Annotated in this window: 48 protein-coding genes, 1 tRNA gene and 2 pseudogenes (2 of these 51 only partly in view); 29 read left to right on the top strand and 22 right to left on the bottom strand. The window is 58.8% G+C overall.

Translation table 11 applies throughout. The features are described from left to right. The 5 genes from O3299_RS15180 to folD all read right to left on the bottom strand — a co-directional run. On the bottom strand, positions 1 to 14 hold the start of the coding sequence (locus tag O3299_RS15180) for a branched-chain amino acid ABC transporter substrate-binding protein (protein ID WP_070257968.1). The gene continues 1,129 nt to the left of window position 1, outside the view; 14 of the gene's 1,143 nt are visible here — the first part of the coding sequence; the start codon lies at positions 12 to 14; the stop codon falls past the left edge of the window. A gap of 369 nt (positions 15 to 383) precedes the next feature. Then, complete coding sequence (locus O3299_RS15175) at positions 384 to 758, bottom strand: hypothetical protein (RefSeq protein ID WP_305062611.1); 375 nt, start codon at positions 756 to 758, stop codon at positions 384 to 386. Continuing rightward, a complete protein-coding gene (locus O3299_RS15170; RefSeq protein ID WP_305055970.1) occupies positions 755 to 1,180 on the bottom strand; it encodes a DNA polymerase III subunit chi in 426 nt (141 codons plus the stop codon). The genes O3299_RS15175 and O3299_RS15170 overlap by 4 nt, the downstream gene beginning before the upstream one ends. A gap of 7 nt (positions 1,181 to 1,187) precedes the next feature. Then, entirely contained in the window at positions 1,188 to 3,272 is a 2,085-nt protein-coding gene (locus tag O3299_RS15165; RefSeq protein WP_370385283.1) for a M3 family metallopeptidase, read from the bottom strand. Between the two features lie 79 nt (positions 3,273 to 3,351). Further along, the gene (gene folD, locus O3299_RS15160; protein ID WP_099666771.1) at positions 3,352 to 4,197 is read right to left on the bottom strand and encodes a bifunctional methylenetetrahydrofolate dehydrogenase/methenyltetrahydrofolate cyclohydrolase FolD; all 846 of its coding nucleotides are present in this window, start codon (positions 4,195 to 4,197) and stop codon (positions 3,352 to 3,354) included. Positions 4,198 to 4,799: 602 nt separating this feature from the next. On the opposite strand from folD, the gene aceE reads away from it, so the two are divergent. The 3 genes from aceE to lpdA all read left to right on the top strand — a co-directional run bounded on the left by aceE (position 4,800) and on the right by lpdA (position 11,050). Continuing rightward, on the top strand, positions 4,800 to 7,496 hold the full coding sequence (gene aceE, locus O3299_RS15155) for a pyruvate dehydrogenase (acetyl-transferring), homodimeric type (protein ID WP_251350656.1): 2,697 nt from the start codon (positions 4,800 to 4,802) through the stop codon (positions 7,494 to 7,496). Positions 7,497 to 7,590: 94 nt separating this feature from the next. After that, positions 7,591 to 9,255 carry a dihydrolipoyllysine-residue acetyltransferase gene (gene aceF, locus O3299_RS15150; RefSeq protein ID WP_305062610.1) on the top strand — a complete coding sequence of 555 codons (1,665 nt, stop codon included), beginning with the start codon at positions 7,591 to 7,593 and terminating at the stop codon, positions 9,253 to 9,255. 10 nt (positions 9,256 to 9,265) lie between these two features. After that, on the top strand, positions 9,266 to 11,050 hold the full coding sequence (gene lpdA, locus O3299_RS15145; protein ID WP_305062609.1) for a dihydrolipoyl dehydrogenase: 1,785 nt from the start codon (positions 9,266 to 9,268) through the stop codon (positions 11,048 to 11,050). Positions 11,051 to 11,245: 195 nt separating this feature from the next. On the opposite strand, the gene O3299_RS15140 is transcribed toward lpdA, so the two are convergent. Next, entirely contained in the window at positions 11,246 to 11,422 is a 177-nt protein-coding gene (locus O3299_RS15140) for a hypothetical protein (RefSeq protein ID WP_305062608.1), read from the bottom strand. Between the two features lie 234 nt (positions 11,423 to 11,656). On the opposite strand from O3299_RS15140, the gene O3299_RS15135 reads away from it, so the two are divergent. Continuing rightward, positions 11,657 to 12,832 carry a hypothetical protein gene (locus O3299_RS15135; protein ID WP_305062607.1) on the top strand — a complete coding sequence of 392 codons (1,176 nt, stop codon included), beginning with the start codon at positions 11,657 to 11,659 and terminating at the stop codon, positions 12,830 to 12,832. 23 nt (positions 12,833 to 12,855) lie between these two features. On the opposite strand, the gene O3299_RS15130 is transcribed toward O3299_RS15135, so the two are convergent. Further along, positions 12,856 to 13,575, bottom strand: coding sequence for a TetR/AcrR family transcriptional regulator (locus tag O3299_RS15130; protein ID WP_289903832.1), 720 nt, complete (start codon positions 13,573 to 13,575; stop codon positions 12,856 to 12,858). Positions 13,576 to 13,719: 144 nt separating this feature from the next. On the opposite strand from O3299_RS15130, the gene O3299_RS15125 reads away from it, so the two are divergent. The 3 genes from O3299_RS15125 (at position 13,720) to O3299_RS15115 (ending at position 18,047) form a co-directional block, all read left to right on the top strand. Further along, positions 13,720 to 14,913 (top strand): HlyD family secretion protein, encoded by a 1,194-nt coding sequence (locus O3299_RS15125; RefSeq protein WP_305062606.1) that lies wholly within the window; start codon positions 13,720 to 13,722, stop codon positions 14,911 to 14,913. A 6-nt stretch (positions 14,914 to 14,919) separates the two neighbouring features. Beyond that, positions 14,920 to 16,518: a DHA2 family efflux MFS transporter permease subunit gene (locus O3299_RS15120; RefSeq protein ID WP_077408028.1), complete on the top strand. Its 1,599-nt coding sequence runs from the start codon at positions 14,920 to 14,922 to the stop codon at positions 16,516 to 16,518. Between the two features lie 62 nt (positions 16,519 to 16,580). Further along, positions 16,581 to 18,047, top strand: a complete 1,467-nt coding sequence (locus O3299_RS15115) for an efflux transporter outer membrane subunit (protein WP_305062605.1) — start codon at positions 16,581 to 16,583, stop codon at positions 18,045 to 18,047. A 9-nt stretch (positions 18,048 to 18,056) separates the two neighbouring features. Here the strand turns inward: O3299_RS15115 and O3299_RS15110 are convergent, their stop codons facing one another. Further along, a complete protein-coding gene (locus tag O3299_RS15110; RefSeq protein WP_099666778.1) occupies positions 18,057 to 18,974 on the bottom strand; it encodes a LysR family transcriptional regulator in 918 nt (305 codons plus the stop codon). Between the two features lie 111 nt (positions 18,975 to 19,085). Between O3299_RS15110 and O3299_RS15105 the strand changes: the two genes are divergently transcribed. From O3299_RS15105 to O3299_RS15085, 5 genes are all read left to right on the top strand, one after another. Beyond that, complete coding sequence (locus O3299_RS15105; protein WP_305052974.1) at positions 19,086 to 19,685, top strand: short chain dehydrogenase; 600 nt, start codon at positions 19,086 to 19,088, stop codon at positions 19,683 to 19,685. Between the two features lie 112 nt (positions 19,686 to 19,797). After that, a complete protein-coding gene (locus O3299_RS15100; protein ID WP_305052973.1) occupies positions 19,798 to 21,531 on the top strand; it encodes a hypothetical protein in 1,734 nt (577 codons plus the stop codon). A 153-nt stretch (positions 21,532 to 21,684) separates the two neighbouring features. Then, positions 21,685 to 22,377, top strand: coding sequence for a hypothetical protein (locus tag O3299_RS15095; RefSeq protein WP_305052972.1), 693 nt, complete (start codon positions 21,685 to 21,687; stop codon positions 22,375 to 22,377). A gap of 104 nt (positions 22,378 to 22,481) precedes the next feature. After that, the gene (locus O3299_RS15090) at positions 22,482 to 23,213 is read left to right on the top strand and encodes a BON domain-containing protein (RefSeq protein WP_305052971.1); all 732 of its coding nucleotides are present in this window, start codon (positions 22,482 to 22,484) and stop codon (positions 23,211 to 23,213) included. A 154-nt stretch (positions 23,214 to 23,367) separates the two neighbouring features. Then, positions 23,368 to 24,660 (top strand): MFS transporter, encoded by a 1,293-nt coding sequence (locus O3299_RS15085; protein WP_251350666.1) that lies wholly within the window; start codon positions 23,368 to 23,370, stop codon positions 24,658 to 24,660. A 61-nt stretch (positions 24,661 to 24,721) separates the two neighbouring features. Here the strand turns inward: O3299_RS15085 and O3299_RS15080 are convergent, their stop codons facing one another. Continuing rightward, on the bottom strand, positions 24,722 to 26,890 hold the full coding sequence (locus O3299_RS15080) for a S9 family peptidase (RefSeq protein ID WP_305062604.1): 2,169 nt from the start codon (positions 26,888 to 26,890) through the stop codon (positions 24,722 to 24,724). Between the two features lie 174 nt (positions 26,891 to 27,064). Here O3299_RS15080 and O3299_RS15075 point away from each other — a divergent pair, with 174 nt between their 5' ends. Next, the gene (locus O3299_RS15075; RefSeq protein WP_305062603.1) at positions 27,065 to 28,111 is read left to right on the top strand and encodes a lysozyme inhibitor LprI family protein; all 1,047 of its coding nucleotides are present in this window, start codon (positions 27,065 to 27,067) and stop codon (positions 28,109 to 28,111) included. A gap of 39 nt (positions 28,112 to 28,150) precedes the next feature. After that, complete coding sequence (locus O3299_RS15070) at positions 28,151 to 28,618, top strand: hypothetical protein (protein ID WP_305062602.1); 468 nt, start codon at positions 28,151 to 28,153, stop codon at positions 28,616 to 28,618. A 1-nt stretch (position 28,619) separates the two neighbouring features. Here O3299_RS15070 and O3299_RS15065 read toward each other — a convergent pair whose 3' ends face one another. The 5 genes from O3299_RS15065 to O3299_RS15045 form a co-directional block, all read right to left on the bottom strand. Further along, positions 28,620 to 29,018, bottom strand: a complete 399-nt coding sequence (locus O3299_RS15065) for a hypothetical protein (protein WP_305062601.1) — start codon at positions 29,016 to 29,018, stop codon at positions 28,620 to 28,622. A gap of 102 nt (positions 29,019 to 29,120) precedes the next feature. Next, positions 29,121 to 29,196 (bottom strand) — tRNA-Lys (locus O3299_RS15060). Positions 29,197 to 29,264: 68 nt separating this feature from the next. Then, entirely contained in the window at positions 29,265 to 31,019 is a 1,755-nt protein-coding gene (locus O3299_RS15055) for a GspE/PulE family protein (RefSeq protein WP_305062600.1), read from the bottom strand. Between the two features lie 47 nt (positions 31,020 to 31,066). Next, positions 31,067 to 31,855 (bottom strand): spermidine synthase, encoded by a 789-nt coding sequence (locus O3299_RS15050; protein ID WP_305062599.1) that lies wholly within the window; start codon positions 31,853 to 31,855, stop codon positions 31,067 to 31,069. 222 nt (positions 31,856 to 32,077) lie between these two features. Next, on the bottom strand, positions 32,078 to 32,590 hold the full coding sequence (locus O3299_RS15045) for a glycine zipper 2TM domain-containing protein (protein WP_034785134.1): 513 nt from the start codon (positions 32,588 to 32,590) through the stop codon (positions 32,078 to 32,080). A 401-nt stretch (positions 32,591 to 32,991) separates the two neighbouring features. Between O3299_RS15045 and O3299_RS15040 the strand changes: the two genes are divergently transcribed. From O3299_RS15040 to O3299_RS15020, 5 genes are all read left to right on the top strand, one after another. Continuing rightward, entirely contained in the window at positions 32,992 to 33,390 is a 399-nt protein-coding gene (locus O3299_RS15040) for a barstar family protein (protein ID WP_034747450.1), read from the top strand. Positions 33,391 to 33,546: 156 nt separating this feature from the next. After that, positions 33,547 to 34,155 carry a phosphoribosylglycinamide formyltransferase gene (gene purN, locus O3299_RS15035; RefSeq protein WP_099666788.1) on the top strand — a complete coding sequence of 203 codons (609 nt, stop codon included), beginning with the start codon at positions 33,547 to 33,549 and terminating at the stop codon, positions 34,153 to 34,155. Positions 34,156 to 34,176: 21 nt separating this feature from the next. Beyond that, positions 34,177 to 35,496 (top strand): RsmB/NOP family class I SAM-dependent RNA methyltransferase, encoded by a 1,320-nt coding sequence (locus tag O3299_RS15030; RefSeq protein ID WP_099666789.1) that lies wholly within the window; start codon positions 34,177 to 34,179, stop codon positions 35,494 to 35,496. Positions 35,497 to 35,616: 120 nt separating this feature from the next. Next, complete coding sequence (locus O3299_RS15025) at positions 35,617 to 36,975, top strand: mechanosensitive ion channel family protein (RefSeq protein ID WP_289903849.1); 1,359 nt, start codon at positions 35,617 to 35,619, stop codon at positions 36,973 to 36,975. 172 nt (positions 36,976 to 37,147) lie between these two features. Next, positions 37,148 to 38,317: a fatty acid desaturase gene (locus O3299_RS15020; protein WP_369811458.1), complete on the top strand. Its 1,170-nt coding sequence runs from the start codon at positions 37,148 to 37,150 to the stop codon at positions 38,315 to 38,317. Positions 38,318 to 38,457: 140 nt separating this feature from the next. Here the strand turns inward: O3299_RS15020 and rpmG are convergent, their stop codons facing one another. The 3 genes and pseudogenes from rpmG to O3299_RS15005 form a co-directional block, all read right to left on the bottom strand. Then, on the bottom strand, positions 38,458 to 38,625 hold the full coding sequence (rpmG, locus tag O3299_RS15015) for a 50S ribosomal protein L33 (RefSeq protein ID WP_010400929.1): 168 nt from the start codon (positions 38,623 to 38,625) through the stop codon (positions 38,458 to 38,460). Positions 38,626 to 38,647: 22 nt separating this feature from the next. Beyond that, complete coding sequence (gene rpmB, locus O3299_RS15010; RefSeq protein WP_010400928.1) at positions 38,648 to 38,884, bottom strand: 50S ribosomal protein L28; 237 nt, start codon at positions 38,882 to 38,884, stop codon at positions 38,648 to 38,650. A gap of 247 nt (positions 38,885 to 39,131) precedes the next feature. After that, positions 39,132 to 39,365 (bottom strand): annotated as a pseudogene (locus O3299_RS15005) (JAB domain-containing protein); the annotation flags it as partial. Positions 39,366 to 39,472: 107 nt separating this feature from the next. Here O3299_RS15005 and O3299_RS15000 point away from each other — a divergent pair. Further along, entirely contained in the window at positions 39,473 to 41,227 is a 1,755-nt protein-coding gene (locus tag O3299_RS15000) for a recombinase family protein (RefSeq protein WP_305062598.1), read from the top strand. Between the two features lie 77 nt (positions 41,228 to 41,304). On the opposite strand, the gene O3299_RS14995 is transcribed toward O3299_RS15000, so the two are convergent. Then, positions 41,305 to 41,631 (bottom strand): helix-turn-helix domain-containing protein, encoded by a 327-nt coding sequence (locus tag O3299_RS14995; protein WP_305062972.1) that lies wholly within the window; start codon positions 41,629 to 41,631, stop codon positions 41,305 to 41,307. Positions 41,632 to 41,726: 95 nt separating this feature from the next. On the opposite strand from O3299_RS14995, the gene O3299_RS14990 reads away from it, so the two are divergent. The 3 genes from O3299_RS14990 (at position 41,727) to O3299_RS14980 (ending at position 46,038) form a co-directional block, all read left to right on the top strand. Next, positions 41,727 to 42,275, top strand: coding sequence for a hypothetical protein (locus tag O3299_RS14990; RefSeq protein WP_305062597.1), 549 nt, complete (start codon positions 41,727 to 41,729; stop codon positions 42,273 to 42,275). A 584-nt stretch (positions 42,276 to 42,859) separates the two neighbouring features. Beyond that, positions 42,860 to 43,663 carry a replication protein C, IncQ-type gene (gene repC / locus O3299_RS14985; RefSeq protein WP_305062596.1) on the top strand — a complete coding sequence of 268 codons (804 nt, stop codon included), beginning with the start codon at positions 42,860 to 42,862 and terminating at the stop codon, positions 43,661 to 43,663. 212 nt (positions 43,664 to 43,875) lie between these two features. Continuing rightward, complete coding sequence (locus O3299_RS14980) at positions 43,876 to 46,038, top strand: AAA family ATPase (protein WP_305062595.1); 2,163 nt, start codon at positions 43,876 to 43,878, stop codon at positions 46,036 to 46,038. A 565-nt stretch (positions 46,039 to 46,603) separates the two neighbouring features. On the opposite strand, the gene O3299_RS14975 is transcribed toward O3299_RS14980, so the two are convergent. The 4 genes and pseudogenes from O3299_RS14975 to O3299_RS14960 all read right to left on the bottom strand — a co-directional run. Then, positions 46,604 to 47,530, bottom strand: a complete 927-nt coding sequence (locus O3299_RS14975; protein ID WP_305062594.1) for a retron St85 family RNA-directed DNA polymerase — start codon at positions 47,528 to 47,530, stop codon at positions 46,604 to 46,606. Then, the gene (locus tag O3299_RS14970) at positions 47,527 to 48,471 is read right to left on the bottom strand and encodes a retron St85 family effector protein (protein ID WP_305062593.1); all 945 of its coding nucleotides are present in this window, start codon (positions 48,469 to 48,471) and stop codon (positions 47,527 to 47,529) included. The genes O3299_RS14975 and O3299_RS14970 overlap by 4 nt, the downstream gene beginning before the upstream one ends. A gap of 432 nt (positions 48,472 to 48,903) precedes the next feature. Beyond that, positions 48,904 to 49,884, bottom strand: coding sequence for a hypothetical protein (locus O3299_RS14965; RefSeq protein WP_305062592.1), 981 nt, complete (start codon positions 49,882 to 49,884; stop codon positions 48,904 to 48,906). An 810-nt stretch (positions 49,885 to 50,694) separates the two neighbouring features. Next, a pseudogene (locus tag O3299_RS14960) lies at positions 50,695 to 51,150 on the bottom strand (UPF0758 domain-containing protein); the annotation flags it as partial. A 245-nt stretch (positions 51,151 to 51,395) separates the two neighbouring features. On the opposite strand from O3299_RS14960, the gene O3299_RS14955 reads away from it, so the two are divergent. From O3299_RS14955 to O3299_RS14930, 6 genes are all read left to right on the top strand, one after another. Then, on the top strand, positions 51,396 to 53,267 hold the full coding sequence (locus tag O3299_RS14955; protein WP_305062591.1) for a LamG-like jellyroll fold domain-containing protein: 1,872 nt from the start codon (positions 51,396 to 51,398) through the stop codon (positions 53,265 to 53,267). 134 nt (positions 53,268 to 53,401) lie between these two features. Beyond that, positions 53,402 to 53,857 carry a peptidylprolyl isomerase gene (locus O3299_RS14950; RefSeq protein WP_070224501.1) on the top strand — a complete coding sequence of 152 codons (456 nt, stop codon included), beginning with the start codon at positions 53,402 to 53,404 and terminating at the stop codon, positions 53,855 to 53,857. A gap of 9 nt (positions 53,858 to 53,866) precedes the next feature. Continuing rightward, positions 53,867 to 54,814 carry a 4-hydroxy-3-methylbut-2-enyl diphosphate reductase gene (gene ispH / locus O3299_RS14945; RefSeq protein WP_099666793.1) on the top strand — a complete coding sequence of 316 codons (948 nt, stop codon included), beginning with the start codon at positions 53,867 to 53,869 and terminating at the stop codon, positions 54,812 to 54,814. A 297-nt stretch (positions 54,815 to 55,111) separates the two neighbouring features. Next, on the top strand, positions 55,112 to 56,041 hold the full coding sequence (locus O3299_RS14940) for a branched-chain amino acid ABC transporter permease (RefSeq protein WP_077407985.1): 930 nt from the start codon (positions 55,112 to 55,114) through the stop codon (positions 56,039 to 56,041). A gap of 22 nt (positions 56,042 to 56,063) precedes the next feature. Next, complete coding sequence (locus O3299_RS14935; protein WP_289916900.1) at positions 56,064 to 57,281, top strand: ABC transporter ATP-binding protein; 1,218 nt, start codon at positions 56,064 to 56,066, stop codon at positions 57,279 to 57,281. A 12-nt stretch (positions 57,282 to 57,293) separates the two neighbouring features. After that, positions 57,294 to 57,671 carry the 5' end (the start) of an ABC transporter ATP-binding protein gene (locus O3299_RS14930; RefSeq protein WP_099666795.1) on the top strand. The gene runs 396 nt beyond the window's last position, so only the first 378 of its 774 coding nucleotides appear in the window; its start codon is at positions 57,294 to 57,296; the stop codon falls past the right edge of the window.

Raw genomic sequence — 57,671 nt, 5'->3', positions numbered from 1 at the left:
GTCTTGAGCAGCATAAACATTCTCCAATGGATAAAGATACGGCGGCGTCTCGTGAAAACCGCTTCGAGGGGCGGTGCATTTGAAGAAGGTACAACAAAAAACAGGCGGCGCAAAGCCGCTTTTGGGGCTTTTTGCATTTTGTCGCAACAATCACCAAAGTGAGGCGCGATGCACCGATTTCGCAGGCGCGAGCGCACCAAAGAATGGCGTTGGGAGGGATACAGGTGTAGAGAAATCAGGCCAAATATGCCTAGTAAACTGACAGCACCTGATAAAACCGTAGCGAGCGGAAGGGAGAGGTGGCTGAGAAGTGCAACCGTACTAGGGTACGGTGAGCATCGCAGGCCGCCTATACCGACGCGCAGTAGGTTTTTGCAGGTGTCTTAGTGCGCGGGAGGGTGCAGGTGACCTAATTCATGGCTGACGGCATGGGCGACGATCTGTTCCAGCGACTGCTGCAAGTCCTCGCGCAGGGCGCCGCGCATGCCGATCAGGGCGTTTTGCAGGGCCGTCTGCAGGACGTGGGCGATGCGCTCTTCCAGCAGGTGATCGATCTTGCCTTGTACCTGGTGCAGGATACGTTGCGTCAGGCGCTGTTCGATGGCGTCCCAGTCGGGTTGCACTATGCTCGGGGGCAACATCGGCGCTTCCTCGACGGCAGGCGCAGCCGCAGCTGGCACGGCAGGGTCCGGCACTTCCGGCCCCAGCAGCACTTCCGTCAGCAGGGGGATGCCCTGGTCGAATGGTTGATCACTCATGACTTGCCTGCCACGAAGTGGGTCGGTTGCACGTTTTGCTGGCGGTAGTGCAGGAAGCGTTGGCGGCCCGCCTGCGCATCTTGCTCATCCATGGAGACGATCTCGAAGACGCGCTGGAATTGCGCGTAATTAGCGGGCGGCAACTGCGACAGGTTGACGAGGATGTCGTGGTGCGGCAAGTCCGTCGTTGCGTCATCGGTCAGGATGATGGGCGTCTGCGCCGCCAGCGGATCGCCGGCCAGCACGTGGGGCAGGAAATCCGTGGCGGAAATGGTCCACATGGCGCTGTTCAAAGCGTCGAGCTGGGCGCCATCTTGCGCCAGGACGACGACCTTGTTGCCGGCCATATAGGCCTTGCGCGCCAGGCGGCAGGCGTAGGCCAGCTTGTCCGGCACGTTGCTGTGAAAATCGACGCGGCTCATGGCGGACTCAGGCGGCCATGCCGCTGTGGCGCAGCAGGGCGTCGATCGATGGTTCGCGGCCGCGGAAGGCCGTGAACGATTCCAGCGCGGGGCGCGAGCCGCCGACGGACAGAATTTCCTGCAGGTAACGCTTGCCTGCCGCCGTGGTGGCGGCCGGGCCCAGCGCGCGGGCTTCTTCAAACGCCGCATAGGCGTCGGCGGACAGCACCTCGGCCCATTTGTAGCTGTAGTAGCCGGCCGCGTAGCCGCCGGCGAAGATGTGCCCAAAGGAATTCTGGAAACGGTTGAACGGCGGCGGAATCAGCAGCGAAAACTTGGCGCGCACGCCGTCGATCAGCTGCTGCACGCTCTGGCCCGTGCTGGCATCGTAGTCATAGTGCAAATGCATGTCGAGCAAGGAGAACTCCACCTGGCGCAGGGTTTGCAGGCCGGACTGGAAATTCTTGGCCGCCAGCATCTTGTCGTACAGCGCGCGCGGCAGCGGCGCGCCCGTGACGGCATGCGCCGTCATGTGCTCGAGCACTTCCCATTCCCAGCAGAAATTTTCCATGAATTGCGATGGCAGTTCCACGGCATCCCATTCGACGCCGGCGATACCCGACACGCCCAGCTCGTCGACCACCGTCAACATGTGGTGCAGGCCGTGGCCGAATTCGTGGAACAGGGTGATGACTTCATCGTGCGTGAACAGGGCTGGCTGTACCTTGCCGTCGACCACGGCTGGTTCCGTGAAGTTGCAGGTGAGATAAGCGATTGGCGTTTGCACGTGTTGCGCGTCGGCGCGGCGGCCGCGCGCGTCGTCCATCCAGGCGCCGCCGCTCTTGCCCGCGCGCGCATACAGGTCCAGGTAGAACTGGCCGACCAGCTTGCCGTCGCGCTCGATGCGGTAAAAACGCACATCCTTGTGCCAGACGGGCGCCGTATCGAGCTTGATCTCGACGGCGAACAGGTTCTGGATCTGGCGGAACAGGCCGTCGATCACCTTGTGTTCAGGGAAATACTGTTTGACTTCCTGGGCCGAGAACGCGTAGCGGCGTTCCTGCAGCTTTTCGGAAGCGTACGGTACGTCCCATGCTTGCAGTTCGGCAATACCCAGTTCTTCCTTTGCGAATTGTTTCAGTTCTAACAAGTCTTTCTCGGCGAACGGGCGCGCGCGTTGGGCCAGGTCTTCCAGGAAAGCGATGACTTGCGCGGGCGAAGTGGCCATTTTGGAGACCAGCGACACTTCGGCGAAATTGGCGTAGCCGAGCAGTTGTGCCTCTTCGTTGCGCAGTCGCAACAGAGTAACGATGTTCTGCGTGTTGTCCCACTCGTCCTTCTTGCTGAAGACGTCGCCCTGGTCCGATGCCTTGGTGGCATTGGCGCGGTAGATGGTTTCGCGCAGCGCGCGGTTGTCTGCAAATTGCAGGATCGGGTAATAAGAAGGGAAGTGCAGCGAGAATTCATAGCCTTGCTTGCCCGCCTTGTCGGCGGCGGCGCGCGCGGCAGCCTTCACGTCGTCGGGCAAGCCGGCCAGTTCAGCTTCGTTCTCGACCAGCAACTTGTAGTCATTGGTGGCGTCGAGCACGTTTTCGGAAAAGCGCGTCGAGACGGCCGCATGTTCTTCCTGGATGGCGCCGAAGCGCTCTTTCTTGTCCTCGGGCAACTCGGCGCCGCCCAGGCGGAAGTCGCGCACGGCATTGTCGACGATGCGCCGGCGCGCGGGCGACAGGCTGGCGAAATCGGCGCGGGCCTGCAATTGCTTGTATTTGCCGAAGAGGATTTCGTTCTGGCCCAGTTCGGTCCAGAATTCCGTCACCTTGGGCTGGTTCGCATTGTAGGCGGCGCGCAGTTCCGGCGTATCGACCACGCTGTTCAAGTGGTTGACGATGCTCCAGGCGCGGCCCAGGGTTTCGGCGATCTGGTCCTGGGGCGCGACGAAGTTTTCCCAGCTCACTTCTTCCATGGGCGCTTCCAGCTGCGCTACCGTGGCGCGCGCCTGGGCCAGCAGGGTATCGATGGCAGGCGTGACATGCTCGTGCGTGATCGCGTCGAAGCGTGGCAGGCCGGAAAAATCAAGCAGGGGATTGGTATTCATCGTCGGTTCGTCCATTCTGTCTTCATATATGGCGCGCCTGAAAAATGTTCAAGGCCAGGCAACGCCGCCATGAGCATTGTCTCAGGTGCTCCTCTTAAATGCGCTCGGCGGCTTCGACCGTGTTCATCAGCAACATGGTGATCGTCATCGGACCCACGCCGCCCGGTACCGGGGTGATGTGCGACGCCACTTCCTTGATGCCGGCAAAATCCACGTCGCCGCACAGCTTGCCGTCATCGTCGCGGTTCATGCCTACGTCGATGACGATGGCGCCCGGCTTGACCATGTCGGCCGTCAGGGTGTTGCGGCGGCCGACGGCGGCCACGACCACGTCCGCCTGGCGCGTGTACAGGCCCAGGTCCGGGGTCGCACTATGGCAGATGGTGACGGTAGCGTTCGCTTGCAAGAGCAGCAGGGCCATCGGCTTGCCGACGGTATTGCTGCGGCCGATGACGACGGCGTGCTTGCCGCGCAAGTCCACGCCCGTGCTTTCGATCAGTTTCATGCAGCCATACGGCGTGCACGGGCGGAAGCCGGGCAAGCCCGTCATCAGTTCGCCGGCGCTCAGGACGGAATAGCCGTCCACGTCTTTCGTCGTGGCGATCGCTTCGATGACCTTGTGCGGGTTGATGTGCTTGGGCAAGGGCATTTGCACGAGGATGCCGTGGATGGCCGGGTCGGCATTCAGGCTGGCGATGCGTGCCAGCAAGTCCGCTTCGGACAGGTCCGCTTCATATTTTTCCAGCACCGAGTGGAAACCCACGTCGCCGCACGCCTTGACCTTGTTGCGGACATACACCTGGCTGGCCGGGTCTTCGCCGACGAGAATCACGGCCAGGCCGGGCTGGGTGCCCTTGGCCGTGAGGGCGGCGGCGCGCGTGGCGATCTCGCTGCGCAGTTTTTGGGAGAGGGCGATTCCGTCGATCAGTTGTGCTGGCATGGTAGGGAGGCTGTGTGGGAGGGAAAAGACAGATTATAAAGCCGGGCGGCGCAAAGGGGCGGTTTTGGCGCCAAGCCTTTAAGTTAAGCAGTGCCATGCGTTTAAAAGCGCAAGGCTTAACAACAGCGGGCCGGAAACGCGGGCCTGAGAAAATGCCGATGGCGGCGTTGCAGCTCCTTGCCGTACTGGCGTACTGTCTGCGTCGCTGCGCCTTGCCCTCGACATTTTTCAGGCTCGCTTGGCCCGGTATACCTGTGCGGACGACCGGGGTTTAAATTCGGTTTGTTGGTGTGCTCGTGAGCCGTACCCCTCCCGAGATTTGCTTTCAAGGGGAGGGCGGCGCTCACTTGCCGGCATTCCGCTTGTGGCGCCGCTATTTGCTACTCTGCTCACCCTAATTTCCGGGCAGAATTTGCGGCAGTGCAGCATAAATTTCATAGGGTGATTTCACAATGCGAAATGCTATATCGTAATTTGAAAAATAGTAAATACGCTGTTAGAATCCCCACACTAAACCGACTTAATAGTAAATAATCAGCGAAATACCGTCCGACAGCGATCCGGAAAATCGGGGTGGGGCGTTCACAAAGGAGACTCAACAGATGTCAGCTCAACTGAACCAGGTAACGACACAGATCGGCACCGACCCGGATATGCAGGAAACCAAGGAGTGGCTGGACGCGCTCGAAGCCGTGCTGGAAAATGAAGGTCCGGAACGCGCGCATTACCTGATGGAGCGCATGGTTGACCTGGCCCGCCGCCGCGGCGCGCAGATCCCGTTCTCCAGCACCACCGCCTACGTCAATACCATCCCCACCAAGCAAGAAGCACACTGCCCCGGCAACCTGGAATACGAAGAGCGCCTGCGCTCGTGGATGCGCTGGAACGCCATGGCCATGGTCGTCAAAGCCAACCGCGCCGACGGCGACCTGGGCGGCCACTTGTCCTCGTTCGCTTCGCTGGCGAACATGCTGGGCATCGGTTTCAACCACTTCTGGCACGCGCCGACGGCCGACCACGGCGGCGACCTGCTGTACATCCAGGGCCACTCCTCGCCCGGCGTCTACGCGCGCGCCTTCCTCGAAGGCCGCTTGACGGAAGAGCAAATGCTGAACTTCCGCAAGGAAGTCGACGGCAAGGGCCTGTCCTCGTATCCGCATCCGAAGCTGATGCCTGACTTCTGGCAGTTCCCGACCGTGTCGATGGGCCTGGGCCCGCACATGGCGATCTACCAGGCGCGCTTCCTGAAGTACCTGCACGCACGCGGCATCGCCAAGACCGACAACCGCAAGATCTGGGCTTTCTGCGGCGATGGCGAGATGGACGAGCCGGAGTCCTTGGGCGCGATCGGCCTGGCCGCGCGCGACATGCTCGACAACCTGGTCATCGTGGTCAACTGCAACCTGCAGCGCCTGGACGGCCCTGTGCGCGGCAACACCAAGATCATCCAGGAACTGGAAGGCGAATTCCGCGGCGCCGGCTGGAACGTCGTCAAGGTCATCTGGGGCCCGGGCTGGGACGCCCTGCTGGCACAGGACAAGGAAGGCATCCTGCAGCGCGTGATGATGGAAACCGTCGACGGCGAATACCAGAACTACAAAGCGAAAGACGGCGCCTACGTGCGCAAGCACTTCTTCGGCAAGCATCCGAAGCTGCTGGAAATGGTTGCCAACATGACGGACGACGACATCTGGCGCCTGACCCGTGGCGGCCACGATCCGCACAAGATCTACGCGGCCTTCAAGATCGCCCAGGAACACAAGGGCCAGCCGACCGTCCTGCTGGTGAAAACCATCAAGGGCTACGGCATGGGCAAGTCCGGCGAAGCGCGCAACACGGCGCACCAGACGAAAAAACTGGACGACGAAGCCATCCGCGAAATGCGCGACCGCTTCTCGCTGCCGATCCCGGACGACAAGCTGGCCGACATCCCGTTCTTCAAGCCTGCCGACGATGCGCCGGAAATGGTCTACCTGCACGAGCGCCGCAAGGCCCTGGGTGGCTACCTGCCGCAGCGCCGCCAGAAGTCGGAAGAAACCCTGCCCGTGCCTGGCCTGGACGCGTTCAAGAACGTGCTGGAAGCGACGCCTGAAGGCCGTGAAATCTCGACCACGCAAGCGTTCGTGCGCGTCATTTCGACCCTGCTGAAAGACCCGAACCTGGGCCAGCGCGTCGTGCCTATCCTGGTCGATGAATCGCGTACCTTCGGCATGGAAGGCCTGTTCCGCCAGATCGGCATCTACAACCCGAAAGGCCAGTTGTACGAGCCGGTCGACAAAGACCAGGTCATGTACTACCGCGAAGACAAGGCTGGCCAGATCCTGCAAGAGGGCATCAACGAAGCGGGCGGCATGAGCTCGTGGATCGCCGCGGCGACGTCGTATTCGACCAACGACCGCATCATGATTCCGTTCTACACCTTCTACTCGATGTTCGGCTTCCAGCGCATCGGCGACCAGGTGTGGGCTTCGGCCGACATGCGCGCCCGCGGCTTCCTGATGGGCGGCACGGCCGGCCGCACGACCCTGAACGGCGAAGGCTTGCAGCACGAAGATGGCCACAGCCATATCTTCGCCGCGACCATCCCGACCTGCATGCCGTACGATCCGACCTTCAGCCATGAAGTCGCCGTCATCATCCAGGACGGCCTGCGCCGCATGATCGCCAACCAGGAAGATGTGTTCTACTACATCACGATCATGAACGAGAACTACGCCCAGCCAGGCATCAAGCCAGGCCAGGAAGAAGGCATCCTGAAAGGCATGTACAAGCTGCAGGAAGGCCCGGCGGACGCCAAGCTGCGCGTACAGCTGATCGGTTGCGGCACCATCCTGCGCGAATCGATCTTCGCCGCCGAATTGCTTGCCAACGACTGGGGCGTGGCTGCGGACGTGTGGTCGGCGCCGTCGCTGACCCTGGTGGCCCGCGATGGCCAGGATGCGGAACGCTGGAACATGGTCAACCCGTCGAAAGAGCAGCGCGTGCCATACGTGACGTCGCTGATGCAGGACACGGACGGCCCGATCGTCGCCACGACCGACTACATGCGCGCGTTTGCAGAACAGATCCGCGCCTTCATGCCGAAGGGCCGCACTTATAAAGTGCTCGGTACCGATGGCTTTGGCCGCTCGGACAGCCGCGCCAAGCTGCGCGAGTTCTTCGAAGTGAACCGTTATTATGTCACCGTGGCCGCGCTCAAATCGCTGGCTGACGAAGGCAAGATCGACGTGTCGGTGGTGGAGCAGGCGATCGCCAAGTACGGCATCGACGCGAACAAACCGAATCCGGTGACCCAGTAATCGTTGTGCGGACCCGATGATGCCAGGACGGTGCGAAAGTGCCGCCCTGGCGTGTGTGCGGGTCCATCTGACAAATAAAATAACGGAGCAAGCTATGAGCATTGTGGAAGTCAAAGTCCCGGATATCGGCGATTTCAAGGAAGTCGAGATCATTGAACTGATGGTCAAGCCAGGCGATACGGTCAAGGTCGACCAATCCCTGATCACGGTCGAATCGGACAAGGCCAGCATGGAAATTCCATCGAGCCACGCCGGTGTCGTCAAGGAATTGAAAGTCAACGTGGGCGACAAGATCGCCGAAGGCTCGTTGGTCCTGCTGCTGGAAGTGGCGGACGACGCCTCGGTCCCGGTATCGGCGCCAGGGCCTGCCGCTGCCGCCCCTGCACCGGCTGCTGAAGCTGCACCAGCCGCCGCGCCGGCGCCTGCCGCTTCCGGCGCGCCGGCCCTGGTCGAGGTGACCGTGCCCGATATCGGCGACTTCAAGGAAGTCGAAGTCATCGAACTGATGGTCAAGGTGGGCGACAGCATCAAGGTCGACCAGTCGCTGCTGACGGTCGAATCGGACAAGGCCAGCATGGAAATTCCATCGAGCCACGCCGGTATCGTCAAGGAATTGAAAGTCAAGGTCGGCGACAAGGTGGCCAAGGGTTCGCTGGTGCTGGTCGTGGAAACGACCGGTGGCGCCGCTCCTGCCGCTGCCGCCCCGGCCGCAGCGCCGGCGCAAGCCGCCGCCGCACCAGCCGCCGCCGTCGCTTCGGCGCCGGTCGCCGCTGCTGCACCTGCTGCTGCCCCAGTCGCCACCGCCCCTGCCGTCAACGGCAAGCTGGCGCACGCGTCGCCTTCGATCCGCAAGTTCGCGCGCGAACTGGGCGTGGACCTGGCCCGCGTGGGCGGTTCCGGTCCGAAGGGTCGGATCACCCAGGAAGACGTGCAGAATTTCGTCAAGGGCGTGATGTCGGGCGCCGTCGTCGCGCCGAACGCGCCAGTCGCTGCCAAAGGCGGTTCGGGCGTGGGCCTGGACCTGCTGCCATGGCCGTCGCTGGACTTCAGCAAGTTCGGCACGACCGAATTGCTGCCGCTGTCGCGCATCAAGAAAATCTCGGGTCCGAACCTGCACCGCAACTGGGTCATGATCCCGCACGTCACGCAGTTCGACGAAGCGGACGTGACGGACCTGGAAGCGTTCCGCGTCGACACCAACGCGGCCAATGCGAAGAACAAGGATGCGGCCAAGCTGACCATGCTGGCCTTCGTCATCAAGGCCTCCGTCGCCGCGCTGAAGAAATTCCCCGCGTTTAACGCTTCGCTTGATGCCAAGGGTGAAAACCTGATCCTCAAGCAGTACTACAACATCGGTTTCGCGGCCGACACGCCGAATGGCCTGGTGGTGCCCGTGATCAAGGGCGCGGACCAGAAGTCGGTCTCGCAAATCGCCCGCGAAATGACGGAACTGTCGCTGCAGGCGCGCGAAGGCAAGCTGAAACCGGCCGACATGCAGGGCGCCAGCTTCACGATTTCGTCCCTGGGCGGCATCGGCGGCACGCACTTCACGCCTATCGTCAATGCGCCGGAAGTGGCGATTCTGGGTCTGTCGAAAGCCTCGATCAAGCCGGTATGGGATGGCAAGGCCTTCCAGCCGCGCCTGATGATGGGCACTTCGCTGTCCTACGACCACCGCGTGGTCGATGGCGCGATGGGCGCGCGATTCTCCGTGTACCTCGGTGAAGTCCTGGCCGACATGCGCAAAATTCTGCTGTAAGGAGCGATTGATGAGCACAGTAGAGGTAAAAGTACCGAATATCGGCGACTTCAAGGAAGTCGAAGTCATCGAACTGATGGTCAAGGTCGGCGACACCATCAAGGTGGACCAGTCCCTGATCACGGTCGAATCGGACAAGGCCAGCATGGAGATTCCATCGACCCACGCGGGCATCGTCAAGGAAATCAAGGTCAAGGTCGGCGACAAGATCGCCGAAGGCAGCGCGCTGCTGGTGGTGGAAGCAGCTGAAGGCGCGGCGGCAGCGGCACCGGCAGCCGCTCCTGCGCCTGCAGCAGTGGCTCCGGCGGCTGCCCCAGCGGCAGCACCGGCAGCCGTTGCCGCCATCCCGGCCGGCAATTACAGCGGCCAGGTCGACATCGATGTCGACATGATGGTGCTGGGCGGCGGTCCTGGCGGCTATTCGGCGGCGTTCCGCGCGGCCGACCTGGGCATGTCGACGGTCATCGTCGAACGCTACGCCACCCTGGGCGGCGTGTGCCTGAACGTAGGCTGCATCCCGTCGAAGGCGCTGCTGCACGTCGCTTCCGTCATCGATGAAACGGCGCACATGTCGAACACGGGCGTGACGTTTGCCAAGCCGACCATTGATATCGATCAGGTACGCAAGTACAAGGAAGGCGTAATCTCGAACATGACGGGCGGTCTGGCCGGCATGGCCAAGGCGCGCAAGACGCAAGTCGTCACGGGCGTGGGCCAGTTCCTGTCTGCGAACCACATCGAGGTGACGGCTACCGACGGCTCGAAAAAAGTCGTGCAGTTCAAGCAAGCGATCATCGCCGCCGGTTCGTCCGTGGTGAAACTGCCTTTCGTGCCGGAAGATCCGCGCATCGTCGATTCGACGGGCGCGCTGGAATTGCGCCAGATCCCGAAACGCATGCTGGTCATCGGCGGCGGCATCATCGGCCTGGAAATGGCGACCGTCTATTCCACCTTCGGCGCGCGCATCGACGTGGTTGAAATGATGGATGGCCTGATGCAGGGCGCGGATCGCGACGCCGTCAAGGTGTGGCAGAAGTTTAACGTGAAGCGCTTCGACAACATCATGACCAAGACCAAGACGGTGGCCGTCGAGGCGTTGCCGGAAGGCATCAAGGTCACGTTCGAAGCGGCTGAAGCGGGTGCCACGGCGCCGGCGCCGCAGATCTACGACCTGGTGCTCGTCGCCGTGGGCCGCAGCCCGAACGGCAAGAAGATTGCCGCCGACAAGGCCGGCGTGCAGGTGACGGACCGCGGTTTCATCAACGTCGACAGCCAGATGCGCACCAACGTGCCGAACATCTTCGCCATCGGCGACCTGGTGGGCCAGCCGATGCTGGCGCACAAGGCCGTGCATGAAGGCCACGTGGCAGCGGAAGCTGCTGCGGGCCAGAAGTCGCACTTCGACGTCAAGGTGATCCCGTCGGTCGCCTACACGGATCCGGAAGTGGCATGGGCCGGCATCACGGAAGACGAAGCGAAAGCCAAGGGCATCAAGGTCGAGAAGGGCCACTTCCCGTGGGCAGCTTCCGGCCGCGCCGTGGCCAACGGCCGCGCCGAAGGCTTCACCAAGCTGCTGTTCGACGCGGAAACGCACCGCATCATCGGCGGCACCATCGTCGGCACGCATGCGGGCGACATGATCGGCGAGATCGCGCTGGCCATCGAAATGGGCTGCGACGGCACCGACATCGGCAAGACCATCCATCCTCACCCGACCCTGGGCGAGTCGATCGGCATGGCCGCCGAAGTGTACGAAGGCGTGTGCACGGACTTGCCGCCGCCGCGCAAGCGCTGATGCTGTAGCCGTACCTTGTTACACTCAAAAACCCGCAAGCGATTGCGGGTTTTTTATTGGAGCGGGCTACCACCCGCACCCGACCCTGCGTGAATCGATCTGCAGGTTGAAAAAAACCGCCGAAGTGTACGAAGGCGTGTGCACGGACTTGCCGCCGCCGCGCAAGCGCTGATGCTGTAGCCCTACCTTGTCACACTAAAAAAACCGCAAGCGATTGCGGGTTTTTTTATATCCCTTGATCCTGGCAGCGTAAACCGCAGATGGGGCGTGGCGGATACGCCCCATGTGAAAATTGGTGAGTATTGCCGTATGGAAAAAGTGGCAGAATGGAGGTCTGTCACCATGTTCTTCTTTTTGCTGCAATGGAAGCATGTGATTTTCCAGGAATGTTGCCAGCGTGGGGTTCGGTCAAGTTCCGCTGTACCGATGAGAGCCTGCCCCGGTGGATGAATGCATCCCCTGCTGGCGCCCCTCGGAAGCGGGGACTGCGGTGATCGTCGTCGCGTGGCTCGCCCCGCGTGCTCCTCACGCCTTGTCCGTGCTCCTGATGAATTGCCAGCAGAAGACGCTCCCTACTGGGATAGGCCCCAAGAAAGTTTTGCAACAATGAAAAAATTTACCGCCCTCCATATTGCCGATGTCCGTTTGCGCCGGGCCGATGAGCAAGAGCAAGCCGTGATGCTGCATGCCTTGTACCAGGATGTGGCCGCTATCCTGGCGGCGGGCAAGAGGATCGATGCGATTTTCTTCACGGGCCAGCTGGTGGCGCCCGACGCCTGTGCCGACACGACGCCCGTGTATGTCTACGAATATTTCCTGCGCCCCTTGCTGCAGGCGGCCAGCTTGCCCGGCGCGCGGTTCTACCTGGTGCCGGGCAGTCGCGCGCAGGGTGTCGCGGCGGCGGCGCTGGGCAATGCCGGCTTCAGCTTTTTCTCCGCCGATGAGCATGCCAGTGCCGAGCAGCGCGCACACTACAAGAATATCCACGCCGTGTTCCATGGCCACCAGCATACGGGCGATGCCAGCTCGCTGATGAAGTCGCTGGGCATCTTGTTCAAAAGCAATCCCGGCAGCCTGTACGGTGCGCATGGCCAGATGGCGGCGTTTGCCGTACTCGAGTTCGGCGCGGATGCGGCCGCGGCCGATGACGGCAAGGCAGGCACGCAGTGGACGGTGTCCCTGCGCGAATTCGATGACGTGAGCAAGAACTTCGCCCTGTCGGTGCTGTACACGCCGAATGGGCAGGAAACGGGGCAGGTGGATGCCGAGTATGTGTTTGCCACCTTGCTGCCGCAACTGGCAGGCGAGCGCGCCTATCTCGATGGCTTGCTGGGCATGGCGGGCGCGCCGCAGCGCGTGGACGCCGGCGCGGCTGCCGATGCGCGCGAATTCCTGATGGAGCTGGCGTTCGTGATGTTCGAAGCGAAGACAGTCTTCCTCAGCGCGGCGGAGCTGGAACGCTTTGCCGGCGACTATTGTGGCGTGAAGGGCTGGAGCATGGCGGCCGGGGACTGGCTGGCGCCGTTGTATGCGCATGGCTTGCTGCTGCGGGCCGATGGCCAGGTGGCGTTTTCCTTCGATTACTTCCGCACGTATTTCCTGGCGCAGCGCTTTGAAACGTCGTTCGACCTGATGCGCTATGGCCCCGAGCGCTACGATGGAAGTGAGTCTTCACTTAGTCTCGATGGCGCATCGGCGGCCCAGCCTTTCCTGCGCGCGCTGGGCTTGAACGATGAACACGCCGACGCGGCGGCGATGGAAGACTGCAGCCGCCCCGGCTGACCTGGCGGGTCAGCCGTCCCGCGTCAGTCCGCCAGCGGCTGGCGCAGGGTGCCGCGCAGGAACAGGTCGAGACTGACCGTCACCTTGGCGCGCAATTGCGCCACGTCCGGTTGCGCCTGCGGCGGGAACAGCAGGCGCGACATCTGGTCGCCCAGCAGGCAATTGAGCAGGTGCAGCGCCAGCATGGACGGCGTCAGTTCTGCGCGGAACAGGGGCGCGATGTCGGGTCGGCTGAAAAACTTGACCAGCATCTCGCGCGTCTGCCCCGGCCCCACCTTGTAAAACGTTTCCGCCAGTTCCGGGTGCGTGGCCGCCTCGGCCACCACCATGCGATTCAGGCGGATCGCCGCCGGCATGGTGACGAGCTGCACGAACAGCAGGCCGAACTCGCCCAGGATGGTGGGCAGGGGCCGCATATCCGTTTCCAGCGCCGGCATGGTCGAGAAGTAGGCGGCGCGGCGCAGTTCCACCACGGCATTGAACAAGCCCGACTTGCCGCCAAACTTCACATAAATCGTGCGCACGGCCACGTGGGCTTCGCGGGCGATCATTTCCAGGCTGACCTTTCCATACCCCTTTTCCAGAAACAGGCAACCGGCCGTGTGCAGCAGGTTTTCCATGCGCGCTTCCATGTCGGCCGCGCGCGGGCGGCCGGCTGGCTTGCCGCAGCAGGAAAGCTCCTGGGCAGCTTCGTCGGATTCTTTATCGGTTGGCAAGGTATCGCTGAGGCCGGGATCGGGCATGGTCTGGGTCTCTTTATAAGTGGGAAGGTAAGTGATGGCTCACACTGTAGTGCAAATTAAAATGAAATGCAATCGTTTCATTTCTTGACTTTGGCTTTTCTTTGCCCAATAATGAACCTACATCATTTCATTTCCGGAGCGAGTATGTCCAACCAGCCAGGCCAAGCAGAGCACAAGGTGCTGAGCGCCGTCCCACCCGCGGCCCCGGCCGCACCTTCCGCGCCTGCCGCTTCCGCCAGCTCCGCAGCACCGAATAACCGCGTGAAAATCATTGCCGGCCTGATCGTCCTGGTCGCCCTGGGCGCCGGCGCGCGCATGTGGTACCGCAGCCACTACTTCGTGGAAACGGAAAACGCCTATGTGGCCGGCCACGTGCATCCCGTCTCGGCGCGTATTTCCGGCGTCGTCACCAAGGTCTTCATCGACGACAATCAAATCGTGAAAGAGGGCGACGTGATCGCCGAACTCGACCCGTTCGACCAGCGCGTGAAAACCGAGCAGATCGCCGCGCAGATCGCCAGCGCCGAACAGCAAGTGCTGCAGGCGGACGCGCAGATCGCCCAGGTGCAGGCCCAAGCCAGCGGCGCCCAGGCGCAAGTGGCGCAAGCGGACGCGCAACTGCTGCGCGCGAAACAGGATGCGGAGCGTTATGGCCAGCTGTACACGAGCCAGATGAAAGCCGTTTCGAAAGCGGAACTCGACGCGGCCAATGCGGCCCGCTCGAGCGCCGTGGCCGACCTGGCCGCCCGCCGCGACAGCGCTTCGGCCGCCAAGGCGCAGATCGGCGCCGCCCAGGCCGCGCGCGACGTGGCCAAGGCGCAAGTGGCCGTGCTGCGCGTGCAATTGAAGGACGCGGAACAGCAGCTGCAATACAACCGCATCCTGGCGCCCGTCGCCGGCCGCATCGGCAAGCGCAACGTGGAAACGGGCATGCGCGTGCAGCCTGGCCAGCAATTGACGGCCATCGTGCAAGACAACGTCTGGGTCACCGCCAACTTCAAGGAAACGCAGCTGGCCGACCTGCACCGCGGCCAGAGCGTGCACGTGACGATCGACGCCATGCCGGGCAAGAAACTGGTGGGTACCGTGGACAGCTTCGCCCCTGCCTCGGGCGCGCAGTTCGCCCTGCTGCCGGCCGATAACGCCACCGGCAACTTCACCAAGATCGTCCAGCGCGTGCCGGTGAAAATCGTCTTCCAGCCGGAAGACATCAAGGCCATGAATGGCCGCCTGGTGCCAGGTATGTCGGTGATCGCCGAAGTGGAAGTGAACCAGCCCGTGTCGGAAAAGGATGCGCGCCACGCCGCCGCTCCTGCCGCCCGGACCGCCACCCGCTAAGCTTCCATGAGCAGCTCCTCCACCACGCTGGCGAAGCCGCCAGCGTTTCCCGTGATCGACGAGAAAGTCTCCGGGCGCACCTGGCTGGCGGTCGCCGCCGGCATGCTGGGCGCCTTCATGGCGGTGCTCGACATCCAGATCACGAACTCCTCGCTCAAGGACATCCTTGGCTCGCTGTCGGCCACCCAGGAAGAGGGCTCGTGGATTTCCACGGCCTACCTGGTCGCCGAAATTATCGTCATTCCCCTCACCGCGCTGCTGGCGCGCGTGTTCGGACTGCGTACCTACATGATCGGCACCACCGCCTTCTTCCTGCTGTTCTCCACCCTGTGCGGGGCGGCCTGGAACCTGGAAAGCATGATCGTCTTCCGCATGCTGCAAGGGTTTACGGGCGGCGCGCTGATACCCATGGCGTTCACCCTGGTGATGCTCAAGCTGCCGGCGTCGAAGCGCGCCGTCGGCATGGCCATCTTCGGCCTGACGGCCACCCTGGCGCCGGCCATGGGCCCGACCCTGGGCGGGTATCTCTCCGAGCTGTATGGCTGGCCTTCGATCTTCTACATCAACTGGGTACCGGGCGTGCTGCTGATCGCCGGCATGATCTATGGCCTGGACAAGGAGCCGATGCAACTGAAGCTGTTCTGGAAAGCCGACTGGCTGGGCATCTTCTTCATGGCCCTGGGCCTGGGTTGCCTGACCATCTTCCTGGAAGAGGGCAATTCGAAGGACTGGTTCGACTCGGGTTTCATCATCGCCTTCGCCGCGCTGGCCCTGACGGGCATCCTGGGCTGGGTCGTCACCAGCGCCACGCGCGCCGAACCGTTCGTCAACCTGGCCCTGTACGGTCAGCGCAATTTTCTCGTCGCCACCGTGCTGTCGGCCGTGACGGGCATGGGCCTGTATGGTTCGGCCTTTTTGCTGCCCCTGTTCCTGGGCCAGATCGCCGGCTATTCGCCGATGCAGATCGGTGAAGTCATCATGTGGGTGGGCTTGCCGCAGCTGTTCATCATGCCGTTTGTCGCCAAGCTGTCGTCGAAGGTGGACAACCGCATCCTGTGCTCGTTCGGCCTGCTGCTGTTCGGCGGTTCGTGCATGATGAATGCCTACATGGACGCTTCCACCGGCTACGACCAGTTGCTGTGGTCGCAGGTGGTGCGCGCGCTGGGCCAGCCCTTCGTCATGCTGACCCTGTCGAACTTCGCCATGAAGGGCATCGCGCCGAAGGACATGGCGTCCGCTTCGAGCCTGTTCAACATGACGCGCAACCTGGGCGGCTCGATCGGCATCGCCCTGCTGGCCACCGCCCTGAGCACCCGCGAGCACTTTCACTCGCAGCGCCTGGGTGAAGCGATCAACGCGTATTCCAGCGCCACGCAGCTGCGCATCGACCAGTTGACGTCCTCGTTCATGGCCAAGGGCTATGACGCCGTCACGGCCGGCAACCAGGCCTTGCAGGCGATCGACGGCATCGTGCGCCGCGAAGCGTATGTGATGGCTTACAACGACGGCTTCTTCCTCGTCGGCGCCATCCTGCTGGCGTGTATCGTGCCCCTGTGGCTGGCCGACAAACTCAAAGCCCCCGGTGGCGGTGGCGGCGGTCATTGACCGCGCACAGGCCGCACGTGCAGCACCTCAAGAACAAGAAGGTACACATCATGAACACAGTTATGACCAAAATCGCCGTAGCCGCCTCGCTGGCCGTGCTGCTTGCCGCCTGCGGCACCGTGGGCCAGGATTTCAAGGCGCCCGCCAATCTGGCCGGCATCGACACGGCCACGTTCCGCCACGGCGCGGGTAGCGCGGACGCCGCGCAATTGCCGGCCGAATGGTGGAACGTGTTCGGCGACGACACCCTGAACCGGCTGGAACAAGCCGCGCTGCGCGACAACCCGAGCGTGAAAGCGGCCGGCGAACGCCTGCTGCAGGCGCTGGCGCAAAGCGGCACGGCGCGCGCCAACCAGGGCCCGAGCGTGAACGTCAGCACGGGCATCTCGAACTCGCGCACCTCGGCCAATACCTCGCAGGGCCTGGCCCTGGGCAACCGCTCGATCAGCGGCAACAATTTTTCCGTCGGCGGCACGCTGTCGTATGAAGTCGACTTGCTGGGCCGCGTCAAACGCATGGTCGAAGCGGCGGACTCGCAGGCGCTGGCGGCGCAGGCGGACCGCGACGGCGTGTTGCTGATGCTGTCGGCGCAAGTGGCCAGCAATTACTGGCAGCTGCGGGGGCTGGATGCGGAAATGGCCATTTTGAACGGTGCGCTCGATACGCGCCGCGAATCGGCGCAGCTGGTCGAGGCGCGCTTCAACGCGGGCCTGACGAATGAGCTGGACCTGGCGCGCGCGAAAGTGGAACTGTCGAACGCGCAAGCCGACCTGCATGAAGTCAAGCGCCAGCGCAACCAGCTGGAAAACAGCCTGGCTACCCTGACGGGCAAGCCGCCGTCGGCGCTGCAACTGCCGGTGGCCGCCGAACCCTCGTCCTTGCCGCTGCCGCCAGGTATCCCTGTCGGCTTGCCTGCCAGCCTGCTGGCGCACCGCCCGGACCTGGTTTCCAGCGTGGCGGGCCTGCGCGCGGCGAATGCGCAGGTGGGCGTGGCCGAAGGCGCGTTTTACCCATCGCTGCAATTGACGGGCAATTTCGGCTATGCGTCCGAAAAGCTGCGCGATCTGGCGCAGGGCGGTTCGCGCCAGTTCAGTTTTGGTCCGCTGGCCCTGTCCCTGCCCATTTTCGACGGTGGCCGCAACCAGGCCAACCTGGATTTGTCCAAGGCGCGCTATGCGGAAGCCGTGGCGAATCATGAAACCAAGCTCCTGACGGCCTTGCGCGAAGTGGAAGACGCCTTGTCCGACGTGGAGCAGCGCCAGTTGCAGGGCGACGCGCAGGCCCTGTCGCAGGCAGCGGCCGCGCGCGCCTACCTGGTGGCGCGCACGCGCTATGAACGCGGCATCTCGACCTACTTGGACGTGACCGATGCGCAGCGCAGCTCGCTGGCTGCGGACCGCGCCGCCGCGCAGATCAAGACCCAGCGCCTGCTGGCGACGGTCGCCGTGGCCCGCTCTTTAGGTGCCGGGTGGCAGCCGGACGGCGAGCTGGCCAAGCTGGCGTCGGCGCCCGCCGCAAAGGCCAACTAAGCTTCCCGGTTACGTGAGCGTGGCCGGCGGCGGTGTCGCCGCCGGCCCGTAGCGTTCCAGCAGAAAATCGATGAAGGTCGTCAGCTTCGGCGTGGGCTGGCGGTCGCGCGCATACACGAGGTGCATGGGGCGCGGCGCCGGCACGTAGTCGGCCAGCAGCGGCACCAGCTTGCCGGCGGCGATATCGCCGGCCATCAGGATTTCCGCCTGCATGACGATGCCGAAGCCGTGCAGGGCCGCCACGCGCAGCGCCTGCCCATTGTTCGAACGGAAGCGGCTCTCGCGCACGGGGCTGCCGTCGTCGTCGCCGCTCCTGGCCAGGCGCCAGCGCACATGGCGCGTCCACTGCATGAAGTCCAGGCATTCGTGGCGCGCCAGATCGGCCGGCGTATGCGGCGTGCCGTGTCTGGCCAGGTAGGCGGGCGCGGCGCAGATCACCATCGCATACGGCCGCAGCGCGCGCGCCACCATGGCGGAATCTTCCAGCTTGCCGATGCGGATGGCGGCGTCGAATCCTTCTTCCACGAGGTCCACCGTCCTGTCGTTCAGGTTCAATTCCAGGCTCACTTCCGGATACGCATCGAGGTAGTCGGCCAGCAGCGGCGCGATGCACTCGCTGCCGAACGACACGGGCGCCGTGATCTTCAGCTTGCCGCGCGGCGCCGTGCGCATGGCTTCCGCACCCCGTTCGGCCGCATGGATGCTGGCCAAAATCTGGCGGCACTGCTCCACATATTGCTGGCCGATTTCCGTCAGGCTTTGCCGCCGCGTCGTGCGCGCCAGCAGCCGCGCGCCCAGCCGTTCTTCCAGGTATTTGATGTGCTTGCCCACCATCACGGGCGAAATCTGGAATGCCTCGGCGGCGGCCGTGAAACTGCCCGCATCGACGACGGCGACAAAAATTTCCATGCTGCGCAATTTATCCATGGCGCCTTTATTGCAAACTGTAGATTAGTAATCTTGTAAATTCTAGCGTATTTATTCCTTTTTGTAAGCGGCGCATACTGGCTCCATCGTTCAATCAGACAAGGAAGCATCATGAAAATCGTTATCATCGGCGCCAGCGGCACCATCGGCACGGCCGTCGCCGCCCAACTGGCGCAACGCCATGAAATCATCGAGGTGGGCAGCCGCAGCGGCACGCACCAGGCGGATATGGGCGACATCGCGCAAGTGCGCGCCCTGTTCAAGCGGCTCGGCAAGGTCGATGCCGTCGTCGTCACGGCCGGCAAGCTGCATTTCGGCCCGCTGGCCGAATTTACGCCCGAGCAATTCCAGCTGGGCCTGGACAGCAAGCTGATGGGCCAGGTCAACGTGGCGCTGGTGGCGCAGGAATACCTGAACGACGGCGGCTCGATCACGCTCACGAGCGGTATCGTGGCCGACCAGCCGATCCGCTTCGGCACGGCCGCCACCATGACCAACGCGGCCGTGGAAGGTTTCGTACGGGGCGCCGCCATCGAGTTGCAGCGCGGCGTGCGCATCAATGTCGTCAGCCCCACGGTGCTGGAAGAGTCGCTGGAGTCGTATGGCCCCTTCTTCTACGGCTTCGAACCGGTCGCCGCCAGCCGCGTGGCCCTGGCTTACAGCCGCAGCGTGGAAGGTGCACAGACGGGGCAGGTGTACAAGGTCTGGTAAGCCGCTTGCCATGCCATGGGGGCAGGTGGGACAATCGCAGGCTGAACAAGGAAGCGGCCGCGCCGTGATGGTGCGGGGCGCTTGCTTGCTGTGAACCATACACCGAGGCCCCATGAAAAACATCCTGATTCCCCTGCTGATGGCCGCTGCCGTCGGCAGCGCCTGCGCCGCGACGCCAGCCGCCGCACCAGCCACCCCGGCCACCGCGCAACAACTGACCAGCATGAGCGCCCGCTATGCGCCCGTCGCCCTGACGGCCGATGTCACGCACCTGTCCGCAGGCGACCGCCAGGCCATCGCCAAGCTGGTCGAGGCGGCCAAGCTGGTCGACGTGCTGCAGCTGCGCCAGCGCTGGTCCGGCAATGAAGCGCTGTGGGCGGCCTTGAAGAAGGACAAGTCGGCCCTGGGCCAGGCCCGTCTGAACTATTTCTGGATCAACAAGGGGCCCTGGTCGGTGCTCGACGCCCACGCCTCCTTCATGCCGGCCAGCTATGCCGGCATCGCCATTCCCGCGCACAAGCCGGAAGCGGGCAATTTCTATCCGCAGGGTGCCACCAAGGCCAGCCTGGAAACGTGGATGAATGGCTTGCCGGCGGACGACAAGCAGCAGGCGCAATGGTTTTTCACGACCATCCGCGCGGGCAAGGACGGCAAGTACCACACAGTAAAATATTCGGATGAATACAAGGTGGAACTGAAGCAATTGGCCAAATTGCTCGACGAAGCGGCGGCCGCCACGGACAATGCATCGCTGAAGAAATTCTTGACCCTGCGCGCCAAGGCTTTCCTTGACAACGACTATCTGCCGTCCGACTTCGCCTGGATGGACCTCGATTCGCCCGTCGACATCACCATCGGCCCGTACGAAACGTATAACGACGAGCTGTTCGGCTACAAGGCCGCGTTTGAAGCCTACGTGAACATCCGCGACCAGGCGGAAACGCAAAAGCTGAACTTCTTCGCCAAGCACATGCAGGAGCTGGAAGACAACCTGCCGCTCGACGCCCAGTACCGCAACCCGAAAGTGGGCGCGCTGGCGCCCATGGTGGTGGTCAACCAGGTGTATGGTGCGGGCGACGGCAACATGGCCGTGCAGACGGCGGCCTACAACCTGCCGAACGACGAGCGCATCATCAGCGCGCGCGGCTCCAAGCGCGTCATGCTGAAAAACGTGCAGGAAGCCAAGTTCAAGGCCACCCTGACGCCGATCTCGAAACTGGTGCTCACGCCCGAAGCGCAGCAGGACGTGGATTTCAATTCCTTCTTCACGCACATCCTCGCGCATGAAATCATGCACGGCCTGGGCCCGCACGCCACCATCGTCGACGGCAAGCCATCGACGCCGCGCCAGGACTTGAAGGAAGCGTATTCCACCATCGAAGAAGCCAAGGCCGACATCACGGGCCTGTTCGCGCTGCGCTACATGATGGACAAGGGGCAGCTGAACGATACCCTGGGCCAGGGCGACGTGGCCGAGCGCAAGCTGTACAACACTTTCCTCGCCTCCGGTTTCCGCACCCTGCATTTCGGCTTGACGGATTCGCACGCGCGCGGCATGGCCATCCAGATGAATTACATCCTCGACAAGGGCGGCTTTGTGTCGCTGGGCGATGGCAAGTTCGGCGTCGATTTCAGCAAGATCAAGCAGGCCGTGATCGACCTGGATCGTGAATTCTTGACCATCGAGGCGACGGGCGACTATGCGCGCGCGCAAGCGATGATGAGCAAATACGTGGTCATCCGCCCGGAAGTGCAAGTGGCGCTCGACAAGATGAAGGCCGTGCCGAACGATATCCGTCCGGAATTCGTCACGGCCCGCGCGCTGGACAAGGCGGCGAAGAAATAAGCCCGAGCTTGATTATTGTCAGTGTGAAAAGCCGGCGCCTTTGCGCCGGTTTTTTTTCGTCTTTATTTATGAAAAGTTGCCAGTTTTTCCTTGTGGAAATATCCGTGCCGCTTACCCTGCAATGGTTGCTGCCCCATTTGTCCTGTCGACCCCATGCCCAATCCGCTCTTGCTGATGAGCTTGCTCATCGCCCTATCTCCTTTGCCCGCCGTGGCTGCCGCCAGTCTCACGGATCTGGAAGTGCGCTGGCTGCAGGCGGGCCAGCCCGTGATCGCGTTTGCGCGTGCGCAAGGTTTGCCCATCGATATCATCGTCCAGCCGCAGGAGGCCCCCGGCGCCGTGCCGCTGGCGCTCGGCTACGCAGCCGGGCGCTGCAAGCTGGTGCTGTCCTTGCGCGGCAATGCGCAGGCGGAGGGTATCTTGCAAGATGTCTTGCCCGCACGCCAAGGTGTGATGATCGAAGCGATGACGGCGCATGAGATCGGCCATTGCCAGCGCTACGCGCAGGGCGACTGGCATGCCTTGCCGCGCGGCTTTGTCGAGCCGCTCAGCATGCAGCGGGGCAAGTTGACACCGCTGGCGCAGGAACTGCGCGAGACGCGCCGCGAAGAGGGCTATGCGGATCTGGTGGCCCTGGCCTGGATGCATGCACGCCACCCTGGGCAGTACCAGGAGGTGCTGGCCTGGATGCGCGGCGTGCGCGCGGCTGGCGAGGCCGTGGATGGTTCGCACGCCACGCAGGCATGGCTGGCGCTGGCCGATGGCGCGGGTGCATTTGATGACTCCGCTTCACCATTTGAACAGGCGCAAGTATTGTGGCGGAAGGGCTTGAGCAGCGACAAATAAACATGATTTTTTCCGCGGATGGCCTGTCAGCGTGTGCTGTCGCACGGAGCTTTGCGCGCGGCAGGGGTCTAATCTGGGCATCAATTAACCAGAGAGGAACCATCATGAACAAAATGATCGCACTCATGCTGGCCGCCAGTGCCAGCGCCTTGCTTGCCGCCACGCCCGCGTATGCGCAGGATGCCTCATACAAGAGTTTGACGGACAAGGCATCCAGTGATTACAAGCAGGCCAAGGCCGCCTGCGACAGCCATAGCGGCAACGCGAAAAAAGTCTGCGTGGAAGAAGCCAGGGTGGCGCGCGCCAAGGCCGATTCGGACGCCGTGGCCCAGTACCGCAACACGCCGCGCGAGCTGGGCAAGGCCCGCAAGGACGTCGCCAATGCCGAGTATGACCTGGCCAGGGCCAAGTGCGGCGACCGCACTGGCGCGGATAAAACCACGTGCATGAACGATGCCAAGGCAGCGAAAACGGCCGCGCTGGCTGATGCCAACACGGGCGCCAGGGCCGGCACCAATGTGGCGCAAAATCCGCCCGCCACGACGAAGGAAAATTGCGACGCCATGGATGCGACGGCCAAGGCCGCCTGCGTGACGCGCAACGCGGCCGGCAGCACCAAGACGGCCGTGGCCGACTCCGTCATCACCACCAAGATCAAGGCTGACCTCGTCAAGGACAATGACTTGAAAGCGCTCGATGTGCACGTGGAAACGGTGAACGGCGTCGTCATGCTCAGCGGCTTCGTGCCTTCCCAGGCGCAAGTGAAAAAAGCGGCCGACCTGGCCCGTGGCGTGGAAGGCGTGACGGATGTGAAGAATGGCTTGAAAGTGAAGTAAGCGCATTTTGCACAGGCGTTAAAGCCAGGACTGGAGCCGCACGCAACAGTGCAGCTCCAGCTTTTTTTGATTGTATAAATTATGATCATCATATAAAATGGGGGAAGCCCGCCAGCAGGCGGCGCTGGGCTAACTCTTTTCTCATGGGGACTGCATGCTTTCCTATCCTTTTTCGCAATGGCTGGAGCGGCGCGGCATGCACTTTGCTTGGGTCATCGTCGCCATCACTTTTCTCACGGCATTAACCTCGTCTGCCGCGCTGGGCTTGCCGGGCGCGCTGATGCAACCGTTGAGCCGAGAATTCGGCTGGGATGCGGAGCAGATTTCCTCGGCCCTGGCCGTGCGCTTCGTGCTGTTCGGTTTGATGGGCCCGTTTGCCGCCATCCTGATGGAGCGCTTCGGCTTGCGCAATATCATCTGCGTGGCGCTGGGCCTGATCGCCGCCGGCATGCTGCTGGCCACGCGCATGACGCAGTTCTGGCACCTGGTGGCCCTGTGGGGCATCTTGCTGGGTCTCGGTTCGGGCATGACGGCGCTGGTTCTGAGCGCCGTGGTGGCGAACCGCTGGTTCGAGACGCACCGGGGCCTGGTGGTGGGCGTGCTGACGGCCAGCTCGGCTACGGGCCAGCTGCTGTTCCTGCCCGTGGGCGCCTGGCTGATCGAGCACTACGGCTGGCGCACGGCCGTCATGCCCGTGTTTGCCGCCTGCGCCATCGTCGCCGTGCTGGCTTTCCTGTGCATGCGCAACCGTCCGCAGGATGTGGCCTTGCGTCCGTATGGCGCCGATCCGGCCACGCCGCTGGCGCCACCGCCAGCAGCGAAGATGACGTTTGCCACGCCCTTTTTGATCTTGCGCAGTGTTGCCGCGAATCGCACCTTCTGGATACTGTTCGGCACCTTCTTCATCTGCGGCCTCAGCACCAACGGCTTGATCCAGACGCATTTCATTTCCCTGTGCGGCGACTCGGGCCTGTCCGCCGTGCCGGCCGCGTCCGTGCTGGCCATGATGGGCGCCTTCGACCTGTTCGGCACGATCCTGTCGGGCTGGCTGTCGGACCGCTATGACAACCGGAAATTGCTGTTCTGGTACTACGGCTTGCGGGGCTTGTCGCTGTTCTGGCTGCCGTATTCGGAATTCACCTTGTACGGCCTGTCGCTGTTTGCCATGTTCTACGGCCTGGACTGGATCGCTACCGTACCGCCCACCGTCAAATTGGTGGGGGCCACGTTCGGCCGGGAGCGGGCGGGCATGGTGTTCGGCTGGATCTTCGCCGGCCACCAGCTGGGCGCCGCCGTGGCCGCGTATGGGGCGGGCCGTATCCGCACCCTGATGCTGACCTACAACCCGGCCCTGTTCGCGGCCGGCGCCGCCTGCCTCGTGGCCGCGCTGATGGTGCTGGCAATTCAACGCCAGAAGGCGGCCGTGGCCGCCGCCCAGCCCGCATGAAAAAAGCCAGGCCCGCGTGTGCGGAGCCTGGCTTTTTCATTTTTCAAGAACGTTTCAGGACTTATTTGAGGTACTTGGCCAGCCAGCCTTCCAGTTCGCTGTAGAAGAAACGGCTGTTCTCGCCCTTCAAGATCCAGTGGTTTTCGTCCGGGAACACGAGCAATTTGGCCGGCACGTTCAGGCGCTGCTGCACGGCAAAGTTCATCAAGGCGTTGTTGGCTGGCACGCGATAGTCGAGCTCGCCCACGGTGATCAGGATCGGCGTGGTAAAGCCCGTGCCTTTTTCGTGGTTGCCGGCTTGCATGACCGGGCTTTGGTCGCGCCACACGGGCAGGTTGGACCAGACGGGGCCGCCCGCATTCGTTTCACGGCCGAAACCGCCGTCGCTGGTGCCCCACTGCATGATCAGGTCCATTTCGCCCGCGTGCGAGACGATGGCCTTGTAGCGCGTGGTGGTCGCCTGCAGCCAGTTGGCCAGGTGGCCGCCATAGCTGGCGCCGCCGGCGGCCAGTTTCGTGCCGTCGATAAATGGATATTTCTTGATGGCTTCATCGACGCCCTGGTTGACTTCGTCGCCCGGACCCTTCAAAGGGTCGAATTGAATCGAGCGCGCAAATTCCTCGCCATAGCCGGTGGAACCCTTGTAGTCCGTCAGCAGCACGACATAGCCGGGCTTGGCCAATAAATGATAGTTCCAGCGTAGCACGAACTGGTCGCGCCACATGCTGGCCGCGCCGCCGTGGATGACGGTAAACAGCGGATATTTCTTGTTCGGGTCGAAATTGGCCGGCTTGACGAGCATATTGTGGATCTGGCGGCCGTCGGCCGTCGTGAACCAGAAGTGCTCGGGCGCCTGCCAGTCGATCTTGCTCGCCTTGTCTGTATTGAAAGCCGTCAGGCGCTTTGGCTGCTTGCCGTTGAAGGCATAGATTTCCGGCGGGTTGATGGCGGACTCCCACACGCCGACCAAAGCCTTGCCGCCGCTGCTCAGCGAGTTGATGGTGCCCGTCGGCAAGGATGGCTCTTCGCGCACGTCGCCGCCCCTGGCGTCGATCGAGTACAGCTTTTCCAGGCCCGCATGTTCATAGCTGAAGAGGACACGCTTGCCGCCTTCGGGCAGCACGAAGCGCGAGATCGAACGGTCCAGCTTGGCCGTCAGGATGCTCGGCTCCGCCTTGACCAGCGGCCAGGCGAAGCTGGCCAGGCGTTTCACGTCATACACCTTGCCCGGCGTTTGTGCGTCGCTCAAGGCGAACAGGGTCTTGCCGTCGGCGGCAAATTTCAAGGAACCGTAACTATGTTTGTCCTGCGTCAAGCGCTGCGCTTCGCCGCCCGCCACGGGCAGCAAGTACAGTTGCGAGTAGACGGCTTCGCGCTGGGCCGCATCGCGGTTGGTGGCGGCGTTGAAGACGACGGCTTTGCCGTCTGGCGTCCAGACGGCGTCCAGCGATTGTCCCTCGTCGCCCTGGCCGCCGCCGAAGCCCGGCAGGGTGACCAGTTGCGTGCCCGACAGGATGTCGCGCGGCGTGTTTTCACCTTTCGTATCAGGCTGCGCATCGACGATGAACAGGCGCACTTGCTTGTCGGTCAGCCATTTGTCGAAATAGCGGGGCGCCGTCGTTTCATACGAACGGGCGCTGTATTTGCGTTCCTTGCGCTCTTTCGTGCTTTGCTTGACGTCGGCTTCCGTCTTGTTGCCTGGATAGATGTCGCTGATAAACAGCAATTGCTTGCCGTCCGGGCTCCATTTCGGCATGCGCGCGCCCAGGGTGAGCGAGGTCAGGCGTTGCGCTTCGCCGCCGGCGGCCACGTCGAGGCGGTAAATCTGGCCTGCTTCATCGCCGTCGCGCTTGGCAACGAAGACCAGCTGGCGGCTGTCCGGCGACCAGGCCACGGCGCTTTCGCCGCCCTTGGAGAACGTCAGACGGCGCGCGGGGCTGTCGTCAAGCAGCGACTTGATCCACAGGTCGGACGATTGGTCCTTGTTGTCGTAGGCGCTGTCGACCACGGAAAACACGGCCCATCGCCCATCGGGGCTGGCGACGGGCGCGCCCACCCGTTTCATCAGCCACACGTCTTCATGCGTGATGGCGTGCCTGGCGTTGGTTTGTGTGGCGGCAACTGGCGATGCCGGCGTGGTATCGGCGGCGTGGACGGTCGTTGCCAGCGAGGCGCAGGCCGCTGCGATCAGCAGCGAGCCGAGGGAACGGCGAAGACGGGGTGAGGTCATGGGCGTGGTCCGGAGTAGTGAAAAAAGTACAGCGGGCAACATTATTGCCTATCGTTTCCTGCACTGCCAAGGCTGTGTACCGTTACTTACCAGGCCGGCGCACGCATGGCGGACGGGTGGGGCGTATCCGATCAGTTAAACTTGCCGCTTTACTCACGCTGGCGCCGATTCAACATGAAAATTAGTCTACCCTTATTGAAAACGCTATTGCTGGGCGCAAACTGCCTGCTGGCCGCCCCGGTTTTTGCCGCTGCCGCCGCACCGTACCCGAATACGAGCGCCATGGGCGTGGGGCACGCGGAAAGCACGGCCTGGTATGCGAGTTGCCTGAAGGTCAAGGATGCGGCGCCGCCGCCGGCCGACTTGCCGGCGCCGTCCGCCGCGGCGTCCCTGCAGCAATGCCAGGCGACGGACCTGTATTACGATACCAAGAGTATGTCCTCGCCCAAGCCGGCCGACTGGCGTCCCGCGCGCCATTGCGCCATGGCCACGCAGAACAGCGCCGTGCTGATGATGCTGTACCAGAATGGGCAGGGCGTGCAGAAAGACCCGTTGCTGGCGCTGAAGTATGCGTGCAGCATCGATGCGGCGCCGGCCGAGATGCGGGGACGCATCGAACACTTGCAGCAGATCAATTCCAGCGGACGCGGCATGATCGACCTGTGCGACGACATCACCAGCGGCTACATGATGGGCGTGTGCAGCGCCATCGATGCGCGGCAAAAGCAGCGCGTGCGCGCGCAGGCGACCGGCAAGATCAGCGACGCCATGCCGGCCGTGGCGCAAGCGTCGCTGCAAAAGCTGCAGGCGGCGGCAAGCAAGTTTGCCGATGCGCGCGCGGCGAATGAAACGGATTTGAGCGGCACGGCGCGCGCCGCCCTGAGCATCGCCGCCCGCACGGCCGAGCTCGACCAACTGGCGCACGATCTGCGCGAGTATGAAGCGGGCAAGTTGCCAGAAAGCATGTCCAAGGAACAGGCGGCGGCGCTCGACAAGGAGCTCAACGCCATCTACGGCAAGCTCATGAAAAAGCCGGCGGAAACCCATGCTGGCGCCGTGGGCAAGGATGGCATCCGCGCCACCCAGCGCTTGTGGCTGGCGTACCGCGACGCCTGGATGAACTTTGGTGCCGTGCGCTATCCAGCCGTGACGAGCGAGACCTGGGCCGGCCGGCTGACGTCGCGGCGCAATGTGCAACTGCAAGATTTGCTGGGGAATTGAGCCATGCGGGAAGCGTACTACCACGAAGACGATTTTTGCATGATCGAATTGTTGCCGCTGGATAATTTACAGCACTGTCTGACGCAGATGGGCGAGCAGCAGGCGTTCGCCGACGCGCACCGCAGCGGCGCCGGCTGGACGGACATGTACGTGCCCGAGGCGCCTCCGTCGCCGTTGCGCGCGCTGGGCCTCACGGCGGACCAGCTGCGCCTGGCGCTGGCCGACGCCTTGCCGCCCTACGACGCCGTCTACACGGGCTACAGCAGTTACCGGGTGGAATGCAAGAATGTGCGGGCCTTTGGCAGCGACAAGACGGAGACTTTGTTCGCAGGCCTGGACGACAAGGGCATCGTGTGCGACCTGTGGTGCAGCGATGGCATGCCTGAGCTGATGCTGCTGCCCTTGAAAGAGCGGTTGCTGCTGGCCGACTGGGGCGCGGGGTTTGCGTGCCCGCTGGCCGATGGGGAGTTGTTCGCCCGTTATCTGCAGGAATACGAACTCGACTGATTTATTCGCAGGCGATGGCGTTCGGTTGCGCCACTTTGACGACCGACGCCAGGCGCGCCATGTCGTTGCCGTCGCCTTGCTCCACATATGGTTGATACGTATCAATGACGATGCGCGCACGCGCCTGCCAACCGCAATTGTCGGCCTGGCGCGCGGGTACGCGCAGCAGGCGCCGCGCCTCGCCATCGTTGCTGAAACAAAACCACGCATCGTGCGTGGCGGCAGGCCGGGGCAAACGGCCCCACTGCGCCTTGTCGGGCGCGAAGCAGACACGGTTGCCGATGATTTCCAGGCTCATCTCGTCCGTGCGCGCGCTGTACAGGCCGTCGAGCACGATGGGCGTTTGCGCCTGCGCGGACAGGCAGGCGCAGGTCAGGAAGAGGGCGGCGGCAAGTTTCATGTGTTGCTTTCAGGGCTGGCAAGACGAAGAGCCAGTATAACCGGGGGCTGGAAACGAAAAAAGCCAATCCCGGAGGATTGGCTTTTTAGTACTGCGCATTCGTGGTAGGCCGTGCGGGATTCGAACCTGCGACCAACGGATTAAAAGTCCGCTGCTCTACCAGCTGAGCTAACGACCCGAAAGAGGCCGCATTATATATCAGTTGAAAAAGAATGCAAAGCATTCCTGCGAGAAAGTGCCGGCCTGCTAAGGCAGGGCCGCCGTGAGCTTTAGCACTTCGTCGAGACTGGTCGTGCCATCGATGATCTTGCGCGCGCCGGCGATGCGCAGCGGCGTCATGCCGTCCAGCAGGCTCTGGCGGCGCAGCGCGTGCAGGTCGGCGCCCGCCTTGACCAGCTGGCCGAACGTTTCCGTCACGCCCAGCAGTTCATAGATGCCGGCCCGCCCCAGGTAGCCGCTGTGCCGGCACAGGGCGCAGCCGACGGGGCGGTACGCTGCGGCCGGCCGTTCCAGCTGGCCGCCCGTCAGGCGTTGCCAGGCAGCGGCGCCGGGGGCGGCGTCCAGCTCCTTGCAGCCCGGGCACAGGCAGCGCAGCAGGCGCTGCGCCAGCACGCCGGCCAGGCACGCTTCCAGCAGATAGGCGGGCAAGCCCAGTTCCAGCAGGCGCATGACGGCCGAGGGCGCATCATTGGTATGCAGGGTCGACAGCACCAAGTGCCCCGTCAGCGCCGCCTGGATGGCCATCTCGGCCGTGGCCAGGTCGCGGATTTCGCCCACCATGATGATGTCGGGATCTTGCCGCATCAGCGCCCGCACGCCATCGGCAAACGACAGTTCGATGCCGGCCTGGGTTTGCACCTGCATCTGGTTGAAGGCCGGTTCGACCATTTCGATGGGGTCTTCCACCGTGCACACATTGACTTCGCTGCCGGCCAGCGCCTTCAGGGTGCTGTACAGGGTGCAGGTCTTGCCCGAACCGGTGGGACCGGTCACCAGCACGATGCCGTGCGTGCGCGCCGTCAGCTGGCGCCAGCGTTCGGCGTCCGCGGGTGGGAAGCCCAGCTCGGCCAGGCTCTTGACGGCCACTTCCGGGTCGAAGATGCGCATGACGAGCTTTTCGCCGAAGGCCGTGGGCAAGGTCGACAAACGCAGCTCGATTTCCTGGCCCTGCGCATTGCGCGTCTTGATGCGGCCATCCTGGGGGCGGCGCTTTTCCACCACGTCCATGCGCCCGAGCAACTTGATGCGCGCCGTCATGGCCAGCAAGACCACGGGCGGCAGCTGGTAGGCCTGGTGCAGGCGGCCGTCGATGCGCAGGCGCACGAGGCCCGCGTCGCGTTTCGGTTCCAGATGGATGTCGGAGGCGCGCTGGGCAAACGCGTATTGCCACAGCCAGTCGACGATGCGCACCACGTGCTGGTCGTTGGCGTCCAGGTTACCCTTGTTGCGCCCCAGTTCCACCAGTTGTTCGACATTCTGGCGCAGTGCCAGGTCTTGTGTGGAGGCTTGCCGGGCCACCTTGACGGAACTGGCCAGGCTGAAAAATTGCGCGATGGCGTCGGCGATGTGCAGCGGATTGGCGATGACCAGGCTCAGCTTGCGCGGCGCCAGCTTGCCCAGCTGGGCCTGCCAAGCGAGCGCGTACGGCTGGGCCGTGGCGATGACGATGCGCTCCGGCGTGCTTTCCACGGGCAGGATGTTGAAGCGGGCCGCATAGCCGGCCGTCATGACGTCGGCCACCTGGCTGAAATCGATGTGCAGGGGATCGATGCGCACATACGGCAGGCTTGCGCGTTGCGCCAGCCAGGCGCACAGGGTGTCGAGCGTCAGTGCGCCGTGGGCGATGCTGCACAGCGGATGCAGGGCCGGCGCCGGCAGCAGGGCGGCCTGGGCGTCGATGGCGGCCGCTTGCGCCGCGTCGAGCAAGCCGTCTTCCTGCAGCCAGGCCAGCAGTTGCGGCAGTTGCAGCGGCGTATCGGGAGAAGGAGGGGATGCGGGCATGGCCGGCGCCTTTCCGGGCTGCCGGCCTTGCCTGGACTTGCCGGCGGTTACAGGGTGCTGACGATGCCCTTGACCCAGGACTTGGCGGGCAGCTTGGTCTCGGCGACGATCTGCTTGGCGCGCTCGAGCAGGGCGGCTTGCGCTTCGGCATCGAGTGCCACTTTCGTCTTGAAAGCGATGGCCACCACGTTCCCATCATGGACTTCCGGCAGGCAGATCACCTGTTCGAACGCAAACTTCATCGCCTTGATGTTCTTTGCATAGCTGGGATGGTCGCCAAACAGGTTGACCGTCATGATGCCGTGCGGCGCCAGGCAGGAGCAGCAGGCGGAATAGAACTCGGCGCTGTCGAGCACGGGACCGCGCGCCGTGGCGTCGTACAAGTCCACTTGCAGGGCGTCCAGGCTGCCATGGTTGGCCTCATCGTTGACGTAGTCGAGCGCATCCATCTCGCGCACGTGCAGGCGCTCGTCGTTGGGCGGCAGCTTGAACATCGAGGCGCAGATGGTGATGACGGACGGGTTCAGTTCGATGGCCTCGACCTGTGCCTGCGGGAACTGGCGGTAGCAGAACTTGGTCAGCGCGGCCGTGCCCAGGCCCAGCTGGGCGAGGCGCTGTGGCTGCTCGATCCACAGCATCCACGCCATCATCTGCTGCGCGTATTCGAGTTCCGGCCAGTCCGGCTTGCGGATGCGCATGGCGCCCTGCACCCATTCCGTGCCGAAATGCAGATAGCGCACGCCATCCATTTCCGACAGGGTGACAGGGGCGTAGCGTGGCTTGCGCGCAGGGCGCGAGGATTCGACTTGTTCGATGGATTTTCGTTTGATAAGCATAAGGCGGCCTGAAAGTGTGCCGCATTATAGCCCGTGCCGGGGCGCCATAAAAAATGCCAGCCCCATGAGAAAGACATGGGGCCGGCATTTTAGTACTGAGTAACAACGCTTGACAGAAGCGTCGCGAGCGGAAGGCAGAGGTGGCCGAGAAGCGCAACCGTACTCCAGTACGGTGAGCATCGCAGGCCACCTATGCCGACGCGCAGCAGCTTATGTCAGGCGTTACTGTTGAGCAGGCTCGATGGAGACGCGCAGACGGATGCGTTCGCCCGGATCGTAGGACATGATGCTCGTGTAGTTGCGGCCGCGGTAGTCGTAGGTGACTTGGTAGCCATTGTTGCGCGATTCCCAGTGGTCGACCTGACGGCATTGCTTGACGGCTTGTTCCTGCATGCCGCCCTGGTAATTGTTCTGGTTGTCGACACGGTCGCCGACGACGGCGCCGGCAATCGCGCCAGCGGCTGCCGCAGCCGTGCGGCCATTGCCGCCGCCGACCTGGCTGCCGAGCAGGGCGCCGGCGATACCGCCGACGATGGAGCCGCCAGCGCTGCGCTGTTGCGGCGGTGCCTGGACTTGCACGTATTCCGTACGGCATTCCTGGCGTGGACGATTGATCTGTTCCACTTGCGGCACGACGCGCACGACCTTGCCGAAATCTTCAAAGTCGGCGGCCTGGGCGAGTGGCAATGCACCGATACAAAGGGCTGACATCATCAATTTGGCTTGCAAGTTCATTTGTAACCTCGTTATCTAGAGAATCTTTCAGGGTATTTTTTACAACTTGGGGCTATAGTAATCCCGCCGGGCGGCGACAAGTGTTTCGCGTGGCAACAAAATGTAACAGCCCAAGCCCCTTGCCCCACAGTCTGTAACATGCACTTTCAATCGATACAAGATGTTGAAGTGACTTGAAACCAGCGGTTTGTAACAAATCTTGCGTTTGACATCATATTCGGGTTGATTCATGCAGGACAACACGTTACCCTAATACGCGTATGGCTTATATAAAATCGCACTGAATCGCATAAAAGTTGATACAGATCGAATCACCGCGTGCGCATTGACCCGCGTGCGGGGATGCAATAAGAAGAGCAGCTAGAAGATATCCATACATAACAGGTCGATTTGAGGGAAAAATGAGTTTGTTACTAACCGTGCCGCCCAACCTTGTCCAGTCCATCCGTGCCTTTCGCGTGACCGAATTACAAGACGAGGCGATCCGTCTCGGGCAGCACTTTTTATATGCGCATTGCAACGCTGGACAGACCAAACAACAAGTCATCGGCATTATTGCAGAAGCATTCCTGTTTCCGAAGAACCTGGCGAAGAATTTCGACGCCCTGCGCCTGTGCCTGACGGATACCATGTTCAAGGCGGGCACGCAAACGGGCTTCCTGGTGGTGCTCGAGCAATTGCCAAATACGCAAAAATTCGACAAGGAAGCGCGCGAGATCCTGCTCGACGTGTTCCGCGACGCGGCCGACTACTGGGCCGAGAAGAAAGTCCCGTTCCGCGTCTTCTATTCGTTCGAGTAAATACTTACTCTTGCCGCGGCGCCGTCAAGCGGGCCTCCGGCGCAGGTGAAAACCGGCATCGCCGGGCGGCTGCGGCGCGCCGGCGCTCATGTTGCGCCGCAACAATAATACCGGCCTTTCTAGATTCGCATCGCCATAGCGGGTACAATGCGCGCTATGAAAAATATCGTTATCCTCATTTCCGGACGCGGCAGCAACATGGAAGCGGTCGTCCGCGCGGCGCAAGCCGAGCAATGGCCAGCCCGTATTGCCGCCGTCATCAGTAACAGGGCCGATGCCCAGGGACTGGTGTTTGCCGCGGAACATGGGATAGCGACGGCAGTCGTTGCCAACAAGGATTATGCCAGCCGCGAACAGTTCGATGCGGCGCTGCAAGCCGTGATCGACGGCTTCGCCCCCGACCTGGTCGTGCTGGCCGGTTTCATGCGCATCCTGACGCCGCCCTTCGTCGAGCATTACGCGGGGCGCATGCTCAATATCCACCCGTCGCTGCTGCCGCTGTTCCCGGGCATGGCGACGCACCGCCAGGCGCTCGAGGCGGGCGTGACGGAACACGGCGCGACCGTGCATTTCGTGACTGCCGAGCTTGACCATGGCCCGGCCGTGGCGAGCGCGGTGGTACCAGTCTTGCCAGGCGACACAGAAGACAGCTTATCGGCGCGCGTGCTGGTACAGGAACATCTGCTTTACCCGCGCGCCATCCGCCTGTTCATTGACGATAAACTGTCAGTCGAGCATGGCCAGGTCCGCGTGGACCCTCAATAAAATATTACAGGAAGAATAACAATGAGATTGCCACCAGCGATACTTGCCAATGCTGAAGAAGTGTTGCGCGAAATTTTACGTTTCACGGCCCCGGCCGACACCACCCTGTCGCGCTATTTCCGCGACCATCCGCGCCTCGGTTCGCGCGAACGCGGCGCCATCGCCGAAGGCATTTATGCCGTCCTGCGCAACAAATCGTTCTTCACGGACTTCGCCGAAGCGGGCAGCGGCCCGACCATGCGCCGTTTGACCATCCTCGGCCTGGCCGAAGCCGTCGGTGCCGACTCCTTGGGCGGCCTGACGGAAGAAGAAGTGGAATGGCTGGAACGCATCACGCAGATCGACCGCAGCCTGATGCCGTCGAACATGCGCGCCAACATGCCGACCTGGCTGTTCGACAAGCTGATCGCCCAGTTCGGCGAAGCGGAAACCATGAAGCTGGCCGATGCGCTGAACGCGCCGGCGCCGCTGGACTTGCGCGTCAACTCGCTCAAGGCCACGCGCGACGACGTGATGCTGGCCCTGGCCGAAGCGCCTATCCTCAGCACGCCAACGCCGTATGCCCCGCTGGGCTTGCGCGTGATCAAGAAGCCATCGTTGCAAAACCTGCCATTGTTCCAGAGCGGCGCCATCGAAGTGCAAGATGAAGGCAGCCAGATCCTGTCGCAGATCGTCGGCGCCAAGCGCGGCGAGATGGTGGTCGATTTCTGTGCCGGCGCGGGCGGCAAGACCCTCGCATTGGGCGCGCTGATGCGCAACACGGGCCGTTTGTACGCGTTCGACGTGTCGGAAAAGCGCTTGGCCAAGCTGAAGCCGCGCATGGCCCGCAGCGGCCTGTCGAACGTGCATCCGGTGCAGATCGCGCATGAACGCGATGCCAAGATCAAGCGCCTGGCCGGCAAGATCGACCGCGTGCTGGTCGACGCCCCATGCAGCGGCCTGGGCACCCTGCGCCGCAATCCGGACGTGAAATGGCGCCAGCAGCCGAACTCGATCGTGGAATTGCAAGCCAAGCAGGCAGCCATCCTGGCCGGCGCGGCGCGCCTCGTCAAGGGCGGCGGCCGCCTGGTGTACGCCACCTGCAGCTTCCTGAACGAAGAAAACGACTTTATCGCCGAGCAATTCCTGGCCGCCCATCCGGACTTCACCCTGGTGCCGATGAGCAAGGTGCTGGCCGAGCAGAAGATCGAGCTGGAAATGGGCGACTACCTGAAATTGTTGCCGCACTTGCACCAGACCGACGGCTTCTTCGCCGCCGTGTTCGAGCGCAAGGTCATGCCGAAAAAAGTCTACGCCGATGAAAAACCGGCCGACGACGCTGACGCTGAACAAGCCGAGTAAGCCTGTCACGGGCCGCCGCTGCACCTGGCAGTGGCGGCTTTCAATGTCGCCAGCCCGCCTGGCGGCATGGGCCTAGCCCCTCCGTATCACCTCCGTCTCACCTTCCGGACCGCATCCGCCATGAATGAAACCCCGCTGCTGAATCTGATCACTGACTTTGTCGATGATTTCCGTCAACCGGCCATCCTGTGGCAGGCGCTGGTCATCGTCGCCTGCCTGGCGCTGAGCTGGCTGCTGGTGCGGCAGTTGCGCGTATTCCTGCATCAGCGGGCGGAAGCGGCCACGGTGCCGGCCACGCCGGAAACCTTGCAGCGCACGGATAGTTTCATCCGCATCCTGACGCCCGTGCTGGCGGCCATGCTGCTGGGCATTGCGCAGCATTTCCTGGCCAAGTTCCAGTCCGTGAACCTGCTCAGTATTGCCATTCCCCTGTGCACCTCAATGGCGCTGGTGCGCTTCGGGTTTTACGTGCTGCGCCGCATTTTTGCCCGCCACGGCGACATCAGCCCCACCATGTTGCTGCTGGAAAAGATCTTCACGGTGGTGGTGTGGGCCGGCATGGCCCTGTACATCACGGGCCTGTGGCCGGAATTGCACACCTTCCTGGAAGGTATCGTCGTGCCGCTGGGACGCAACAAGGTGTCCGTGGCTGCCATCTTGCAAGCCGCTATTTCCGTGGCCGTGCTGCTGGTGCTGGCCATGTGGGCCGGCACTTCGCTCGACGAGCGTCTGATGAAAATGCAGGGCTTGCACACTTCCTTGCGCGTGGTGCTGTCGCGCATGGGCCGCGCCGTGCTGATCCTCGTTTCCGTACTGGTCAGCCTGTCGCTGGTGGGCATCGACCTGACGGTGCTGTCCGTGTTCGGCGGCGCCTTCGGCGTGGCGCTGGGCTTTGGCTTGCAAAAGATCGCTGCGAATTTCGTGTCCGGTTTCATCATCCTGCTGGACCGCAGCCTGACCATCGGCGACATGATTACGGTGGGTCAATTCACCGGCAAGGTCACGCAAATCAATACGCGCTATACTGTGTTATTGGGTGGCGATGGCGTTGAATCCATCGTGCCGAATGAAATGCTGATTTCCGGCGGCGTGCAGAACATGTCGCTGAGCAACCGCATGGTCTGGCTGTCGACGGCCGTGTCGGTGGGCTATGAAACGGATCTGGATGTCATCTTCCCCTTGCTGGAAGCGGCGACGGCCAAGGTGCCGCGTGTGTCGCAAAGCAATCCGCCATCGGCCACCCTCGTGCGTTTCGGCGCCGACGGCCTCGATGTGCAGATCGGCTTCTGGATTGCGGACCCGGAAAATGGCACCGGCGGCGTGAAGTCGAATGTGAACCGCGCCATCTGGCGCACCTTGCAGGAACATAAGGTCACTGTACCGTTTCCGCAACGCGAATTGCGTATTGTTGGTACGCCTCCTGCCCCGCTCGCCAGCGCGGCAGAGGGTGAGTCCGCCCCATCCGGCACCCAGCCTTAACCTCGCTGCCTGCCTCCGATTTTGCCTGACCGCACCCATTAGGGCGTACAATCACGCCTAAAATTAACTCTGCCGGACCTCCAGAGTCACTGGAGCGACCGTGCGCACGCCCTGTCCACTTGGAGTAGTAGTAATGACATTGAGTTCCGTTTTACACGACGTTTTGCAGTTCATGGCAACTGGCATTACCGATCTGTCCGCATGGCAAGTTTTCCTGTACACCATGGTGGTCACGCATATCACCATCGCCAGCGTCACGATTTACCTGCACCGCCACCAGGCCCACCGGGCGCTGGAATTGCATGCGATCCCCAGCCATTTCTTCCGTTTCTGGCTGTGGCTGACGACGGGCCAGGTGACCAAGGAATGGGCGGCCATCCACCGCAAGCACCATGCCAAGTGCGATACGGAAGAAGATCCGCACAGCCCCGTGACGCGCGGCATCAAGAAAGTCTTCTGGGAAGGCGCCGAGCTGTACCGCGCTGAATCGAAGAACATGGAAACCATGGCGAAATATGGCCACGGCACGCCGACGGACTGGATCGAGCGCAACTTGTACACCAAGTACAGCTGGCTGGGCGTGGTGTCGCTGTTCGTCATCAATTTCATTTTGTTCGGCGTGATCGGCATTTCCGTGTGGGCCGTGCAAATGATGTGGATCCCCATCACGGCGGCCGGCATCATCAACGGCATCGGCCACTACTGGGGCTACCGCAACTACGACTGCGCCGATGCGGCCACCAACATCATTCCGTTCGGCATCCTGATCGGCGGCGAAGAGTTGCACAACAATCACCATACCTATGCGACGTCGGCCAAGCTGTCGTCGAAATGGTATGAAATCGATATCGGCTGGGCCTATATCCGCGCGCTGGAAATGCTGGGCCTGGCCAAGGTGAAAAAGCTGGCGCCGGAGCCGAAGTTCTCGCACGGCAAGCTGGAAGCGGACTTCGAGACCTTGCAATCGGTCATCGCCAACCGCTACGACGTGATGGCCAAGTATGCGAAATCGATCAAGCATGCCTGGAAGGAAGAGCTGGAACACTTGAAGCACAAGGCGGAACTGGAAAAGCGCTTCCTGAAATCGTCGCGCAAGCTGATGCAGCGCGAGCCGGGCAAGCTGGCCGATGCGCACCACGAACAGCTGTCGGAATTGTTCCAGCACAGCAAGGCGCTGGAAACCATGCACCACATGCGCGTGGAGCTGGGCGCCATCTGGGAACGCTCGCATTTTACGCGTGAGCAATTGCTGCAAAAGCTGCAAGACTGGTGCACGCGCGCCGAAGCGTCGGGCATCAAGTCGCTGCAAGATTTCTCCTTGCGCCTGCGCAGCTATGCCTGAGTAAGCTGTTGCGTCATATCAAGGCCCTGGTTTCCAGGGCCTTTTTTTCGTCCCGACACAAGGGGCGAACGGCGAGATGAAAATCAGGGCGAAAAAAAACCGCTCATCGGAGCGGCTCTTTTTACAGAACACAATATCAATTACTTGATTTTGGTTTCTTTGTACGTTACGTGCTTGCGTGCTTTAGGATCGAATTTCATGATCTCCATTTTCGCAGGCGTCGTACGCTTGTTTTTGGTGGTCGTGTAGAAGTGACCCGTACCGGCGGTCGATTCTAACTTGATTTTGTCGCGGCCTGATTTTGCCATGATAGCTCCCTTATTCTGCTAATTAGACTTTTTCGCCACGAGCGCGCATATCGACCAATACGGCGTCGATGCCGACTTTATCGATGACGCGCAGACCGGCGTTGGACAAACGCAGGGAGACCCAGCGGTTTTCAGATTCAACAAAAATACGACGATTCTGCAAGTTAGGCAAAAAACGACGTTTGGTTTTGTTGTTTGCATGGGAAACATTGTTGCCGACCATCGGCTTCTTCCCAGTGACTTGGCAAACACGTGCCATGGCGCACTCCTTAAAGATATTCCAAATTGGAAAAACGAGAGTATATCCAAAATAAGCCGATTTATCAATGACTTGCGAAAAACAATTGTGTCATGTTGTATTGAAATAATTTAACAATTTGACTTTTCCCCTTCTTCATAGGGGAAGGCACTGGTAAACAGCGCTGTTTACTGTTAGATAAGCGTCTCGCTGCAGTGACGTATGTCCTTGTTTACACATGGTTAACTGCCGCCTGGCCAGCCCTGGCCTAGATCTGGCCATGTTCCGCGAACGAATGCACGTGCCGTCCGGCCACGACGAAATGGTCGAGGATGCGCACGTCCACCAGCGACAACGCTTGCACCAGCGCGCGCGTCAGCAATAGATCCGATTCGCTGGGCTCGGGTGTGCCGGACGGGTGGTTGTGCGCCAGCATGACGCTGGCCGCGTTGTGCTGCAGTGCCTGCTTGACGACTTCGCGCGGATATACGCTCGTGTGAGTTCATGAGGACTATATGCGAAACTACTCATTAGTTCTTATAGGCAAGAATTCGCCTAAATTGTAGAATTCGACGGCGACCACTATGGTATTCGGAAGGGCTGTGAACGATGGACGATAAAATGAAGGCATTGATAGATGATGCCCTTCGACCGGGCAGGCGCGTGCTTAGCTACACACGGTTCAGTACAAAGCGACAAGCCAAAGGGGATTCTCACCGGCGGCAGACTGAAATGGCGATTAAATGGTGTATCGAAGAGAAGCATGAACTCGATACCTCACTGACTCTACACGACGAAGGGATGTCAGCATACACAGGAGAGAATGCCACGCGCGGGGCACTTGGAGCGCTGCAGCGCATGACTTTGGACGGAAAACTTGAGAAGGGAACCATCCTTCTGGTAGAGGCTTTTGATCGTCTTACGCGCCTGCCTTTGTCTGATGCGTATGAAATGCTCTTGTCGTTGATTAATAACGGTATCACTATCGTCACTTTGACCGACGGCAAGGTGTGGATTAAGGCCACCATGAACAGTATGGAGTCGTTCATGCTGAGTCTCGTTACGCTGTACAGGGGGTATCAGGAGTCGAGTCAAAAGGCAGACCGCTTACAAAAGGTATTCGCCGCTGCACGCAAGACTGGAAGACAATCCGCATTTGGTAGCGCCCCAGGTTGGCTTTATCGGGAAGATAGAGGTCCATGGCAAATCGATCAAGAGAAAGCCGAAAGTGTTCGTAAAGTGTTTGAAAAGGCAGCTGCGGGCTTTGGTTCAAAAGCCATAGCGAAGTTTGCGAATCAGGAAGGATGGCCAGTACCAACTCGATTGAACAAGACGGGCCGGTGGCATGGACAGATGCCAGGGAACATACTTCGCAGCCGTTCTGTTCTTGGCGAGCACGAACATAGAATTCATACGCATGAAGCAGTTGAGTCGGAAGGCTGGCGAGGCAAGAGTTCCGGCATCAAAAAGACAGACTACTACCCCCGAATCATCCAGGATGCACTATGGAAACGGGCTCAGGCATCCATCTTGACAAGGATGGTGAACAAACGGCGAGATATTCATTACTACAATGTCTTTGCAGGGCTGATGTACTGCGGCGCCTGTGGGGCGCCGATCCATCGGAAAAACGAACGGACAGGGTACAGTCGAGCTCAGCTGAACTGTAGCGGTGCGTTGGCTGGAGTCACTGAATGCAAGACGATGTCCGCAGCATGTGCAGACCCGATGTTATTGACTGCAATTTTTAAGCATGCTCCGATCTCGGTTAGTACTAGGAAAGGCGAAAAGTTGCTGAAGCGCCAAGCGGAACTATCAAGACGTATAGCAGAGAAGGAGCAGGAGTCTGAGCATCTTGCTGCGGCCATTGCTCGCGGTATTAGCCTCGATTCCATCATGAACAAGTTGGAAGGTATTGAGTTCGACCTGCGCATGTTGCACATGGAGTTTCAAATGAATCTGGTTTCGGAAGCTCTTGCCAACATGGGAGAGGTCGGGGTGGTGGAGGTAGATAAAGCAATGGAAAACTTATACCTCCCAGATGATGAAGATGCGAGAGAGTATCGTCTCAGCCTCCACATGAAGTTGTCTCGCTTGGTAGAGACTATCTGGATATGGGCTTATGACGTGGCACTTGTGCGTTTTCAGAATTCAGATAAATTACATGTTGTCGAACTTTTGCACAAACAACTTCCCTCACGTGCGAATCCGAGTGCGAAATATCATAAAAAACCTAGGCCTAAGGAGCCGCCAGAAAAGCCATATCTTGAGGCTGCACGGGAAGGAGTGCTTGAGCCAGCTCTGCCTCGTCGGGTCGAAAAGCAGAAAAAAGAGTGTGAGCCGTTGGATGCAGCGGCTAGCTGATATCAGTCCAAAAAAGAGGAGTTTAGTAATGCTCCCTATCGTGCCTATCAGCTCGGCCAGCTTTGATTTCAAAGCAGTTAATGCTTAGGTAACTCGGCATAAAGAACAGCCTTGATACGCTCCCGCTCTGCGACTGATGACCTCCCCCAAAGCAGAAGCAGATTTGCGAGTTCGTCGTCCTCACAATAGAAATACGCTGTTGGTAGTCCTAGCACCTGAGCTATTTTTATCGCTATGCGAAATGGTGGCTCATGCACTCCACTCTCATAGCGGCTCATTCTTGCGCTCGCGGTGCCTTCATCAAGTCCAATTTTTACGCCCAGTTGATCCTGTGGAATAGCTGCTCGCAGTCTTGCTTCTTTCAAGCGTTGGCCGAAAACAGTAGGAGGGGTTTTTAAGAGCATCCTTCGATAATCGTAGATTACCATTGCTTCGTCTCTACGAAATTCGTAGAATGCTTCACAGTCTTACTTTTTTAAATCAATTTATAAGGACGCTTGTGAAAAAGACTACAACTACCTTCCTCATTTTGGCTACGGCGCTCACTGGCTGCGCCACGAGGCCTCAGACCGGCGTAAACAGTCCTGAACATGAAGCGGCCTTGATTAGCCAATTTAACAAGACCTGCGAATCTCTCGGCGGCATTGTTGGTAAAGCGGTAGCCAAGGGTTCGCTCGGGCTATGCACCCGTAATGGCAAAGCAGCAGACTTCTATATGCACCGAGATTTTGTAATGCTGAATTCCGAACGACCCGGTGATAGCTACTCGATGTCACAGTATTACCTTATGATGAACTGCGGAAAGGACGAAGGAGATTATGAATCTGGCGACAGAATGGTTGGCATCAATCTTCAAGGTCCGGTGGACGGTAAAGTGAGCTGTAAGGCTGCTGAATGGTATGTCACAGTTTCGGCCCCCCTGATAAGCGATGGAAAGCGCAAGACGATGGTGAATGCATCTGTCCGCCGCACTCCCTCCGGGCAGCCTTCAGAGGGAGTCGTACCATCTGAATACTTTAGTCTTGCACTACGCTACACAACAAGCTAACTGTGTCCAGTGCTGTAAAAATATTTTCGGTGAAGGTATGCGATAGTTGATGCGGTCACTCTATACTGTGGTAGGAAATATCAAATGCTTCGTTTTTTGTTGCAGCGGATTAGGAAAAACTATTCAGGAAAGCGGATGTCAATAGTCTTCTCAGTGGTTTAACTCTGTACTTTTGGCATGGAAAAAACTGGAAATATCTGAATTGAGGAAATGTTGGTTGTTAAGTTAGTAATAATTTAATTGTTATGAAAGGTCATAATGTAGGGGGAGGGATGCTCGAGAGTTCCTCCCCCTGTTCCTGGGCGAAACTAAGTTTTTCAGTGCAGTTGCCTCCAAAGAGTGGACTGAATGTAATAAATTGTAAAATACCTGCAGAATTCGCTTTTATGCCCAGTCGACGCACATATACTGGCAATGCGAAACGAAAACCTCCCCATCCCTGCTAAGCGGCTTATCAGCCGGTTCCTCACTTCTGACGCGACTCCTCAAGCTGAGCGGCTCCAAGGGCCTGTACATTCAGTCGAATTGTTATTGGAATCGAAGATCATTGACCTGTCGGCAGTGGCCGTTTGGAAGCGTAAACCATGATTACGACACCGATCTTCGCAAAAATGTCCCCTGCAATCGTTCATACGCCTGGTCTGTTCGCTAGCTGCGCCAAAGTCAGTTTGCCCGACCCGACGGTGCTGAATCACATTATGGGTGGCGTTATGTTCAGGTTCACTGGCCCTCAGCTTGGTCCTGTTGAATTGCGAGTGCTACAAGGTCTGGTTGGCTTCGCGGGCTTGCAATGCCCAAATAGTCGTGCAACTTGCGAAGATAACCCGCCAGAAGACTTGCAGAGGCTGTTGTGTCATCGCGCCGTAGTTCGTACCACAACTAACAAATTGGCCGAGGTTATCGGCTACCGAGCTAATTCCGGTTCTGCGCAGACTTCCATTCGTAGAGCTGTACAGAAATTGGCATCCGTTAGCATCTCGATTCGTCAAACAAATTTACTCGACACGTCTGACATGTCTGCAGGAAATATGATTTCTGCTAATGCTAGCAGTCGCCATATTGACGTCGAGCTGGGCTCTATTCTAGCTGCCGCAATTCACGGAGGCCGAGGCACCTACTTGCGCCTAGACATTCCAGAAACACGAAAGCTGCATTCCGATGCCGCTCGACTGTTGCATCATCGTTTGCATTGGATTAATACGGGTAGCACCCGTGATGTTTCGTTGCACAAGATGATTGGATATGTCTGGTCAGATGAGGAGGTGTCTGATTCGGCCCAACGAACGCGCAGACAGGTTCTACGGCGCTCTCTAAGTGAGCTTGTGTCATCCGGTTGGTCTGTAGCCGAGCGTGGCGACCTTTATCAAATTGGTCGGCCACGAATCTAAGTCTCATCAGATGAGACTCGGCGGTGCTATCTAAGCGTCAGCGAACATGAATTGCCAGGAATAGCCGTAATCAAGCAATAAGGGGAGGAGATACTTTATGTCTTACTCCCTTTTTTGTTGCAAGGAAGCTACATGTGATATTTCGTGATACTCCTACGAAACATACAGGGTAGGATGTAGGAACATTCCTACAACTATGATAAGGCGAAGCTATGCCCTTCAAGATCGTAATAAATAATGTCGCCAGCTATAAAACCTCTGCGACATTAGAATCAGACAAAAAGGTAACCCTTATCTATGGTTTGAATGGCGCGGGGAAGAGCACAATTTCTAACTATTTATATAAACCAGAAAGTCCAGACTTCAGTGGCTGTAGCAAACAAGGATTCGAAGATGCAAATGTTCTTGTTTATAACTCACAATTCGTTAAAGATAACTTTTTTGAGATAGACAATTTGAATGGAATTTTCACCCTTTCCAAGGTGAATAAAGACGTCGAAGTAAAAATTTCTGAGTTGAGCGAAAATATTAAAAAGCTCGACTCTGAGCGACTTGTACATGTGGAGAAGGATAGCGCAACAAGTAAGTCCATGCAATCTGTTCGGTCAGCAGTAGAGGACCAAACATGGAAAATAAAAACCACGTATTCCGGCGGTGATCGTGTTTTGGAATATTGCTTGGATGGCTTGAAAGTAAAATCAAAGCTATATGAACATCTTTCATCTTTATCGTTGCCAGATAGTAAAATTATTCGGCAAATTGATATGATTAAGAAAGATGTAGAGGCTCTGCAGGGAGATGGTGCCAGGTCTTACCCAACAATTCCTTACTTGATTGCCGATAAAGATCGATTGGAAAATTTTGAAATATTCAGAAAAATTATTATTGGGAAATCTGATAGTCCAATAGCCGAATTAATTTCGATGCTAGGTAATGCAGATTGGGTAAAAAATGGATTGGAATATGTTGAGAAATTAAAGTCTGTCGCAAGCGAAGTCTGCCCATTTTGCCAAAGTCCAACAATGAGTCCAGAGCTTACAAAGGTAATCCAGGATTATTTTGATAAATCATTTAATGATTCAATGAATGAGTTGGGTGTTCTGGAACAAAATTATTATCAATTCGTTGGTCGTCAGCCTGATTTATCTGTGCACTTTGACAATCCTTTTTTTGTTGATTTTATCTCGGAATTCAGAGCAATATACGCTCGACTATCATCGTATTGGGCTCTTAATGTGGAAAAAATTCAACAAAAAATAAAGTCACCATCTGCACCGATTGTCTTAAACTCTACCAATGAGTTGGTTGAAGATTTAAATGTAATTTCCGAAAAAATAAACAAGTTAATTAATGAGCACAATTCTAGAATTAGTGATAAAAAATCTGCACTGGGTAATCTAAAGTCTGAATTCTGGAATCGCTGCCGCATAGAATATGACGCTGCAATCACTGCGCACACGATTGCTAACGACTCTTTGAAGATTGAAAAAGAAGAGGGTGTTAAAGATTTGGAGGAGATAGATAAGGAAATTAGAGAGAAAAGAAATGAATTAATTGGATTGCAACAGAAGACCGTCAATGTGGATGCCGCTATAAGCTCGATTAATTCTCGATTGGAGGCTATGGGGATAGATTCGTTTAAAATTGTTAAGAGTGGAGAAAATAGGTATCGACTCTCTAGAAATGGAACCTCCGCCGATGACTTTCAGACATTGAGCGAAGGTGAGAAAACTGTTATAAGCTTTATATATTTTATCGAACTTTGTAAAGGCAAGAAAAATCCATCTGATATAGCGTCAAAAAAAGTAGCCGTGATTGATGATCCTATTTCAAGTCTATCGCATATTTATGTATTTCATATCGGTCAGTTGATTAAAGAGGAATTTTCAAATTCCGAAAGTTTTGCCCATGTTATAGTTTTGACTCACAGCTTGTATTTCTTCTACGAAATGACCGATATAAGAAAAGATAGGCGAGAATCCACGCAGAAATTAGTTCGAATAATAAAAAACTCTGCGGGGAGTTCTATTTTGGAAATGAAATATGAGGAAATTCAAAATGATTACCAGGCATACTGGAGCGTAGTAATGGATGAAAACCAGCATCCTGCACTTATTGCGAATTGCATGAGGAATATTATCGAATATTTTTTCAATTTCGTAAGGAAGCGTGATCTTAATAATGTATTCCAAATGCCAATATTGAAAGATATGAAGCATCAGGCGTTCTGCCGTTATATGAATCGCGAATCTCACTCGATAGGGCAAAACTTATTTGATTATAAGGAGTTCGACTACGTGAAATTTAAAGAAGCGTTTAAGATCGTTTTTCATGAAGCTGGATTTTCTGAACATTATGCAGCGATGTCAAAATAAACTTCAAATTGTTTCAGGGAATTGCTTAGTTGCCAATTTCGGCTTCTTGACGTCGAATGAGATGCTATGGTTTCTGCCAATTTGCAGACGGTGCTTCTGCCAAAACACAGACAAGCTCTGCCTTATCGCAGACACTTTCTGCTCTTTCTCGGACGCGCATCCAATGGCGTTTGATGAAAACGGTCTGTAATTAGTAGTGGTTTTGTGAAGCCGTGAATAATTTTTTTGTTATACTAAGATTTATCCATGAATCAATAAGAAGTTTTTTTTATACTAGAAAATTTTCTCTCGTGAGCATTGATGCATCTTAAATTTTGAATAAAAATTTAGAAATTTCTATGGCTTATGTTGTTGAAGCAGAGAGTGTTCCTAAGTAATCTGCACGGAGGAGGAGAGCTACGGGGCAACTCTTGTTCCCAACCAGGGCGCCGCAGGCGGCGCGTAGCGATGCTTATGAGAGAAAATTGAATATCAGATCAACAAAATTTCTTGCGAGGCTATGTTCAGCTGTCACCATGGAAGGCGTTGAATTTGAATCAGTCCTCGGTCAGTGCAAGATGGAAATTTAATCCATTAAAGCGTTAATTACTTCTTTCGAATATTTTGTAGTCAAACGCTCAAAAAAATCAGGTTCAATATGTAGAACAAATGAAAGATAGCCCTTTAGTTGCTGGCGCTCAGCTTCATCAAGACCACCAATCGAGTATCTATGAACCATTGCTGAATATAGTCTCTTTTTATCCCTGCCCAACGACAGTGATCCATCATTGGTGATGACAACGCCAGTTACATGGCGATTAAACGCTCTAGAGGAAAAAACTGTTTTCTCTGGGTTTATTTTTATTTGGCCGTAAGTGTTTGCTCTTAAGTTACCTTTAACCAATCTCGGCAAGTCGAAAAGAATACCTTTTTCATTGGTGGAAAAAGTTATATCATCGGCATAGCGAGTGTAATTTATTTTGTGTGCGCTGCAATATTCGTGTGTAACTCGGTCAAAGCTATGCATTACAAAATTAGATATAAATGGGGAGGTCGGAGCCCCAATGCTCAAGCGCAGTTTACTTTTTCGAGTCGATTTATAGAACAAAAGTCTACTCAAGAAGTCTATATCTATGGCATCAAAAATAGTATCAAAATCTTTTGCTATTGAAAGGAAAAGAAAAGGCGTAATGCTCGGAAAGAAATCCCTAAAATCCATTTTTAAAAGATACGAGTTATCCTTGTGGTGTAAGGCGTTTAACTTTATACCGGTTCCAGGCTCATAGGCCATAGCACATGGATGTGTTGTCAGTTTTTGTTTTAGCTGACTTAGGATGACGCGTTGGATAAATTTTACTTCTTTCGAGGGCTGAGCAATCTGTCTAAATCCCGTTCCATTGCGTTTTTTGATATTATATTTTTTGTATCGATGAGGCGCGGTTTGGGAAAAGGTTAACAGCTCCTGCTCATCCATCAGGAGAGTTTCACGGACGAACTCAAAAATTGAACTCATTTTTTATTCCCAGTCTTCTGTATTACCTGTTGGGCGTATCGGCGTTTCTTAGAAGGTTCATCGGCTGCCAACACGTAACTTTGACGGAAAGCCATTTTAAGTGCCGAGGTATCTTTTACCGCTCCCGCTTTTGATGTCCCGAATTTTATACGACGACTTATTGGGCCAACTCCGTAATAGTAGTCAACTCGACTATAATTGGTTGATGCAATAAGTTTTACCTTCTCAAGTAAATATAATAGCTTATTTATTGCTCTCTCCGACATGTCGATGTCTAAGGCATATAAGGCTAGATTGATTTCTTCTTTTTTGATTGGTGACGCCAGACAAATGATGTCGTATAGTAAGAGGGCTAAATGGCCACTATTTTTTGGATTGAATTTATGACTGCCATTGACCTTGGTAAGCTTAGTCATTATGTCGGCGATAATGAATTCTAAGTGGTCATATTTTAATATGTTAGGATCAGCCCATGGATAGGATACGACTGAGCTATTGTCTTTTCGTGAAAGGCTTGTGAGGGGGCCGTGGTAAATAAATGAATCCTTTTTATCCGTTTCTTCCTGGGGGGCAATGATTAGAAGTTTTCCCGATACCGTCTCAAGTTGACAGAAAATTCCGAGCTCAACAAACGCTCCTGGGCTTTCTAAGCAAACGACTGTAAGTGAAGAAAGATTGGCAATATCAATCTCAAAATCGAGCAAATCCGAATAAATCCCGTCTTTAAAGTAATCGGTGAAGTCTTCGGCGTGTATTAATGCATCGAAGGTTACAGGGTCTTTAACGGACAAGTGATCTATGATTCGCTGGCGCACGCTTTCGGCCACTGCGGCCCTTGTCGGACCGCCACAGAGGAAGATTTTAGGAGGAGTGAAAACAGCAGTGAATTTGTTGACATCTAAGGAAGAAAATTCTTCAATAATTGTATCTTCAAAGTCCATTGAGTAATTAAAAAAAAGGCCCACAAGAGGCCAATAAACTTTACCTAAAGGAAGCGTCGAAGGCTTTCCTAACGCTCCTGAGGGAGCGCAGTGGAGGAAGGAACGTTAGGGAAGTCTTTGACGCTGCCCTAAATATCCGCAATAAATTAGTGTCTGGCGAAACGCCGGACAAGGACAATTCTTGTTGAAGGAATGTATCCCACGCGTAAAGTAAGTGAATTGTAGCGATTTAGATCATGGCAAGCAATGAAAATTGACTAATTTGCAGTTTTCTTGCTGTAGCTAGCAACAGTAAGACGGAGACTATCGCCACCGCTCTATCAATGGTGTGCAAAGTACAGTCCCTGAGATAGCAAGTAGCTCCCCCATAACACTGAGCTTGTGCATTTTGGATGTTATCTTCCGCTAGAGCCCTGGGTTTGAGTAACCTTTCTATGTGTCCGCGAGCACTTCCGCACACCGGCGCTTGGCCTCAGTGACAGTACTAACTCTTTCTGCGGGTAAGTCATCAACTTGCCAGCCCCAGACATTGACCTCTTCTTCCTCCCAAACTGCAGCGATCCTTTCTTTGTATTTGCATAGCAATACTCCCTCTTCTAACCGCCATCCGCTTAACTCAAGCCTTCGCTGTATCGCGGCCGCTCGATCTGCTTCGATAAGATCGTCTGTGTACTGAACATCACAGACGCCACCAGAACGCATCGAGCAACTTGCCCAAGTCACTGGCACAGCACGTTGCGCTGATGCTGCGACAGCCTTTGCAACGCGCTCTTGATGGCTTAACGTGTAGCCACGTTCATCGACTTGGGTCGAAGCAAACGCCACCATAAGATGTGTGACACGCATACCTAAAATGGGTGGTGCCGAGCCTTGTGCAACGGAGCACAAGGCATTCGCAAGGTTTCTCATTGATGCGCCGGTTTTACGGGCCTGTTCGACTTCCAATAAAATGACCTGTCCGTCTCGATATGCTAGCCCATCGGGCAGCTTTTCTAGTTGTCCTGCGCTTCTCTTAATTTGCGCTTCTGGGATAACGTTAAATCCTTGTAGGTACAAATCAACGAGCACTCCAATCGCGATTAAGTCATGACGCCAGGTTGAGGGGGGACTCCATACATTGCCGTGTGTCTCGCCAAAGTCTTTGCCGGTCACAGCGTGAATGCCGTGCGCGGTAAGTAATCGTGCTCCCGCTGCAGAAAGTACAACGGCACGCCCCGCGCGTTCGGGTAGAGTGCGCTCGATGATTAACCGGCGCTCACGCCAACTACGTACCAGCCGGTTTGCTTGATGACGCGCATGGAGAGCATTGGGCCACAAAAGAGGGCCAAGCTCATGCGGACGCAGCCAGCTAAACTTGTGAACCAATTGGAGTCCGTCAAGGTCGTTTTGCAGGTGTTTTTCATGTGGGCTCATACACAGTATAGTGTTTTGATACACCTGTTCCGATACCTGTTTCGCAATATGCGCGGATCGGAATAGGAGCACTGTATAACGGTAGACCTCCAACTCTATAGCTTGGAGTCTCCCGTCTGAGGAAAAAAGCCTTCGCATCCCCTCTACGCTTTGGCGTGGAAAGCTGGGTATGCTGCGCGAGCTGGGTCGTCCGCTCCGCAGTCTCCTTGTCGCTCTTGCCTTCGCGTCGGCCTTGAGCCGACTCCAGCGCCGGACTGGCGTCCGTCTCGGGGGCGCTCCCACGGGCCTTTGGCCCCCCCTACCGGGGCCGCGATGCGGGCGGGCAACCAGCTTTTGCGGCTCCCCTGTACAGTGCTTCGCACCGTGCAGGATCGGTGGCGGGCCACTATCCTGAAACCTGGTTGCCCGCCCCCATAGCTGTGGGCGGGAGCGCGGGGCGTTGCCCCCCATCTGGTTCACAACAAACCTGGTCTGCTTCGCATCCTCGGCTTGTTTGTTGTGCCCAGACGGCTCCCCCTACTGGCCGCTGCCAGACCGTGGGCTACGCCCCCCGCAACTGCGGTTCCCCGGCCGCCTGGACCTCTGGTCCTGGCTTGCGTCCGGTGCCCGCAGAAGCGGCTCCCCCCACCCCTAACAATTTGCGTCGCAGCCCCTGCGGGGCTGCTCTGGTTGGGATGACTTTTCAACGGCGCCGATCTTCAAATTAAGTATTTCCGTCCCGGGGAACAGCTCCCGGGGCGGTTAAGTATGTCGGCATTAATCAACGAACTAGCGAGGAGAATATCTGCAAGAGTTATTTCGAATATGGGTAATATAAGCTTGGGTGAGGGTGCCGCGAAACATTTCCTGGGTCGTGATCAGGCGGTTCTTGACGTCCAAAAACAACACGTGGAATGCTTCATGCGCCAGGTTGCCCAGGGTCAGGCGCAGGTAATCCTTGACGGCGTGCGGCGAATTGAGGGTCTGGCCCGCCTGCAAGTCTTCGATGATGGCGCGCCGCGCCAGTTCCAGCACTGCTTGCAACTGGGCAAATTTGGCGCTGCCCATGCCGTGCACGGCGGAAAAGCTCACGAGGCTGGCGCCAAACAGGCCCCGCAGCGAACCGAAGTGCTCGACCGTGTCGCGCGCCAGTTCCACGGCGCTCTTGCCGCGCACGCCCGTGCGCAGGAAGACGGCCAGCAATTCCGCGTCCGACAGCGATTGCGCGCCATCTTCGATCAGGCGTTCGCGCGGCCGTTCGCCGGCCGGCCAATCCTTGATGCCCATCTTGCCTCCCGTTCGCGCCCGGCTGGTCGTGGCGCCTGCCGATGATTGTCGCGCCTTCCCCGGGCGGCCATGCTGCGCTAGCTCGTCTTCATGGCGAATCCTATGAAAAAAACAAAAACCAAGATGCCCGGCCTGGCCATTTTCAAGCGCTATGATTTGCCTGTCGTTGCATTCCATGCAAGTTGCAGCGGCGGGGAGTCAGGGCCCTGAACTCAATGTCTTCCACTTGTTTTACAGGAGTCGTCATGCCGTACATCAAAGTTATCAATGGAGTCATGCAAGAGTTCAACGCCGCCGGCGTCAACACGGGCAAGGTCAGCGGCATCGGCCTCAATGCGCACGCGTATCTGGAGCGCCGTCAATGGAGCGCTACCGCACCGCTGGCGCCGGAAGTGGAACATCCTGATTACAGTACCGATTTGCCTTATCTTGCGGCCAACGGCTTCAAGTACATCCAGGTGATGGTGGCGCCATTCAACGGCAAACTGGCTGACGGTACGGGCTATCAGGTATGGGACTACGTTGTGGGCGCGCCGAGGTTTGCCACCGACAACACGGTCGTGGACCTGAGAATCCAGGATAAATATTGGAAAGCGGTGCAGGCGCTGCTTGACTATGCGCTGGCCAATGGCATCGGCATCATCGCCTGTCCATTCTGGAATCCCTTTGCCGTGCCGGAGTTGGTGGGGGAAGCGGGCGCTACGGGAGCTACGCCGGACGAGCACGATGCCGCCGCGCGCGCCGCACTGGCCAATCCACAATCGAAAACACGCCACTACATGCGTGCCTTTGCCAAGGCGTTTGCGCAGCGCTACAGCAACCACGCCGGCATCGCCGCCTGGATGGCTGCACAGGAACTGATGGCCATTGCCAAGATAGACTTGACTACCACCCGCGAAATCATCCAGGAAACGGCGCAAGCGCTGCGCGACAACGATGCCCTGGGGCGGATGATTTCCTCGGGTAATGCAGGAATCCCCGCTTACATACCGCACCAGGGTACCCTCGAACAATACATTGCGGAAACCCTGCCATTGATAAATCCGGATCCTGTCGACTGTATTTGTGAAAACCTGTTCTTGAATAATGAATATGTCAGCAGCGCCATGAACAGCAGTGCGGATCTGCCGGCCGACTTCGTCTCGTCTTCGCTCGCCTACCTGCAGGTGATGCAGCGCGCTGCCCATGCCTTGGGCAAACCGTATTACCTTGGCAGCTTTTGCTTGTCGAAAGAGCAAGAAACGGCGTTGCAAGATACCGAACGGCAAGACAACCTGCATGCCTTGCTGAGCGCCATACGCCGTACGGGCGTGCAACTGGCGTGCTATTGGGCCTGGAATGCGGGGAAAACCATGGAGCGCGCCGGTTTGAACCTGGTGGAGACGCCGGGCTACAGTAACAAACGCAAGGCTGTCTGGGACGCCTTGCGCGGCCAAGATGCCATGCGCCCGGCACCGCCCAAGCCCTGTTTCGGCGTGACGAAGACCTTGCAATTCAAGCCTGGCCTGCTGCTCACCGTGCCGTCGTCCGTGCGCTACGAGAGTGCGGATTTTTCGCTGTCGTATTGCATCCGGCAACAGGACTTCTCTTCGACCGTTGCTCTGGCGCAGGCTTTTATCGCACATCAGGCGAACAAGAAAGGATGGGTGCTGCTGACGCAGGATATCAAGACGTTCCTGTATTTATTCAATGGCGTTGGCGACAATGGCCTGGGCGCCAACAGCAATGGGCATGGCTTGAAGGTGGACATTCCCAACCGCTGGTTCCGCTGTACTTATACTGTGAAGCATGATGGACGCATCAGCCTGTATGTGGATGATTTCCTCATGTATCAGAGTTTGCAAAACATGGCGCCGCCATTCTTGAATGCCACTGGCACCCCGCTGGTGATCGGCCGCGCCGTGCATGCGCAGGAGCAGGGCGCGCCAGCCTGGCAGTTGTCGGACGTCATCCTGTACGACCGCGTGCTGACGCCGAAGGAAGTGTATGACTATGGCCAGTATGGCATCGTGCACCGTCCCGTGGGACGCTGGAAGCTCGACGGCAACCTGGAAGACAGCTCCGGCTTCGGCAATCACGCCAGCACGGCGGACGGGTTGACGTACGTCAACGTCTGATTCGCTGGATCGACGTCGGATGTGTTGCACGGCCATGTTTTTTGACAAAAGCATGGCCGCGCCGAGATGGCATGGGGCGCGCTGGCTCAGGGTGGCTTACAATATCGTTTTGCACCAGTTACTTGAAAACTACTATGTCCAACGAGCAACCAGCAGTCGTCACCGAAGCGGCTTACCTCACCCTGCATTATCGTCTTGCCACTGTTGACGGTACTGACATTGTCACGACCTTCAGCGGCAATCCCGCGACCTTGATGCTGGGACAGGGCCAGCTGGCGCCGTTCCTCGAGCAGCGCTTGCTGGGCTTGCCTGAAGGCACGCACCAGACGTTCGAGCTGGCGGCCGGCGAAGGCTTCGGCGAGCGCAATCCCGAGCTGGTGCAGTCCGTCTCGCGCGCCACGCTGGACGAGAACTCCGTGCCGGGCGCCGACTACAAGATCGGCGACCTGGTCGATTTCGCCGCGCCGGGCGGCGGCCGCTTTGCCGGCGTGCTGCGCGAAATGCGCGAGGACTCGGCCCTGTTCGACTTCAACCATCCGCTGGCTGGCCAGCCGCTGCGTTTTGAAGTCAAGCTCATCTCGGTCCTGTAAGGAGTAGCGATGGATAAGGAACTGTTACTGGCCCAGCCCCGCGGCTTTTGCGCTGGCGTCGACCGGGCGATCGAAATCGTCGAGCGCGCCTTGCAGCAATTTGGCGCACCGATCTACGTGCGCCATGAAATCGTCCACAACGCCTATGTGGTGGCCGACTTGCGCAACAAGGGCGCCATCTTCATCGACGACCTCGATGACGTGCCTGCAGGCAATACGCTCGTGTTTTCCGCGCACGGCGTGTCGAAAGCCGTGCGCGCCGAGGCGGAATCGCGCGGCCTGAGCATTTTTGACGCCACTTGCCCGCTGGTCACCAAGGTGCACATGGAAGTGAGCAAGATGCGCCGCGAAGGCCGCGAGATCATCATGATCGGCCACGATGGCCATCCCGAGGTGGAAGGCACGATGGGCCAGGCCGACATGGGCATGCATCTGGTGGAAACGCTCGAGGATGTGGCGAAATTGCAAGTTGCCAATCCGGAAAGCCTGGCCTATGTTTCGCAAACAACGTTGTCAGTTGACGACACTAGCGACATTATTGCGGCCTTGAAAGCGAAATATCCGAATATCGCCGAGCCGAAAAAAGGCGACATCTGCTACGCCACCACCAACCGCCAGGAAGCCGTGAAATTCATGGCCCCGCAAGTGGAAGTGGTGATCGTCGTGGGCAGCCCGAACAGCTCGAATTCGAACCGCTTGCGCGAAGTGGCCGAGAAGATGGGCACGCCTGCCTACATGGTCGACAATGCCTCGCAAATCGATCCCGCCTGGCTGGAAGGCAAGCTGCGCGTGGGTGTGACGGCCGGCGCCTCGGCGCCCGAGGTGCTGGTGCAAGCCGTCATCGACCGCTTGAAAGAGTGCGGCGTGAAGAGCGTGCGCCCGCTGGACGGCGTGCAGGAAGCCGTCACGTTCCCGATGCCGAAAGGCCTCGATGGCCTCAAGCGCGACGTCGCCTGAGTCTGCAGGGCGATTGAGTATCGGTGAAATAGTTACCTCAAAACCGAATTTAATTCGGAAATGATCGATTTATTCCAAGCTTAGTTTTTGCAAAAGATCGTTATGATTGCCTCAAGCTTGAATATGTTGTCGTTATGACTAAGCAAGGTCACGCCCTTTTTGAGTGCGTGCACCATGCTGGTGAGAACGGTCCAGGGATGGCACTGCAGGAATTCTTCCTCCGGTGCCGTTTTTGTATCAGCGACCCATGTTCTGGCGGAAGTTGTTCCCGAAAAATGCATATTTGATAGGGCAATCATGGATACATTCATCCAGCAGATCATCAACGGCTTGGTGTTGGGCAGCATGTATGCCTTAGTCGCCCTCGGTTACACAATGGTGTATGGCGTCTTGAATCTGATCAACTTCGCCCACGGCGACGTGCTCATGATCGGCGCCATGGTGGGCTTGAGCATTCTCAAGCTGCTGGGCATTTATGTACCGGACTGGCCCGGCTATCTGAAACTGGCCACCGCCATCCTCGGCGCCATTCCCATCTGTATTCTGGTCAATATCATCATCGAGCGGGTCGCCTACCGCCGCCTGCGCAACGCCCCCCGCCTCGCCCCCCTGATTACCGCCATCGGCGTTTCCATCCTGCTGCAAACCTTCGCCATGATGATCTGGACGCGCAATCCCTTGCCTTTCCCGCAATTGCTGTCGACCGACCCCATCAACATAGGGGGCGCCGTGATTTCGCAAACGCAAGTGCTGCTGCTGGCCCTGGCCGCGCTGTCGATGGGCGGATTGGTGTTGCTGGTGGAAAAAACGAAAATGGGCCGCGCCATGCGCGCCACGGCGGAAAATCCCCGCGTGGCGGGCCTCATGGGCGTCGATTCCGACAAGGTCATCGTCGCCACCTTTGCCATCGGCGCCGCGCTGGCCGCCGTGGCGGGCGTGATGTGGGGCGCCAATTACGCGTCCATCCAGTTCTCCATGGGCGCCATCCCCGGCTTGAAAGCCTTTTGCGCGGCCGTGCTGGGCGGCATCGGCAATATCTACGGCGCCATGCTGGGCGGGGTCTTGCTGGGCATTATCGAGAGCCTGGGCGCCGGCTATATCGGCGACATCACGGGCGGCTTCCTGGGCAGCCACTACCAGGATATCTTTGCCTTCGTCGTGCTGATCATCGTGCTGACCCTGCGCCCGTCCGGCATCATGGGCGAAAGAGTGGCCGACCGTGCCTGATGTGAAACTGGGAGACTGAATCATGGCACTACTCGATTTTGACGCTAAGAAAAACCCGACCAAAGCCTACGCCGGCATGCTGGGCCTGGCCGCGCTGCTGATGGTGTTCCCGTTTTTTGCCGCGCAGTTCGGCAACTCGTGGGTGCGCATCATCGACATGGCCTTGCTGTACATCATGCTGGCCCTGGGCTTGAACATCGTCGTCGGCTTCGCCGGTCTGCTCGACCTCGGCTACATCGCCTTCTATGCCGTGGGCGCCTACCTGACGGCCTTGCTGGCGTCGCCCCAGTTCGCCATCCTGCTCGAATCGGTGGTGAATCAATATCCGGTGCTGGGTGCATCCCTGGTGCATCTGATGGGGCCGGAAATCCGCGAAAACGGCATCCACCTGTCGATCTGGATCATCGTGCCGCTGGCCGCTGCCGTGGCAGGCCTGTTCGGCGCCCTGCTGGGCGCGCCCACCTTGAAACTGCGCGGCGACTACCTGGCCATCGTGACCCTGGGTTTTGGCGAGATCATCCGCATTTTCATGAACAATTTGAACGACCCGATCAATTTCACGAATGGCCCGCAAGGCATCAATTTGATCGACCCGATCCGCATCTTCGGTGTCAACCTGGCGGGCGAGGCGGGCACCAACAGCACCGTGACGGTGGCCGGTTTTTCCATGCCGTCCGTCAACGCTTATTACTTCCTGTTCCTCTTCCTGTGCATCGCTGTCGTGTTCGTCACCAAGCGCCTGCAGCATTCGCGCCTGGGCCGCGCCTGGGTGGCCATCCGCGAAGACGAGATCGCCGCCAAGGCCATGGGCATCAACACGCGCAACGTGAAATTGCTGGCCTTTTCCATGGGCGCCTCGTTCGGCGGCGTGGCTGGCGCCATGTTTGCGTCTTTCCAGGGCTTTGTTTCGCCGGAATCGTTCTCGCTGACGGAATCGATCGCCGTGCTGGCCATGGTGGTGCTGGGCGGCATCGGCCATATCCCCGGCGTGATCCTCGGCGGCGTGATCCTCGCCTCGATACCGGAAGTGCTGCGCCATGTGGTGGAACCGGCCCAGCAGGCGCTGTTCGGCCACGTGGTGATCGAGGCGGAAGTGCTGCGCCAGCTGCTGTACGGCCTGGCCATGGTGTTGATCATGCTCAATCGTCCTGCGGGACTGTGGCCATCGCCGAAGCACGAAGACCGGCCCGACCACGATGTGGACCAGCCGAACAAATCCACCGGCGTCGTGTCCGCTTAAGGGAGGGATAGTATGAGCGAACAGATCATTCTCAATATCGCCGGCGTAAACAAGCGTTTCGGCGGCTTGCAGGCGCTCACCGACGTGGGCATCACCATCCGCCAGGGGCAAATCTACGGCTTGATCGGCCCGAACGGCGCCGGCAAGACGACGTTTTTCAATGTCATCACGGGCCTGTACCAGCCCGACACGGGCACCTTCGAGCTGGCCGGCAAGCCGTATTCGCCGTCCGCGCCGCACCAGGTGGCCAAGGCGGGCATCGCGCGCACCTTCCAGAATATCCGTCTGTTCGGCGACATGACGGCGCTGGAAAACGTCATGGTGGGGCGCCACGTGCGCTCGCACCAGGGCGTCTTCGGCGCCATCTTCCGCCACAAGGCGGCGCGCGAG

Origin of the sequence: Janthinobacterium sp. SUN176, assembly GCF_030587335.1 — a bacterium.
GTDB classification, from domain to species: Bacteria; Pseudomonadota; Gammaproteobacteria; order Burkholderiales; family Burkholderiaceae_D; genus Janthinobacterium; species Janthinobacterium kumbetense.
Note: the sequence above shows the minus strand (reverse complement) of the source record. Positions and strands in the feature narration are given on the sequence as shown.

Bases quoted from the DNA above. Each gene is read 5' to 3' on its own strand.
- O3299_RS14955 (WP_305062591.1), top strand. From the start codon at position 51,396: ATGCCGTACATCAAAGTTATCAATGGAGTCATGCAAGAGTTCAACGCC.
- O3299_RS15170 (WP_305055970.1), bottom strand. From the start codon at position 1,180: ATGAGCCGCGTCGATTTTCACAGCAACGTGCCGGACAAGCTGGCCTAC.
- O3299_RS15050 (WP_305062599.1), bottom strand. From the start codon at position 31,855: ATGCTTATCAAACGAAAATCCATCGAACAAGTCGAATCCTCGCGCCCT.
- lpdA (WP_305062609.1), top strand. From the start codon at position 9,266: ATGAGCACAGTAGAGGTAAAAGTACCGAATATCGGCGACTTCAAGGAA.
- O3299_RS15030 (WP_099666789.1), top strand. From the start codon at position 34,177: ATGAGATTGCCACCAGCGATACTTGCCAATGCTGAAGAAGTGTTGCGC.
- O3299_RS15100 (WP_305052973.1), top strand. From the start codon at position 19,798: ATGAAAAACATCCTGATTCCCCTGCTGATGGCCGCTGCCGTCGGCAGC.
- O3299_RS14980 (WP_305062595.1), top strand. From the start codon at position 43,876: ATGCCCTTCAAGATCGTAATAAATAATGTCGCCAGCTATAAAACCTCT.
- O3299_RS15165 (WP_370385283.1), bottom strand. From the start codon at position 3,272: ATGGACGAACCGACGATGAATACCAATCCCCTGCTTGATTTTTCCGGC.
- O3299_RS15095 (WP_305052972.1), top strand. From the start codon at position 21,685: ATGCCCAATCCGCTCTTGCTGATGAGCTTGCTCATCGCCCTATCTCCT.
- O3299_RS15055 (WP_305062600.1), bottom strand. From the start codon at position 31,019: ATGCCCGCATCCCCTCCTTCTCCCGATACGCCGCTGCAACTGCCGCAA.
- O3299_RS15140 (WP_305062608.1), bottom strand. From the start codon at position 11,422: ATGCTTCCATTGCAGCAAAAAGAAGAACATGGTGACAGACCTCCATTC.
- O3299_RS15105 (WP_305052974.1), top strand. From the start codon at position 19,086: ATGAAAATCGTTATCATCGGCGCCAGCGGCACCATCGGCACGGCCGTC.
- O3299_RS15075 (WP_305062603.1), top strand. From the start codon at position 27,065: ATGAAAATTAGTCTACCCTTATTGAAAACGCTATTGCTGGGCGCAAAC.
- O3299_RS15070 (WP_305062602.1), top strand. From the start codon at position 28,151: ATGATCGAATTGTTGCCGCTGGATAATTTACAGCACTGTCTGACGCAG.
- O3299_RS15080 (WP_305062604.1), bottom strand. From the start codon at position 26,890: ATGACCTCACCCCGTCTTCGCCGTTCCCTCGGCTCGCTGCTGATCGCA.
- rpmB (WP_010400928.1), bottom strand. From the start codon at position 38,884: ATGGCACGTGTTTGCCAAGTCACTGGGAAGAAGCCGATGGTCGGCAAC.
- O3299_RS15130 (WP_289903832.1), bottom strand. From the start codon at position 13,575: ATGCCCGATCCCGGCCTCAGCGATACCTTGCCAACCGATAAAGAATCC.
- O3299_RS15110 (WP_099666778.1), bottom strand. From the start codon at position 18,974: ATGGATAAATTGCGCAGCATGGAAATTTTTGTCGCCGTCGTCGATGCG.
- repC (WP_305062596.1), top strand. From the start codon at position 42,860: ATGATTACGACACCGATCTTCGCAAAAATGTCCCCTGCAATCGTTCAT.
- O3299_RS15020 (WP_369811458.1), top strand. From the start codon at position 37,148: ATGGCAACTGGCATTACCGATCTGTCCGCATGGCAAGTTTTCCTGTAC.
- O3299_RS15040 (WP_034747450.1), top strand. From the start codon at position 32,992: ATGAGTTTGTTACTAACCGTGCCGCCCAACCTTGTCCAGTCCATCCGT.
- O3299_RS15045 (WP_034785134.1), bottom strand. From the start codon at position 32,590: ATGAACTTGCAAGCCAAATTGATGATGTCAGCCCTTTGTATCGGTGCA.
- O3299_RS14995 (WP_305062972.1), bottom strand. From the start codon at position 41,631: ATGCTCTTAAAAACCCCTCCTACTGTTTTCGGCCAACGCTTGAAAGAA.
- purN (WP_099666788.1), top strand. From the start codon at position 33,547: ATGAAAAATATCGTTATCCTCATTTCCGGACGCGGCAGCAACATGGAA.
- rpmG (WP_010400929.1), bottom strand. From the start codon at position 38,625: ATGGCAAAATCAGGCCGCGACAAAATCAAGTTAGAATCGACCGCCGGT.
- O3299_RS15115 (WP_305062605.1), top strand. From the start codon at position 16,581: ATGACCAAAATCGCCGTAGCCGCCTCGCTGGCCGTGCTGCTTGCCGCC.
- aceE (WP_251350656.1), top strand. From the start codon at position 4,800: ATGTCAGCTCAACTGAACCAGGTAACGACACAGATCGGCACCGACCCG.
- O3299_RS14970 (WP_305062593.1), bottom strand. From the start codon at position 48,471: ATGGACTTTGAAGATACAATTATTGAAGAATTTTCTTCCTTAGATGTC.
- O3299_RS14950 (WP_070224501.1), top strand. From the start codon at position 53,402: ATGTCCAACGAGCAACCAGCAGTCGTCACCGAAGCGGCTTACCTCACC.
- aceF (WP_305062610.1), top strand. From the start codon at position 7,591: ATGAGCATTGTGGAAGTCAAAGTCCCGGATATCGGCGATTTCAAGGAA.
- ispH (WP_099666793.1), top strand. From the start codon at position 53,867: ATGGATAAGGAACTGTTACTGGCCCAGCCCCGCGGCTTTTGCGCTGGC.
- O3299_RS15125 (WP_305062606.1), top strand. From the start codon at position 13,720: ATGTCCAACCAGCCAGGCCAAGCAGAGCACAAGGTGCTGAGCGCCGTC.
- O3299_RS14935 (WP_289916900.1), top strand. From the start codon at position 56,064: ATGGCACTACTCGATTTTGACGCTAAGAAAAACCCGACCAAAGCCTAC.
- O3299_RS15090 (WP_305052971.1), top strand. From the start codon at position 22,482: ATGAACAAAATGATCGCACTCATGCTGGCCGCCAGTGCCAGCGCCTTG.
- O3299_RS14965 (WP_305062592.1), bottom strand. From the start codon at position 49,884: ATGAGCCCACATGAAAAACACCTGCAAAACGACCTTGACGGACTCCAA.
- O3299_RS15175 (WP_305062611.1), bottom strand. From the start codon at position 758: ATGAGTGATCAACCATTCGACCAGGGCATCCCCCTGCTGACGGAAGTG.
- O3299_RS15025 (WP_289903849.1), top strand. From the start codon at position 35,617: ATGAATGAAACCCCGCTGCTGAATCTGATCACTGACTTTGTCGATGAT.
- O3299_RS14975 (WP_305062594.1), bottom strand. From the start codon at position 47,530: ATGAGTTCAATTTTTGAGTTCGTCCGTGAAACTCTCCTGATGGATGAG.
- O3299_RS15065 (WP_305062601.1), bottom strand. From the start codon at position 29,018: ATGAAACTTGCCGCCGCCCTCTTCCTGACCTGCGCCTGCCTGTCCGCG.
- O3299_RS15000 (WP_305062598.1), top strand. From the start codon at position 39,473: ATGGACGATAAAATGAAGGCATTGATAGATGATGCCCTTCGACCGGGC.
- folD (WP_099666771.1), bottom strand. From the start codon at position 4,197: ATGCCAGCACAACTGATCGACGGAATCGCCCTCTCCCAAAAACTGCGC.
- O3299_RS14940 (WP_077407985.1), top strand. From the start codon at position 55,112: ATGGATACATTCATCCAGCAGATCATCAACGGCTTGGTGTTGGGCAGC.
- O3299_RS15120 (WP_077408028.1), top strand. From the start codon at position 14,920: ATGAGCAGCTCCTCCACCACGCTGGCGAAGCCGCCAGCGTTTCCCGTG.
- O3299_RS15085 (WP_251350666.1), top strand. From the start codon at position 23,368: ATGCTTTCCTATCCTTTTTCGCAATGGCTGGAGCGGCGCGGCATGCAC.
- O3299_RS15135 (WP_305062607.1), top strand. From the start codon at position 11,657: ATGAAAAAATTTACCGCCCTCCATATTGCCGATGTCCGTTTGCGCCGG.